Below are 57,671 nucleotides of genomic sequence, written 5' to 3'. Positions count from 1 at the left end.
CAGAGAATATAGCAAGTAAAGCTATGGCAGGTTTTAATTGTGTGTTAGGTCCTATGGGTATTCCCACAAATCCTAAGGCTCCATAAAGAGCAGCAGCAACACCGATTGTTACTATTGTTTTTGTATCTATTTTGATCATATTACTCTTTTTTCTCCATTCATTTCTTTATATTTATAATTTATTAATGAACTTTTATAGAAAAATACATGAAAAAATCTCTTTCTGATAAGAAAGAGATTATATGCCTAATCTTATCTTCCAGAATTCTTCTGTAGGAATTAGCACCTTTGTCCTAAGACCGGTTGCTGGGTTTCGTAGGGCCAGTCCCTCCACCTCTCTTGATAAGCACTATTAAATTTATATGAGTTCCACAAAATATTCTATAAAATCAGTCGAAATTTGTCAAGTTAAATAATTTACAAAATAATTACAGTTATAAAAAAATATGGAGAATAATGAAATTTTAAAGTATATTAATATTAGTTTGAGAAAGAGTGGAGGATATATATGAGTAAATTAAAAAAGTTTTTATCTACTATATTAATAGTAGGTGTAGTAATTACCTGTGGCTTTACCAAAAGTGTTGAGGGTGCCTCGGTATATGGTAACAGTAATTCAAATATTAGCAATGGAGGGTATGCTGTTGCAAATGGAAGCTACTCTTATATAAGAAGTAGTAAAACATATAAAGAAACTAAAGGTGCAAATTATTACTATATTTATAGAACTTATAAAAATGGAAGCACAAAAAAACAAATAGTAAATAATGCAGCAGAAGAACCATACATAAATGTAGTTGGAAATTATATGTATTATGTAGGAGTATATGACTCTGGTAAGAGTTATGGTATTTATAGAGTTAAAACTGACGGTACTGGAAAAACAAAATTAATAAGCAATTATGGATACAATTCAATTATAGTAAAGGATAATTATTTATACTATGTGAAAGAAAGTATAAATAGTAGTAATGATGAAGTAGCGTCTTTATGTCGTTACAACTTATCAACTAAAAAAACTGTTTCAACTTTATATACTACAACAACTAGATATATAGATGATATGTCATTATCTGGAGACTATATCTATATAGTAGCAACGGGATCTAATAATTCTATGGTATACAAAATAAACACAAAAACTAAAACAAGAACAACTGTTTATAAATATGAATCCGGCACAAAAGAAGAATCATACATAGATGATATGGTTTACTATAAAGGAAACATTTATTACACAGTATATAATGACAAAGATCCTTATAATGAAAATGACGATACATGTCAAGTGTATAAGGTGTCTTCAACTGGGAAAAATAACAAACTTTTATCAAAATATTTTACAACAAGTATAAATTTATACAATGATAAGATGTATTATATTAATACAAATGACAGCATATGTTCAATGAACTTAGATGGAAGTAGTAGAAAAACTATAAAAAAAGCAAGTGAAAATCAATGGCATCATGTAATTAATATTGCAAATAGCAGGATGTATTTTGGAACAATAGCATTTGATCAATATAATGGACTTAGTCACTCTATATATAGAACCACTTTATCAGGTAGTTCTATGACTAAAATGTAGAATATAAAAAATACTGTAGTATAAGAAATTAAATCTTTACTACAGTATTTTTGTTATAAGTTAATAATTAAGTTGTATATTACTATTATCTTTTAAATATTCGTTTTTATCCATATCAACATCTTTATTTATGAAGTCTTGTAGAACTTTTCTTGAGTTTAAATCGTATAACCAAACCCAACCAGCGTTTTTGTACTTACCACCTTTTACGTGAACCTCATCAATTACTGGGAACTGTCCTTGTTTTATAGTCAAAGGTTTAAAGTTATATGCTGTAAATGCTATATCTATTAAATCTTTTGGTGTAAGATTTGTAGATACATATGGAAGTAATGTATTTAATAAATTAGGATACTGGCTAAATTCTTTCTCTTTCATAGTATCTATAATTGATAACATAACTTGTCTTTGTCTCTCATCTCTATTTATAGCACTGTCAGTAATTCTTACTCTAGTATAAGCAATAGCTTGATAACCATTCAGTACTTGTTTTCCTGTATGAGTTATAAGTTTCATTTCACCCTTATTAGCATAAGTACATTGATCATATGAAGGAACTATATATTTGTTAGTTATATCAACTTCATGTTGTTTAACGTCTACTTCTACTCCACCTAATAAAAATACAATATTCATTAAATTATCAAAATCAACTTGAATAAATTTATCTAATTTTATTTGGAAATTTTCCTCTATAGTTTGGAATAGCAACTTTTCTTTGCCCCAAAAATAAGCTGCATTTAATTTTCCTTTCCCTTTACCTGGAATATCAACATAAGTATCACGAGCCAGAGATGTTAGTTTAATATTTTTGTTGTTAGCATCAATAGTGGCAATCATCATACAGTCAGAACGATAAGCAAGCTCTTTCTCCCTACCATCAGTACCTAATAATAATATGTTTGTTACACCATCTACAGTTTCATACTTTGACTTATAAGCATCTTCAACTTTAGTACTTGTAGTATTTAACTTACTATAGAAATGATAAAAAGTGAATAATGGAATAGTTATTAATAATGCTAATAATATAATTACCACTTTTGTAAATTTAAATTTTTTGTTTTTTCCCGTCAAAAAATCCCCTCCGTTTTTCATTTAATCAAAATTCATAATTATATTATAACAAATATTGTAAATTTACACACTATAACGTAAAAACTATACATATTTATATAGTAATTTAATATAGATTAGCTATTTTATTTGTACCATAAGATAAGAGCTTAAAATATAAGAAGTAAGTTGATTATTTTGTTTGAAAAACTTACTAATATAAGATACAATAAAATTATTATATGTAAAATAAGGGGAATATAATGGATAACTATGTACATACTTGCAAAGATGGCAAAGAAATAGTACCTATTATGGAAGAAATAATAAAAAATGGGGGACAGTGTAAACTAAGAGTGACAGGATATTCTATGATACCTATATTAAAACACCTTCGTGACAGTGTAATATTAACATCGTCAAGAAATAGACCTATTGAAAAAGGTGAAATTGTATTTATAAGAAGGAACACAGGACAATTTGTTCTTCATAGAGTATATAAAATAATAGATGACAACACATTTGTTATGAATGGAGATGCACAACAGTGGTTAGAAGTTGTAAAAAATGATCAAGTTATAGGAGTTTGCTCTAAAATTATAAGGGATAATAGAGAAATTTCCTGTGACAACTGGAAATATAAAAGTATAATAAAAATATGGCAGTTTTTTAGACCGATTAGGAATTATATTTTTAAAATTAATAATATAATGAAAAGGATTATTAGAACAGAAGGTAAATAAGGAGAGGGTATATTAAATGAAGAAGGTATTAATGATTATAATATCTGTTATCTTAATATGTCTAATAGGTTTAGGCATCATAGGTTACTATGTGGAAAAAGATAAGGCAGCTGAGAAAACAAATGTGAAAACTGAAGAAAAAACAGAGGAAACTACTAAAGGGGAAAAACTAATAGTTGATTTAGATAAAATTGATATTAATAAAATAGAAGGATATACCCCTGGTGAAGACTTAGTAAGCCAGGATAATACAAATAATAACTTTGAACAAGAAAATAGTGAAACTATAACTGTGGGAGGAATTAATCTTCCATATTCTATTCCTAATAAAAATATGGAAATCCTAAGTATAGGACAATATTCTGGTAAGTTTGTTGAAGATGGTAGTGATACTGATAAGGAAAATGTTTTAGCCATAATAGTAAAAAATACATCTAAAGAAGTTATAGATTATGGTGAAATCAATATGAAAATAATGGGTAAAACTAGTACTATAAAATTTAAAATTACAAACTTAAAACCAGGAGTATGTACACTTGCAATGGAATCAAGTGGTAAGATAGAATTTAATCCAGATGATAAATATATATACATGAGTTCGAAAAACAATATGATAGATGAGTTACCTACTATGGAGTCTCAAGTAGCTTTAACTACTGAAAATAAAAAAATCACAGTGGAAAACTTAAGTGGTGAAAACTTAAATACAGTTTATGTATATTACAAAACTATTTCTCCAGGTGGATGTTATTTGGGCGGAATTACTTATCGTGCTAAATTTGAAAATGTTGAAAGCGGAAAAAGTGTAAGTTCTAATACTATACACTTTTCCAATGAAAATTGTGAAATTTTAAAAGTTGAATCAGTAAAAGAATAATATTATAAATTAATTAAAAGTAGTCGCAAAATACGACTACTTTCTTTATATTGTTATAAAAATAACCAATAAATAGCAAATATAAATAAATAATTTGAAAAGTATTACTTTATTTTGTAAAGCAATTCATTAGAAAATCCATGTCCAATTGTTGACATTAAAGGAATACTAAAGTAAAATTTAAGTGATGGTAATTTTTCATCTTGGTTTATATTTAGTAGGTTAGCATATACTAAAATGATGAAAATTTTAAAACAAGGGGGAGGAATCATGGAAGTTAAAAAAGATTTCAATCTGCGTAAAATGGGTGGAGAATATATTCTTATGCCCAAAAACACATCACAAAGAGGTTACAATGGACTAATTAGTTTGAATGAAGTTGAAGCCTTGGTTTGGAAAAATTTAGAAGAATGCAAAAGTGAAGAGGATATACTTTCCTTAATTACTAACACATATATGGTTAAAAAATCAGACGCCAAAAAAGATTTGGGGGACTTTTTGGAACAATTGGAAGCAGCAGACATAATATAAATTAGTTAGATAATAAATAACATATATAACAAAAAAGATAGAGTGATAACTCTATCTTTTTTTATATTAAAAAACTAAATATATAGATACTTGTAAGACTTTACTATAATACAGAAAAATGAGAAAATTTTGTATTTTAAATTATAAACATATAAAAAAATATTATTAATACTATGATAAACAATTAATAAATATTATACTTTAAGTGTAGATAAAGAAAGATTTATGGGAGGAGGGGAAAACTTTTAGGTGAAAACATCTTATAAGTCAATAATACTAATAGGTATTATATTCATATTAATAGGAATTTATTTTTATAATAGATGTAATAATTTAAATGATAAAAAGGACTCAAAAATTATAAAAGTTGGAGTCTATGAGTATGAACCTTGTTATTATATTAATAAAAATCAAAAAGTAAATGGATATTATGATGATGTAATTAAAATAATAAATAAATATGATGAATATACATATGAATATGAAATTTCCTCATTTGCAAAAACAATGGAAAAGTTAGAATGTGGAAAAGTGGATATTGTTGTTGGTTTAAATAAAACTGAAGATAGAATGGATAAAATTGTGTACTCAGATAATTCTATAGGTGTTGAGCGATATGGAATATTTTCTAATGATAGTAACATCATGTATGCAGATTTGGAAAATATGGGGGATTTAAAATTAGGAATAGTTAAAAATGGAAATAATGGACAGTTCATTAAAAATTTATTTGAATATAGAAATATTAAGCTAAATACTATTGAATTTTATGAACAGGCAGATTTGATAAGTTCCTTTAAAAAAAGTGATGTTGATCTTTCTATACAACCAATAAATAAACAAAATTATGGCAAATTAGTATATGAGTTTTCTACAGGACCTGTATACATAGGAGCTAGTAAAGGAAATAAAGATATTATTGTTCATATTAATGAAGTTGTAGAAAATAATAAAGAAGATATTTTAAGGGGTTTTCAAAAATCTTATGATAAATATTTTAAATTAAAAAATAATAGGAAGATATCTATGCATATCAAATCAACTATACTTATTGTATCCATAATGCTTATCTTAACGAATATTAGAAAAATAAGATCAATAAATATACAAAGAAAAATAAAATATAGAATTAAAAATAATAGATATATACTTTATTATCAGTCAATATTTGACCCTAATATTGAAGAGATCGTAGGTTTTGAAGCGTTGATAAGGCAAAAAGATAAAAATGGTAACATATTATCGCCAAAAGAGTTTTTACAGGAAGTGGAATCAAATAATATGTTGTATGAATTATCATTATGGGTTTTAGAAAATGCAATGAAAGATTATAAAAAAATCCATGACAAATATAGTTTAGATAGTGGTAAGTATATCTCCGTAAATATTTCAGTTGATGAACTTATTAATGATGAATTTATTAAAAAATCTATTGGACTAATGGAAAAATATAATCTATCAAGAAATTCAATGTGTTTTGAAATTATAGAAAGAGTAAAATCAGAAAGTATTAGTAAACTGTCTGCAAGTATAAAAAAATTAAAAGATATAGGCTATTTAATAGCAATAGATGATTTTGGTATGGAACATTCTAATTTAGATTTACTTGGTAAGATTGAATTTGATATTATCAAATTAGATAGTTATTTTATATATACTATGTCTAAGAAATATCTGAAGGAAGAAGTTATAAAGTTTTTATCCGCAGTATCAAAACGATCTGACAGTGTATTGGTTGTGGAAGGTGTAGAAACTGAAGAACAGATTAATCTTATAAAAAGCTTTGATAATGACAAAATATATGTGCAGGGGTATTACTATAGTAAGCCATGTCCTATATAGAAATTAAGAATGATGTATGTGTTACACCATTCTTTTTTTTGTGAAATTTATCTTATACAATCGACAAGAATTGTCAGAATTAGAAAGATAATTCTGGATATTTACGCAAGTATAATAAAATAGAAAATATTATTGAAAAATGAAATTAATAGTGGTATTATAGGTTGTGACAATTTTGGGTAACAAAAAAGGTTGTTACTCCGTGAACTCAAAATTTACATAAAAAAGTTTAACTTGTAGTAAATGATGGGAATTATAAGGAGGAAAAATTATGTCAAAAGAAACAAAAAAACTTACATTAGTACCTCTTGTGCTTATGATATTTACATCGGTATTTGGATTTGCTAATATGCCTAAGGCATTTTTCTTAATGGGTTATTCAGCGATACCATGGTATGTAATAAGTGCAGTACTATTCTTCATTCCATATGCTTTTATGATGGCAGAGTATGGTTCAGCTTTCAAGAAAGAAAGTGGTGGAATGTACTCATGGATGGAAAAATCAGTTGGTGGTAAATATGCATTTATATGTACTTTTATGTGGTATGCTTCATATATGATTTGGATGGTAAACGTTTCATCAACTATATGGATACCATTATCAAACGCGATATTTGGTACAGATATGACTGGTAGCTGGAGCTTATTTGGTCTAGGATCAGTACAAACACTAGGAATATTAGCAGCAATTTGGATAGTTGTTGTTACTTTTATAGCTACAAAAGGTGTAGAAAAAATAAGTAAAATAACTTCTGTAGGAGGAACTGCTGTAACAATACTTAACATAGTATTATTAGGTGGAGGTATTGTAGTAGTTTTAATGAATGGTGGTTTAGCAGAGCCTATAAATAATGTGGCTCAAGCATTTACAACTTCACCAAATCCAGAGTATTCAAGTCCAATAGCAATATTATCATTCTTAACATTTGCAGTTTTTGCATTTGGTGGATTAGAAGTTCTTGGAGGATTAGTTGACCAAACAGAAAATGCTGAAAAAACTTTCCCAAAAGGTTTAGCTATATCAGCAGTAGTAATATCTTTAGGATATGCATTAGGAATATTCGCATGTGGTATGTTTGCTAACTGGTCAGAAGTAATGAGTGGAAGTAACGTAAACTTAGCTAATGTTACTTACATATTAATGAGTAACTTAGGATTTAAAATAGGTGTGGGAATGGGTCTTTCTCAAGCAGCTGCATTAACAGTAGGAGCATGGACAGCAAGATTTGTTGGTCTTTCAATGTTCTTAGCTTTAACAGGAGCTTTCTTCACATTAACTTATTCACCACTTAAAACTCTTATCCAAGGTTCTCCAAAGGAAGTATGGCCTGGGAAACTTGGAGAAATAAAAAATGGAATGCCAATAAACGCTATGATAGTACAAGCTATAATAGTAATAGTTATGATATTAATAGTTGCATTTGGTGGAGATGACGCAAAAGAATTCGTTGCTCTTCTTACATTAATGACTAACGTAGCAATGACTATACCATATATGTTCTTATCATCAGCATTCCCTAAATTTAAGAAAAAGCAATTAAATGGGGAATTAGAAAAGCCATTTGTTGTTTATAAATCTTATGGTTTAGCTATAGCTGCAGCAACAATTGTAACAGCTATAATAGGATTTGCAAATGTATTTACAATAATAGAGCCAGTAATAACTAGTCCAGATGGTTTAGTTAAAACACTTACAATGGTAGGTGGACCATTACTATTCTCTGTAGTAGGGTATTTATTATATGCTAGATATGAAAAGAAGCATATTAAAAATAAAAATAATACAAATAAAGTTGCATAATTATATGTAATATGTTTAAAAAGGGCTGGTAATTCATAAATTACCAGCCCTTTTATAAATTATAGGATCTTCAAATCCAAAGGTTTTTTTGTTATCTTCGTAAAATACTTCACTTACATACAATATATCATCTTCCACTCTTTCTTTTAAAATAAATTTTGTAACAGGAGAGAACATACTAACACTTTCACCAGTGAATACTCCGTTTTCTTCATCATATATCATAGGGGTGAATTTTTCTGATTTTTTTAATTTTTTATAATCCATTTTTAAATTTTGATTGTTATTTCTAAAATTTTCAGGGGAGATTGATTTTGGAATTTCGTAGGACTCTAAAACTACTTTATTGTTTTTGTCTAGAGTAAATAGAAATAAATGTGGCAGGAAATTTTTGCTACCCTTTTGCTCATAATAACTCTCTTCTATTACAAAATAACCATTAAAGTTCTTAGGCAAATCTTTAATTTTATGGTTACATATTCCGTTTATGTGGCAAGCCTGGGGGTGAATTATTCTTCCACTTTCTCCTTGTCTTTTGATTTGTTCATCGTTATTAAATTCACCGCACAAATTTTGCACAAAAGTTTCTAAAATGTACATAGTATATTTACCTCCTTCTTTAGCATATATATAATTTAAACAAAAATATTTTAAATATTCTAACTTTTTGAAAATGGAGGAGTGGCATTTTTGACCAATGTTAATTAAAGTGATTTTCTATGTTTATTTAACTTTTTATATGATTTTAAGAAAAGTAAATTAATAGCTTAAAATAATAAATTTTATGGTGTGGAAAATGTTTTTTTATTTTCATTGACATGAGTGCAAAATTAATATATTATTTAAAGAATATAAACATATTTTTAACAAAGTTGCTATTTTAATATGAATAGTAAACTTAAGGGGGAAGTAGTTATGAAAATAAAAAAAGAATTTTGTATGAGAAATATTTGTGGAGAAAATACCTTAGTTCCAATAGGGGAAACAGCTCTATCTTTTAAGGGAATAATAAAGGTTAATAATATAGGAAGTTTTATTTGGAATAATCTTGAAAGTTCAAAAAATGAGGATGAAATCGTTTCTAAAGTGATGGATAAATATAGCCTAGAGTTGAATGAAGCAAAAACAAATGTTGACGATTTCATTAAATATTTAAAGAATGTGAATATAATATAATATAATATAATATAAAATACAATATAAACATGATAAGAATAAGATAAAAAAAAGTTGTCTATAAAATAAATAGTACAACTTTTTTTATTTTGGAAAATTTAATTTAAAAAGGAAAACATTTTCGAGAAATGAAATGAATTATTTTGAAATATAACATAAATGTCACATTTGTTTTATTGATAAATGCAAAAAATTATGGTATTTTAAAGTGTAGACTATTAGAAATTTAGCGAAAAAAGTAAAATATGCAGAAAGAGGGGAACTTATGGACAAATACCTTAGTAATAAAATTAAAAATATGTCTTTAATTATGACTTTCTTTGTTGTTGTTCTTCATTCAAACAACTTAGAAGATGCATCTGTATTCAATGTAAATACATTAGTACAAAACTTTATAGGACAAGGAATTGTAAGAATAGCTGTACCTATGTTCTTTGTAATATCAGGATACCTGTTCTTTTATAAATTTAAACCATCAACAGAGGCTTTTTTATCAAAATACAAAAAAAGATTTAAAAGTTTATTTATACCTTATTTTATATGGTGTACAGGATGGCTAATAATATTATATTTAGTAGAACTTACTGCCTTTGGTAGATCCATGTTCTCAGATAGAATAATAGCTGATTATAATGCAGTAGAATTATTTAAAAATACTTATATTTATCCTTTGCCATATCAATTTTGGTATATTAGAGCCCTAATGATAAATGTAGTGATTTCACCAATAATTTACTATGTAATAGATAAACTAAAAGGTAAAGCATTGTTAGTTATTACAGTATTTTGGTTCTTTGATGTTATTTATTATCCTATATTAATGTTTGCAATAGGTGCATGTTTTGCAATTGGAGACTTTGATATATACTTTAATAAATATAAGGATAAGGGATATTTATTTGGATTAGGTTATATATTAGCTATAATACTAAAAACTATTCTAATATATATGCCTCAAATACCAAATTACGAATATGTACTATTACTTGTTGAAAACATAATAATATTATGTGGTGTACCTTTTGCATGGTTTGTTTATGACGTAATAGGAGAGAGATTTAAGAAGAAGTTTGACTTAGGAAAAGAAATGAAGTTAGCTAAATACGGAATATTTATTTACTTCTTCCATATTCCACTACAATCAATTATTAAAAAAGTGTGGTTTAAAGTAATGCCAGTAAGCTCAACGAGCAGCTTGATTATTTTCTTTGTAGCACCGATAATAACAATAACAATATGTGCTTGTGTGGCCATATTTATGAGAAAATATATGAAAAAGATATATATGTTACTAACTGGTGGCAGATAAATATATTATAAATTAGAAAGGCCTACATTAATTTTAAAATGTAGGCCTTTTTAGCGAAGGGAATTTTGAGCAACGGAGTTGCCTGAAGCGGTAGCGAAGGCATCTCGTTGGCGATATGAGCGAAGCGAATTTTTGTTTTCTTAAGGTTTAATTAAGGTTTTTGGGAAAAGTAAAGTTAATCAAAATGTTTTTTAAACTAAAGGAGGTAAAATATGAAAAGAACTAATAAATCAGTGGGTTTAGTTATAATTTCATTAGCCCTAATATTTGGAACATTGTGTGGAGGTGTTATAAAAGTTAATGCACTGGAAAATGAAATGACTTCATCTACATATGTTGATGACAGCTATTGCCCTAAATACCCTTGTCCAATAGTTGGAGGAGGTCTGCTAAAAGAAAGTGCAAATGACTTAAAAGAAAGTGGGAACCTAACAGAAGAAGATGTGAAAAATATTAATTCTTATATGACAAAAGATAGAGAGTCTAAAGAAGCAGAGATTAAAGAAAGAATTTATAAGACTCAATGTGAAAAAATAGACAAGATGGTAAGTGAAAAAGTTATTAGTAAGGAAAAGGGAGAAAAATTAAAAGAAACTGTAAAAGATAATACACATAATATGAGAAGAAATATGAAAAGATTAAATAGTAAATAACTAAGGTGGCCTGATATTAATACTAATACCAGGCCATTAAATATTATAGTGAAAATACTTAAAAGCATATGATACTAGTATTTTTATATATAAATATAAATGATGAACTAATGTGGATTTACTCTCATAAAATATTATAAAATATTTTTTATGGGGGTGGTAACATGGGCAGATATAAAAGACAACAAAGTTCAAATGACAACGTAAAATATACTCTTGCTAATTTAAATTTGAGAGACGGTAAGTCAACAAAGGCTAATATTATTACAGTAATACCAGCAGGATCTAAAGTTAATGTTATGGATGCAGAAGAAGATTGGTATGAAGTGATTTATAATAATTTAAGAGGATTTGTATATAATGAGTACTTGTCAAAAACACAATATACTTGGACTGATACAGAATTAAGATCTTACCCAGACTCAGCATCAAATCCAGTAACTATGGTTCCAGCAAAATCCAGGGTACAAGTTTTAGATGTGAATGGAGATTGGAGTAAGGTTATTTATGAAGATAAGGAAGGGTATATATTTAATGTGTTTTTGAGCAATGATGGTATGAAACCAGGTGAATATGACTTTACTTACTTTGATACAGATATGGTTAAATTTGTAAATGACAACAATATTAAAAGTCAGACTGTAAATTTAATTACTACAAATATAAAAAACAGATTAACCTATGTATTTGAAAAAGGTAAAAATAATAAGTGGGAGTTATTTTATAAATGGAGCTGCACTGTAGGTAAGCCTAGTACACCAACAATTACAGGTACATTTTATATAAATGGTAGAAAGCCCTATTTTGGATCAGATACTTATAGAGTAAAATATGCTACAAGAATAAAAGGAAGTTACTATTATCACTCTATTCTTTTCAATGCTGAGGGAACAGAAATAATAGATGCTACTTTAGGTGAAGCGCTAAGTCATGGTTGTATTAGGTTAGCTATAGAAAATGCACATTGGATATACGACAATGTTTTGGATACTACAACAGTAGTGATAAATTAATAAAAATAGAAAATTAAAGGCAAGTAATTATAATCTTGTCTTTTTTTGTGCATAAAAAAAGAGCAGCTAAACTGCATCTATTTTGTTGACAACTATAGATAATTGGAATATACTAAAAGTTAGATTTTAAAAGTTATAAAACACATACTAATTTAATTATATCATAAAAAATACAAAAAGTCAAGGGTGTTTTAAAAAAGGAGATGGGAAAATTGACAAAAAATATTATTTTAAGTTCTATACAAAATAAATCTATTATTGTAGCAAAAAACGAACTATTAAAAATCAATGATGAATCATCAGTCTATGGATTAATTTTAACTCCACAAGATGTGGAAGAAATTATTAAATCAAGAGGTTACAGCTTAAAAAATTATGGAAGAATAGATTTGAATATGGATGTAACTAAAAAACTAATAAATAAAATCTATACATCTCAATATACAGATAAAGATGATTATGTAGAAATAATTAATGATTTACAAGATATTTTTTACTATTTAAAAAATGAAACTTTAGATGAGATAAGTGATAATGAAATTATAGATATTATAGTTGAATTTTATGAAAAAACTAGTGGAAGAATTGAAAATATACAAAACTTATCTGAAAAATTTGCATTAGAATATAAATTAGGAAGGATAAGTGAGGATGAATAATTTAAAATTTATTAGTAAAGACTTTAACTCTAGTAATCTTTCAAAATATCAATATACTATTTCTCTTATAAATGAATGCGTAAGGTGTGACATACTGCCTAAGTTTTTTTTATATAATGTACAAAACAAAATAGGAGAAATATTGAAAGATATAATATTGAGATATACAAAAGGGGAAAGTAGCTCAGTTACAGTGGAAAAAGGGGAAAAACTTATAATTGGGATATGGTATACAATAGATGCATATATGAATACTTTGGAAAATACTAATTTAGCTATAAATATTTTAAAGAATGAAGAAGTTTCATATATTTATGAAAAAGGAAAAATAAAATTAAAAGAAGACTTTACACATACTAAAAACTTATATGAAGAAACATTGAAAAATCAAATTTACACTGATTTAAGAGCTTATAAAGATACTTTGTCTGGAATTTCTGATTTTTTTAAGTATTATAATTCAGAATTTGAACCAGATGAAAGTGTGGCAGACATAGATTATCCTTTAGCATTTGACGACTGGAATGTGGCAGGACTTTACTATATAAAAAATTATTTATGGAATCTATATTTGGAAAATGAAATCTGCAACAAATTCAATAATGATGATATTCATAAAATGCTAAAATCTTATGGAGATACTTATAAAATAGATTATAAAGATTTGCTTATTAATATTTTTGAAATGACAATTAATAATAAGGTTTTTTCTGTACTTTGCAATAATAACTCCTTGGAAATAAGTAAAAAGGATTATGAAAAATTAAACAATAGATTAAAAATTTCAAATGAAAATGAAGTAAAAGCCCTGGTTAGCTTATCTATAGACAAAATAATTAAAGATTATAATATTGGAGAATATGAGAAAGTTTATTTAAAAAAATATGAAGATAATCTAATAAATCTTACATTAGATGCATTAAGAAGAGATAATCTAATAAATCTTTTAGTTGTAACAGATGAAATTAAAAATAATGAAAGTCAGTTAGTTATTGATGAAGAAAGTAGATTAGATGATGAGGCGTTTAGAGTAATAATAGAAGAAATTTTGGAAAGTGATAATATTTATGAAAAGATAAATATAATAAATAAGAAAATAAATTCAATAAAAGATTATATAGATATGTTAAAAAGTAATTGTATATTTGATGATGAATATTTGTTATTATTCATGTCCTTAACCAATTTAGAGCTAAGTATCTTAGGAAAATTTATATTTTATGGAGAATATAGAATGGAAAAATTAGATATAATAAAAACTCTTTCTAAGAAGTTAGACATAAATTATGAATGGGAAGAGTTGTATGTAGAATATCTAAAATCCTTAAGTGAAAATAAATTAATAAAAATAGAAAATTTAATAAATGGAAAGTTGTAAGGAAAATAAGATAGATATATAATGTTTAATAAGGGACAAATTAACAATAATCTTTAGAATAGTTTATATTAAATAAGGTATAAAAGGAGAAAGTAAATGATTTATTTAGGGGAGAAAGAGGAAAAAGGGAAAGACACATCTAATGTGGTAATGGAAAAATTATTAAAATCTAGAACAATATTTATTTCAGGGGAGATAAACCAAGAATTAGCAGAAAAAGTAGCTACTCAATTATTAATATTACAAGAAATGGGTGATGAACCTATAAAAATATTCATAAACAGTCAAGGCGGACATGTGGAAGCTGGAGATACTATCCATGATATGATCAAATTTGTAAAACCAAAGGTTATAGTTATAGGTACAGGATGGGTAGCTAGTGCTGGAATAACAATATATCTTGCTGCTGACAAAGAAAACAGATATTCTCTACCAAATACAAGATATATGATACATCAACCCCTTGGTCAATGCAGAGGGCAAGCAACAGATCTTCATATAGAAGCTTTAGAGATTGCTAGAGTTCGTGAAAGAATAAATAAAATAATAAGTAATGCTACAAATCAACCATTAGAAAAAGTTAAAAATGATACAGATAGAAACTATTGGTTAAATTGTGAAGAAGCAGTGGAGTATGGAATAGTTAACAAAGTAATAAGTAGTTACCAAGAAATACCTACAGCATAAGAAAGAGGAGAGCCCTAGGAGGCTCTCTTTTAGTAAAAAAATAATTTGAATTATAACAAAAACAAGTTTAGGACTAAATAAAGAAAATTAATTGCCGTATTATATAAATTATAAAAACAAATTATAAATTGGAGTAAGATATGAGTGAAATTAATCAAATAGCTTTAAGTAGACTGCTACAGGCAATGAGTACTAGTGCAAGTCTAAATAGTAATAATAGTTCATCAAGTAATTCATCATATGACTTTCTTTCGGTCTTATCAAATAGTTTACTAAATTCTAATAATTTAGGAGGGTCTTGTACTTCTTGTAATGGTGCAGGAAATTTATTAGGTAATATTAGTAATTTAAATAATAATAATTTATATTCTAATGACTTAAATGCACTTACTACCCTTCTTGGAAGTATGAATTCTGATAGAATAAATGTAAACGTAAATTATGTAAAACCTGAAGATCTTAAGTCAAATAATGCTAATACAATAGCAAATATAGAAATATCAGTTGGTGATAGTAAAAAAACTGAAAATGTTAGTAATTCAACAAGCAAAACAAAAATGGACAAAGCCGTAGACTTACTAAAAGAACAAATAGGAAAAAAATATGTGTGGGGAGCAACAGGGCCAAACAATTTTGATTGTTCCGGGTTAACACAATATATTTACAAAAAAGCTTTGGGTAAAAATATACCAAGGGTTTCATATGAACAAAGTGAATATGGAAAATCTGTTAAGAAAAAAGATTTACAAGTAGGGGATTTAATATTCTTCGATACAATGGGAAAAGGAAGAGTAAGTCATGTAGGTATGTATATAGGCAACAATGAATTTATACATGCATCTAACCCAAGAGATGGAGTGAAAAAGTCAACTCTAACTGGATATTATGAAAAAAAATACATATGTGCAAGAAGACCATAATTTAAATTGAATAAAACATAAGGAATAAGAGAAAACTTTTATAGTATGATAAAAACATACTGTGAAAGTTTTCTTTTGTTTTTAACTATATTCAATAACAAAAAATTTGATTATCAAAACAAAATGTTGACATTAGATTAGTCAAATAATATAATTAAATTAACTATCGGTCGGATGGCCGACTTATTAAATGTGTAGTTTAAGGAGTAAATTATGAATAAAATAAAGATAATAACAGATAGCTCTTGTGATTTAAATAAGGAGATAATTGAAAAATATAATATAAAAGTTGTACCGTTAAATGTTTCTTTTGGAGAAGATGTATACATAGATGGAGAATTGGATAATAAAGAATTTTATGAAAGAATGAGAAGTTCAAAGGAACTTCCTAAAACTTCATGTCCATCACCAGAAAAATTTATGCAAAGTTACCAAGGTGATGAAGAGGTGATAGTACTTACAATAGCATCCGCATTGTCAGGCACTTACTCAGCAGCTCTTCTTGCCAAGAATATGGTGTTAGAGGAAAATCCTAATAAAAAAATAGCTGTAATAGATACAGAAGCAGGATCCATAGGACATGGCCAATTTGTAATAAAAGCTGCTAAGTTAATGAATGAAGGAAAGAATTTTGAGGAAATAGTAGATACAATTGAAAAATTAAAGAAAGATAAATTTTTCTATGGTTCATTGGAGACTTTAGAAAACGCTGTTAAAGGTGGAAGAGTAAGTCCAATAGCAGGAAAACTTATAAATGCCTTAAATATGAAAGTCATAATAAAAGTTAGTGGGGGTATTGTAAAACCAGTAGATTCAGCCAGAGGATGCAACAATTCTATTAAAAAAGTTGTAGGAAAAACCAGCGATATTATTAGTAGTGGAAAATGTACATCATTAGCTATAGCTCATGCCAACTGTTTAGAAAAAGCTGAAAAAGCTAAGGAAATGATATTAAAAAATCATACTTTTGAAGAAGTTATTATAACTGAAATTGGTTCAGTTATGGGAACTTATACATCAGAAGGTGCTATATTAGTAAGTGTATTATAAAAATAAATTTGATAGCTATCCATAATGATTATTATGAGATAGCTTTTTTATTTAAAAAATTAAAGATTTGAAATTGAATTTAAATGTATTTCCAAAAATTGACTTTGAATTTGGGATATAGTATGATTTTAATTGAATTTACAATATTTGGGGAGATATAAATAAATGTTAAAAATAAAATTTTTTGATGAAAAAGAAGATTTTTTACAATCAAAGAATGAGGAATATAAAAATTATACTTTGATATCTATCATAAGTTTGAGTATAGCATGTTTTCTTTTTTTTGGGTGGGACTATATAATAGATCCTCAAGGTAGTAAAGCAGTTTTTTTATTTAGAGTGCTTATGCTGTTAGCGCCTCTTATTTATTATATACCACATAAATATACGGATAATTACAAAATAATTTCAATCTCTGTATGTTTAAGTATGTTTTATATATTATTATTATATTTACTTGTAGTTAAAAAATTAGAAAATGGAGTCCACTATAGTATTAATGGATTTATAGTGTATAATCTAAGTTTGGTAACGGTTTCTCATAGTATGCCTTTTAAATATATTTTAGGTCACCAAGTATTAGGTTTTGTTGCTCCTGTTATTCTTGATCTATTATTATTTAAAAATACAATAAATTACAACATGTATATGCTAGTAATACCAATTATAATGGTATTATGTACTACAATATCTTATACATTGTACTTAAGTTACTATGAAAAGTATGAGTTGCAAAAAAAACTAAAGGGATTAGCTTTTATAGATAATTTAACACAATGTTATAATAGAGCAAAATTTTATGAAATAATCCATGAAGATAGTTATTTAAAAAATATAAATAATTTACCCATTTGTATAATGCTAATTGATATTGATGATTTTAAAAAAGTTAATGATAAATTTGGACATAAGGTTGGAGATATAGTTCTTCAACAAGTTTCAGAATGTATGAAAAAAAATTTAAGAGAAAAGGATAGTATATTTAGGTGGGGTGGTGAAGAATTTTTAATTCTTCTTCCAAATATTAATTATGAAGAGGGTTCTAAAATATCTAAAACTTTGGTAGAAGCTTGTAATGAAATGATAACGCCAGCGGGAAGAATAAGCATAAGCATAGGTTATGGAGAGTTTTTTCAAGAAGATATAGATTCTCTTATAATAGATGTTGATAAGGCATTATATAAAGCAAAAAGTAGAGGGAAGAATCAATCATGTCCATCAAATTATGACACATAATAAAACATAATATTTTATTGAATCTTATATATACCAATAATTATTTAAATTAGAAGTCTTGATTAAATGAGATATAGCATATATTTGGAGTATAATATAAGTGAATAGATAAAATTATTAAGGGGGTAAATTAATGTCTAAAAAGGTTTTGATAGTAGGTGGAGTAGCAGGTGGGGCATCTGCAGCAGCAAGGCTTAGAAGACTGAATGAAGATTTTGAAATTATTATGTTTGAAAAGGGAGAATACATATCATTTGCAAACTGTGGTCTTCCATACTACATAGGTGATAGTATAAAAAATAGGGGGTTTCTTCTTGTTCAAACAGTAGAAGGAATGAAAGAAAGATTTAAGTTAGACGTAAGAAACTTAAGTGAAGTAATAGAAATAGATAAAAACAATAAAAAAGTTAAGGTGAAAAACCATAAAAATGGACAAGTTTATGAAGAAACCTATGATAAATTAATACTTTCACCAGGGGCCATGCCTAAAATACCTGACATTAAAGGAATAAAATCTTGTGAAAATTTATTTACTCTTAGAAATATTGCAGATACAGATAAAATTAAAAATTATGTTGATATAAATAAACCACAAAAAGCTCTTGTAATAGGTGGAGGATTTATAGGCTTAGAAATGGTTGAAAACTTACATGAAAGAGGTGTAGAAGTAACATTGGTTCACTCAAGAGACCAGGTTATGAAACCTGTTGACTACGAAATGGCAAGTGTACTTCATACTCATTTAATAGAAAAAGGCGTAAAATTAATATTAAAAGATAAACCTGAAAAGATTGAAGATAAGGGTAAAAGGGTCGTTTTAAAAAGTGGAAAAGAAATAGAAACAGATATGATTATTCTTTCCATAGGAGTAACGCCTGAAAGTAAGATAGCAAAAGAAGCTGGAATTGAAGTAAATGAAAAGGGAGCTATTGTAGTAAATAGCAAAATGAAAACTTCAAATGAAGATATTTATGCTGTGGGAGATGCCATACAAGTTATAGATTTTGTAAATAAAAAACCTACTATGATTCCTTTAGCATGGCCAGCAAATAGACAAGGTAGGTTAGTTGCAGATATATTATCAGGAAAAGACGTAGAATATAAAGGAACTTTAGGCTCTCTAGTAGCTAAAGTATTTGATTTAACTGTTGCAGCTACAGGCAATAATGAAAAAACCCTTAGAGATTTGGACATACCTTATGAAGCAATTCATATTCATCCAGCATCTCATGCAGGGTATTATCCAGGTGCAACACAAATTTCATTTAAAATGTTGTTTGATCCAAATACAGGGAAAATATTAGGTGCCCAAGGTGTTGGAAAAGACGGTATAGACAAACGTATAGATTTAATAGCAAACTCAATAAAAGCAGGATTTACAGTATATGATTTGCAAGACACAGAAGTTTGTTATGCACCACCTTACAATTCTGCAAAGGATCCTGTAAACATGTTAGGATATTGTGGTGCCAATATTATGGAAAACATAGTTAAAAATACACAGTGGTACGAAATTGAAGATCTAGTAAAAAATGAAGAATACATACTGGATGTAAGAGAAGAGTATGAAGTGTCAAATGGATCTATAAAAAATGTTGTGAATATACCATTGGGACAATTAAGAGATAGATTAAATGAAATACCTAAAGATAGAAAAATATATGTATGTTGTCAAGTTGGCTTAAGAGGATATATTGCATGTACTATATTAAATCAATATGGATATAATACTTCAAATATAGATGGTGGCTATAAAACTTATAGTAGTATAAAAAATGCAGAAAAATTAATAAACGCTCAAGATGAAAATGTAGAAGTAATTTTATAATTATAAAGAATAGAGGATAATAAATATCTTCTATTTTTTTTGAAAAAAATAGTTATTGGCATTTGACAATAACTATAAATGGTGCTAGTATTTAATTAGCATATGCTAATAACAAAAGTAGGAGATGAAAGTATGACTAGTTGTAACAGCTGTCCAACTGCAGAGAAATGCACAAAGGACAAAGAAAGTTGTATGATAGAAAATAATCCTCTAAATAATGTAAAGCAAATAATAGGGGTAATGAGTGGAAAAGGTGGAGTAGGAAAATCTTCAATATGTTCATTAATAGCTAAAACATTGAAAAAACAAGGATACAAAGTGGGCGTATTAGATGCAGATATAACAGGACCAAGTATTCCTAGATTATTAGGTGTAAAAGATAAAAGAGCTACATATGTTGAACAGGGAATTTTACCTGTACAAAATAAAGAAGGTATAAAGATTATGTCCTTAAATTTAATTACAGATAATGAAGATGATCCAGTAATATGGAGAGGACCTATGTTATCTAATCTAGTTAAGCAGTTTTGGACAGATGTTATTTGGGAAGATTTAGATTATCTTCTAATAGATATGCCTCCAGGAACAGGAGATGTAGCACTTACAGTAATGCAATCCATTCCTATAAATGGTGTAGTTATGATATCTGTTCCTCAAGATCTTGTATCTATGATAGTGTCAAAAGCAGTAAAAATGACTAAAAAAATGAATGTAAGACTACTTGGAGTAGTTGAGAATATGAGTTATATAACATGTGACGATTGTGGCAAGAAAATTAAGTTGTTTGATGGAGAAAGTACGAATAAATTTTTACAAGAAAATAACTTAAAATTATTTGGTGAGCTACCTATGCTAAGTAGTATAAGCAAGTTGTCACAAGATAGTGGTGAAAAAGAAGATATAGATCAGGTATTTAATCCTATAGTTAAAAAAATAATAGATGAATTAAATTTAAATAATTAAAAAGGAGAATTTAAATGAAAATAGCAATTTCTACAAATGGAACAACAAAAGAAAGCTTACTAGATTCAAGGTTTGGAAGATGTAATTATTTTCAAATTTATGATACAGATACTAAAGAGTTTAGTGTGGTTGAAAATAAAGGATTTACAGCAGCTGGAGGTGCGGGAATTGCTGCATCAAATCAGATAGTAGACGAAAAAGTTCAAGTGGTTATTACAGGAAGTCTTGGGCCAAATGCATTTGATATAATTAACGGATCTAATATAAAAGCATACAAATGTGCTAATTTATCAATGGATGAAATTGTTGAAAAGTATAATAATAAAGAACTTGAAGAAATAAACTCTTGTGGAGCTTCACATCAAGGATAGTATCTTTAATTTTTGAGCAAAGTATTTGCCTGTGAAGCGGTAGCAAAATGATTCCTCAACATGTTGCTCAAAGGCATCTTGTTGGTGACAACAAGTGTTTCGCTGACACACCGCTCAAGGGAAGTGAATTTTTTATAGGAGATGAATTGACAATGAATATAGCTGTACTTAGTGGAAAAGGTGGCACAGGAAAAACAACTGTATCAACAAACTTATCTTTAGCCCTAAAAAGCAATTATATAGATTGTGATGTGGAAGAGCCTAATGGTTTTTTGTTTTTAAATCCCAAAATATATAATGAAGAAAAGGTTATGGTGGAATATCCAGCTATAGATAAAGATAAGTGCACAAATTGTGGGAAATGCGTAGAGACATGTGAATTTAATGCTCTTGCAAAATTAAATAACAAGATACTTTTATTTGATAAATTATGTCATGGTTGTGGAGCTTGTCAAATAAGTTGTAAATTTGATGCTATATCATATAAAAAAAGAGAGACTGGTAAAATACAAAAAGGTAGTAGCAATGATTTAAATTGTATTAGAGGTGTTTTAAATGTAGGTGAGCCTATGGCTGTACCTGTTATTAAAACACTTTTGAAAAACCTCCCACAGGGTATCAATTTAATTGATTGTCCTCCTGGAACATCTTGCAATGTGGTAAATGCCCTTAATTTTGCGGATGTAGCAATACTTGTAACAGAACCATCTCAATTTGGACTTCATGATTTAAAAATGGCAGTAGAGCTTGTAAAATTATATAAAATTCCCTTTTGTATAGTTTTAAATAAAGATGATGATGAAAACAACATAATTAAAGAATATTGTAAAAATGAAAAAATCATCTTATTAGGAAGTATACCTTATGATAAAGAAGCAGCAAAAATATATTCAAAAGGTGAAATGCTTTACAGTGATTCAAATTATAAACACATATTTGACAAGCTTTCCAATAGATTAAAGGAGGTGCTACCTTGGAACTAGTTGTATTAAGTGGAAAAGGTGGAACAGGAAAAACAACTATAGCAACAGCATTAAGTGAATTAATTAATGATGTAACAAGAGTTGACTGTGACGTAGATGCACCTAATTTTTATCTGTTTTACAAAGGAAAAAATATAGAAGAAAGTAGTTTTGTTGGTGGCAAAAAAGCCGAAATAAATGAAGACTTATGCAAACAATGTAATAAATGTGAATTAGTATGTAAGTTTTCAGCTATTAAAAATCACAAAATAGATCCATTTTTATGTGAAGGATGTGGAGCATGTAAATTAATATGCCCATGTGAAGCCATAGAATTAACAGATGAAAAAACAGCAGATGTATTTTTAAGTAAAGTGGATCAAGGAATAATATCTAGAGCAGAAATGGAAATTGGAAGTGATGGTTCAGGTAAATTGATAAACCAGCTTAGAAAAAATGCATTACTAGCTAATGACAGTGATAGTTTTACCATAATAGATGGTTCTCCAGGAATTGGTTGCCCTGTAATATCTTCCATAACAGGAAGTGATGCAGTACTAGTAGTAACAGAACCAACTAAATCAGGAATTAAAGATTTAACAAGGGTTGTAGAGCTTTGTAATTATTTTGATATTTTTACCATGGCATGTATAAACAAATATGACATTAATGAAGATGTGGCAATAGAAATAGAAGAATACTTAAAAAGTGAAAATATCAATCTTGTTGGAAAAATTCCTTACGATAACATGGTTGTAAAATCTATCAATGAACTAAAACCAATAACTAAATATGATGATAGCTTAGCTAAAAAAGCTATTGAAGATATGTTAAACAATATTAAAAAAATAATTAAAATATAATTTAAAATTAATGGAGGAATGTAAAATGAAAATAGCAGTTGCAAGTGAAAATAAGTGTGTAAGTGGTCATTTTGGCCATTGTGAAGGATTCGAAATATATGATATAGAGAATAATAGTATTGTAAAAAAAGAATTTGTTGCCAATCCAGGTCACAGACCAGGATTTTTACCAGTATTTTTAAAAGATTTAAATGTAAATATTATTATATCAGGTGGTATGGGTGAAACAGCACAACAATTATTTGTTGATAATAATATAAATGTAATAGTAGGAGCTTGTGGATCAACTGATGATATAGTAAATAAATATATTGATGGTACATTAGTATCAAGTGGTAGTGTTTGTAGAGAACACATGCATGAAGGCCACTGTAATGAATAAATAACATGAATGATATTGTTGTAAGAGTAGAAAAAATTTTAAAAGATAATGGGTATAAATGCACTATTCAAAAACTAGCCATATTAGAAGTATTAATAGAAAGTAAAACCCATTTAAACTCAAAAGAAATACACTATAAATTGAAAGATAAAAGAATTGGTCTTAGTACAATTCATCGAGCTTTAAACCTTTTTAAAACATTAGACATAGTCAAAGAAATAAATATCAATGGAGTAGGATATTTTGAATTAAAAATATTTAGCAAAGATCCTTTTCATATTCACTTTAAATGTTCTAAATGTAATAGTATAATTGATATTAAAAGTAAAAATGTTAATTTACAATGTTTAGAATTAAAAGATAGAGCAGAAATGGAAAATGATTTGGATATATATGACATAGATATTATTTTTACAGGACTATGTTCCAAATGTAAGGAGGAGTTTAGATGGCAAGACCAACAAAAGTTAGAATAGTAGATTTTTTCCCTGAGAGTACTTATTTTACTCCCATAGATAAGTCTAAATGTGAACTAGAGGAAGTAGTATTAAAATTAGAAGAACTAGAAGCCATGAGGCTTAAAGATATTGAAAAACTAAATCAAGAAGAGTGCGCAGAAAAAATGAAGGTATCTAGACAAACTTTTCAAAATATTATAGATTCAGCTAGAGAAAAAGTTGCAATCGCCTTAACTCAAGGTAAGGCAATAAGAATAGATGGCGGAAATTATAGAGCTAAATTTTGTAAATTTAAATGCCTTGATTGTGACAATATTTATGAGATAAATTATTTACAAGATAAAGAAATGTGTCCTTCATGTGGCTCTAAGAATGTACTTTGTAGTAAAAAAGCACATATATGTAAAATATGGTGTAATAAAAATAAATAGATATAATATAAGAGGATGAACTCATATGAGTTCATCCTTTTTGTATGCATGACAAGTTTTATATTTAAATAGTATTTTAACTAACTTTGCTAGAACAGCTGCTACAACTGCTACATGATGTATTGCTTTTGTTTGTGTATTTTGCTTTTGATATTAATTGTGTCATAGTTCCCATTGGACAATAAACGCACCAAGATTTTGGTTTGTACAATAGCATTGTTACTATTCCAAGGATTGTTGATGTTAACATCATACTATAAAATCCAAAGGCAAATTGAGCTACCCAAGGAGTTACCATACTAGTATTAGTCCATGCCCAAGGAACTTTGAAGGTCCAAATTAATTTTACAACTTCTTTTAAATTGTTTGTTCCATTAAATACTAAATAAGTATTGAATAACATTACAACGAACATTGTCATAAAGAAGGCTAAAAATCCATATCTAAACCACTTACTTCTTAAAAATTTAGGTATATCTCTATTTTTTGATAATTTTAATTTGTTACCCATTAAATCTAACATTTGACCTCTACCACAGTAAGTGTTGCAATAAGTTTTACCATGACCAGTTAAAGAGATTATTAAAGGTATTAAGAAACATAATACACCTAGCCAACCAAATAATATATTGAAAAACCCTAATGTTAAGTATGTGACACTTATTATCCACATATAATCTTTAAAAGTTTTTTTCTTTTTATTTTTATTCATAATTATTATTCCACCTCCACTTTTTCTATATTTATAACCGACGCAGGACATGATTTTGCGCATTTTCCGCATCCTACACATTTATCTAAGTCTATCTCTGCAAATACACCTTGCTCTATGTGTATTAAATTAAAAGGACATACTTTTACACAAGTACCACAAGCTACACAGTAATCTTTATCTATAATTGCTTTTCTTTTTATCTTTGCCATTTAAATTTCCTCCTCAATGATTTAAAAGTATTATAATATTTTTATATATGAAATACAGTGATAAAGTCACTTTGAAGAAATTCTGTAGACTGTATATTGGAAAGAAAATTCAGAAAATTTTTAAAAATAGGTTGACATTAAACAAGAACATTCATATAATTACTGATATAAATTGAAATTAATAAATTTAGAAGCTTTGACGGAGACAAAAATGCTTAGTCTAATTAATTACAGAGAGCCAATGTTGGTGAGAATTGGTGTTAATTTAAGTATATAATGATCACTCCCAGCTTTCATGTTGAAAAGTTTTCCTTAGTAAATATGAACGTGTGCTAGCGTTACTTAGCTATAGTTAAGATTAGCCCTGACTAGAATAAATGAGAGGTAACCTGTATATTTTTTTAGGTTATAATTAAGGTGGTACCGCGGAATATAACTTTCGTCCTTATGAGCAAATAAATATTGCTTATAATGGCGGAAGTTTTTTTATTTGCAAAAATATATAAAAATCTACTCAGTTTCTATGTGTAACATGAAAAGTTAAGAGGTAAGTGAATTTTGAGCAAGATCGTTGCCTGAAATTTCATAGCGGCCACACAGTGGCTTAAGCCAAGCGAATTTTAAATAAAATTGTAAAAATTTATAGGAGGTAATTTATATGAAAAGAAATGTATATGCAAGTTTAAATCAAGGAATGGATTCATTTTTAAGGGTTGCTATGACTCTTAGAAGAAAAGAACTGGAAGTGGAATCAATGAGTATGTGGGCAGAAAACTGTGGAATGCATTTAATAATAAACGACGAAACAACATCTTTAGAAGATGTAATAAACTATATGAGAAAACTACATGATGTATCTGATTTAAAAGTAATGTAATAACTAAAGAAATATGAAGCAATATCTATAAAGATAAATTCATAATTATAAATTTTAACTAAACTCAGGGGGTAAATGAAAATGAAAATGTTTTATGAACAAGATGTAAAAATGGATGCTTTAAATGGGAAAAAAGTAGCAGTACTTGGATATGGAAGTCAAGGTCATGCACATGCACAAAACCTTAGAGATAGCGGTGTTGAAGTAATTGTTGGATTACATGATACTAGTAAATCGAGAGAAAAAGCTAAAGATGATGGATTTGAAGTGCTTAGTGTATCAGATGCCACAAAAACAAGTGATATAGTAATGTGTTTAATGCCAGATACGGCTCAAAAGAAAATATATGATAAACATATAAAAGATAACTTAAAAGAAGGCCAAACGCTGGCTTTTGCCCATGGTTTCAATATACATTATAGCTTAATAAATCCACCAGAATTTGTAGATGTAGTTATGGTAGCACCAAAGGGTCCTGGTCACTTAGTAAGATCTGTTTACAAAGAAGGAAGCGGAGTGCCTTGTTTATTTGCAGTATATCAAGACGCTAGTGGAAGTGCTAGAGATACTGTACTTGCTTATGCAAAGGGGATAGGTGGAACTAGAGCTGGAGTTTTAGAGACTACTTTTAAAGAAGAAACTGAAACAGATTTATTTGGAGAACAAGCAGTGCTTTGTGGTGGTTGTGAAGAGCTAATAAAAGCTGGATTTGAAACTTTGGTAAATGCAGGATATCAGCCAGAAGTTGCTTATTTTGAATGCTTACACGAAATGAAATTAATAGTCGATTTAATGTATGAGGGGGGACTTGAAAGAATGAACTACTCAGTTAGTGATACAGCTGAATGGGGTGGATATGTATCAGGACCGAGAGTAATAAATGATGCATCCAAAGAGGCTATGAAAGATGTACTTAAAGATATACAAAATGGGAAATTTGCAAAAGAGTGGATACAGGAAAATGAAGATGGTTGTGAAGATTTCTTAAATAGAAGAACTCAACAATATCATGCAGAAATATCGCAAACAGGTAGAACTTTAAGAAGTATGATGACTTTTTTAAACAAATAAGATTGATATAAAAGGAGGTAAATTAGGTGGATGGGTCAAGAGTAATATTAGAATGTCTTATAAAGGAAGGGGTAGATACTATATTTGGTTACCCTGGAGGAGCGGTAATACCTCTTTATGATGCTTTATATGATTATACAGACAAACTAAATCATGTGAGAACTTCTCATGAGCAAGGAGCAGTTCACGCAGCTGATGGTTATGCAAGAAGCTCAGGTAAAGTTGGGGTATGTTTTTTAACTTCAGGTCCAGGAGCAACAAATGCAATTACAGGTATAGCTACAGCTTATATGGATTCTTCTCCATTAGTATGCTTTAGTGGTCAAGTACCTACAGCTTTACTAGGAAAAGATTCTTTCCAAGAAATAGATATAACTGGTGTTACTTTGTCAGTAACGAAGCACAACTTTTTAATAAGAAAAGTAGAAGACTTACCAAAAACTATAAAAAAAGCATTTGAAATTGCTAATAGCGGGAGAAAAGGCCCTGTGTTAATAGATATTCCAAAGGATTTAATGTTGGCAGAAGTTGACTTTAATATGGATGATTATATTTCATCTAATTTAGAAAATCCTTTAAAAAGTGAATATGAATTAAAAGAAGATTATGATAATAAAGAGAAAGTTGATTTAGCTTGTGATTTAATAAGAGAAAGCAAAAGACCTATAATATATGCTGGAGGTGGTGTAAAGTCTGCTAATGAGGAAAAATTACTAGTGGATTTTGCAAAGAAAATTGATACACCTGTATTAAATACAATAATGGGTCTTGGTAATATAGATAGAAGAGATGACTTATCCCTAGGTTTGTTAGGCATGCATGGAAGTAAAGAGGGGAATTTGGCCATATCTAACTCAGATTTAATAATAGCCATAGGAGCTAGATTTAGTGATAGAGTAATAGGCAAAAGCTGTGAATTTGCAAAAAATGCAAAGGTAATTCACATAGATATAGATCCTTCTGAAATAAATAAAAATATAAAATCAGAAGTTAATTTAGTAGGAGATTTATCTTCATTGCTTAAGGAACTATACAATAAAGTAGAAAAAAAAGATAATTATAATTGGAAAAAAGAAATAAAGGCTTATGAAGATAAAGAACATATTATAGGTAAAGATGAATTCCATCCACAAAATATATTATATTTAGTAAATAAAAAAGTGGGAGATAATACTGTGGTAGTAACAGATGTGGGTCAACATCAAATGTGGACTGCTAAGTATTGGGACTTTACTCTTGGGAAAAATTTTATAACATCAGCAGGTCTTGGAACTATGGGATTTGGTGTGGGAGCAGCAATAGGAGCAAAACTTGGTGTTCCAAACAAAAATATAGTTTTAGTAACAGGAGATGGAAGTTTTAGAATGAATTGTAATGAAATGGCCACCATTTCAACTTATAAAATACCTGTTCTAATATTGCTTCTTAACAATTCTACTTTAGGTATGGTTAGACAATGGCAAAAACTTTTTTCAAAGAAACGATATTCTCAGACTGATGTGGATCCAAGTGTAGACTATGTAATGTTGGCAAAGGCTTATGGAATAGATGGTTACAAAGCAACAAATTTAAAGGAGCTAAAGAATATTTTAAGTGAGGTAAATATGGATAAACCAGTATTTTTAGAGTGTGTAATAAATATGGATTACGATGTTTATCCAATAGTACCTCCTAATGAAACCTTATTAAATTTAATATGCAATTAAGATATGAAGGTGAGTTTATAGTAAGCTCACCTGTTTATTTTTGACAAATTAGTTACAATATTGAAAGAATTATGGAATTTATATTTATAAATGTGTTATGTTCAAATTAAAGCTTTTTAATAAGGGGGAAATTTGAATGAAGAAAAAAATATTATCTTTACTACTATCACTTATGATGATAGTAAGTATAACAGCATCGTCTTTTGCAGATGAAGTAAGAAATGTAATACCAAAAAATATAGCAATGGAAGATATTTTAGGTGATATCTTGCTTAAAGAGGATTCTGAGTTAGAAGCTAAACTTACGAATATAAAGCTGGATACTGAAAAAAAATATACTGTTGATGGAGACTTATCAATAATCATGTATAAATTAAATTTAACTAGTGATACGAGTATAGATCTTAGTTATAAGTCAACTTCAAAAATGTTTGGTATTTCAGTGGTAAATGCAGACTCAGCAATGGAAGAAGATTACCTAATGAATTATGATGATATTTCACCTATTTGGGTTGATACAATGTCAAACCAAACAGGTAAAACATCTAATAATACAAATTTAAAATTGAAAAAAGGAAAGTATGTAATTGCAGTTGCTTCAACTAAAGGTGAATATGCAGTTAGAGCAAACACAATAAAAAATTTAAAAACAATGTCACCATTTACTGTAAAAAAAGTACTTCCAGGTACTACTTCTTTATCAGGAACAGGTGTAGCTGGTGCAAAAGTAACTGTTATGACAGATAGTAATAAAACATATACAACAACTGTAAAATCAGATAATACATATAAATTAACTATTCCTAAGCAAGAAGAATATTCTGGAGTATTAGTTAAAATGGAAAAATCAGGTTATGGCTCTAAGTTAGCTTTGGTTTTGGTAGAAAATGCTAATTTTTCTACATTTACTGTTAATCAAGTAAAATCAACTTCAACAAAAGTAACTGGCAAAGGTAAAAGTGGTGCAACAGTAAGAGCCTATGTTAAGGGCAAAAAAATAGGACAAACTACAGTGAAATCTGATGGTACATACTCAATGAAGATAAAAAAACAATCTTCTGGAAAAAAAGTTTTAGTTAAAATGTATAAAACTGGTTATAATACTAAATCTAAAACTGTAACAGTTAAAAAGGTTTTTAGTAAAAAACTTACTGTAAACTCAGTAAAATCAACACAAAAGACTATAACTGGAAAAGGTTCAAAGGGTTCAACAGTAAAAGCTTATATTAATAATAAACAAATAGGAAAGGCTACTGTTAAATCAAATGGAACATACTCAATGAAAATAAAAAAACAATCAAAAGGGAAATCTATAATAGTTAAAATGTACAAAAGTGGATATTCAACATCTTCAAAAAGTATAAAAATCAAATAAAAGCTATAGAGTGCATTAAATATTTTTAAAAGTGTGTTGTTTTAACAACATGCTTTTATTTTTTGCTTATAATAGTTCATGTTTCGAACTATGCATTTTTATATACAAAAATGCTATAATTACTTAAGAGAGATGAGGTGGTTGCTATGATGGATTTTAATGAAGATAGAGTTACACAAATATGTTCAAATTCTATAATATTTAAAAATTTAGAAAAAGATGCTATTAAAAAGTTCTTATCTTCTTTAGCATATAAAGTTGTATTTATAAAAAAAGGCGAAATGATTATAAAAGAAGATGATCATATTGACTATTTAGGAGTAATTCTAGAAGGGGAAGTTAATGTATGTAAGTATTGCCCTGATGGTAGCGAAAGTTTATTAGCTAAATTGCAAACTCATGAGGTTTTTGCTTTGGATATATTAGGTACACCATCTCAAAAAAGTTTTTACAATGTTTATACAACAAAACCATCTTTTATTTTGAAAATTGATAAAAAAATATTGGAAAAAGCCATAATTTCATCTGAACGAGATTCTTGTAATATCTATGAAAATATTATTACTTGTTTAGCAAATACTTGTGCAAAAAAATGTCATAAAATAGAATTAGTGTCTCAGCGAAGTATAAGAGATAAGATTATGACTTACTTGTTAATTCAAAAAAAGAATAAAAATTCTAATAAGTTTAGAATTTCTTTTGATAGAGACCAATTAGCTAACTACTTATGTGTAAATAGAAGTGTTTTATCCCATGAACTATCATTGATGCAACAAGAGGGAATTATAAAATTTAGAAAAAACGAATTTGAAATTCTTAAATAGTGTTGTTTAAACAACATACATAAAGTTATGGGTAGAGTATACTATAGTTATAAATACTTAATTAGTATTTATCTTGGTATAAAGGATTAAAAAATATTACTTGGACTTGGCCTACAATATGTTTACTCGAAAAACATATTAATAGCCGTATTATTAAAAAATCAAAATAGACTTAGATAGCATACTTGGCAGCTGTCTAAGTCTATTTTGATTTTTTGCAGTTTATTACATACAAGATATTCCCATAACTCCTGGTCCAGAATGAGAACATATAACGCATCCTATATTAACAAAATAAATATTTTTAACTTCTCCTTCTTTTTCCAAAGCTTCTTTCATTACCCCTAAATCGTCTTCATTGTCTCCACAACCTAAAATGATTGTCTTATCTTTTAAATCTTTACCAAATCTATTTACTATGGTTTTTGCCAAAGTTGAGTAAATTTGCTTTTTACCCCTAACTTGAGACTTTTGAGACACTAAACCATCCTTAACTTCTAAAATAGGTTTAATTGATAACAAATTTCCAAGTGCAGCCTTAGTAGAAGAAATTCTACCGCCCATTTTTAAATATTCTAAAGTATCTACAGAGAAGGCTACTTCAACTTCATTTTTATGTTTTTCTAAATTTGAAAGAATGTCATTAACAGAGTAACCCATTTCAACCATTTCACATGCTTTTATTACAAATAAAGCACTCCCTATAGATAAATTTCCCGTGTCAAAAATAGAAACATTGTCATATCCGTCGTTTTTTGCTAACATGGCACTTTGATAAGTTCCAGATGCTATTGAAGATCCAGAGATATAAATTATTTGTGTATTTTCATCGTATTTTTCAAATACAGATTTAAATTGTACATAAGTAGCCTGAGAAGTTTTTGGCATACTATCACTTTCTCTAAGCATTTTATAAAAATCTTTTGTAGTTAAATTTTCTCCAGCTAAATATTCTTTATCGTTAAAAATCACTGTTAAAGGTACTATATCAACATTATATTTTTCAAGTATTTCTTGTGGCAAATCAGAAATACTATCACATACTATTTTTATCATTTCTTAATCCTCCAATTATTGCTTATTATAAAATATACTATCATCATGAAAAAATATTGTAAAGCCAAATTTTTGACATTCAAAATAAATTATGGTAACTTAATTTAAATGATTTAAATTAGTAATGAGATTTCTGTATAAGAAGGAATTGTGAAGTTAAAAATCGTACTATAATTAGTGTGTATAAAATGTATATTTCTAAACAGAAATGACCTGAAAAGAAGTAGGAGGAATAATATGAGAACAAAATTAAGTGACAGAAAGTTACCTAACTATTCTATAGCAGAGGAAAGATTTAATTACATATCTCATATAGTAGGTGGTGCTATTGGCGTAATAGCTTTAATATTGTGTGTAGTAATCTCAGCATGGCATCACGATATAATGGCAATAGCAACATCGGTAGTATATGGAATAACAATGATATTACTATACTCTATGTCGTCTATATACCACGGTTTAAAAGATGGAATGGCGAAGAGAGTATTTCAGGTTTTAGATCACTGTGCTATTTATATTTTGATAGCCGGCACATATACACCTATTGCACTTTGCGCTGTAAGAGAGGTAGATCCAATAGTAGGATGGAGTATATTTATTGTAGAATGGTCGCTTGCCATAATAGCAATCATATTTAATGCAATTGATTTAAAAAAATATGCTGTATTTTCTATGATATGTAATTTAATAATGGGATGGGGAATAGTTGTAGTAGTTCCTGTGGCTATTAAGGCTCTTACTTGGAATGGATTTATGTATATTTTAGTAGGAGGAATATTCTATACAGTTGGAGCTGTTTTATATGGCATAGGCAGGAATAAAAGTTATATGCATTGCATTTTCCATGTATTTGTGTTGCTTGGAAGTATAGCTCACTTATTTGGAATAATGTTTTATGTATTATAAATTAGGGGGAGATATTATTGAGTAAAATTGCACTAATATCCTGTGCTAATGGAAAAAAGGCTAAATTTAATTTAGTTAAGGATATAGATAATGAAAGTCAATTATTTAAGCTATCTATGGACTATGGGAAAAAATTTGCAGATGAAGTTTATATATTAACTTCAAGATATGGCCTTGTAAAAGAAAAGGATTATACCATGTCTTATAATGAGTCGCCTAACTTTGCAAGTGAAATGGAAAATAGACTATGGTCACTGGAAATCTTGAAAAAATTGAACAATTTTACGAATATACATGAAGATGAATATATTATTTTATCAGATAATAACTATTACAAAAACTATGTGGAATTTTTAAACAATGTGGACATTCCTTTGGCGCACTTATCAGTTGAAGAAAAGATAAATTTTTTAAGAGAAGAGCTAAATGAAGAAAATAGAGGTAAGACTTCTTATGTAGAAAAATTACATATACTTTTTAATTCTATGAAAAAATATAATCACAATAATTTTGATGAAATTCCTTTTACCAATGGTATATATGTAGTTTTAGATAAAAAAGAAAAATACAAAGGCATGAATAGGATTGTAAGAATAGGCACTCATGATAAGGATAATAAATTAATTGTTAGAATTAAAAATCACTATAAAAATGGATTTAAAGATAGTAGCTTTTTTAGAAAAAATATAGGAAAGTCTATTTTACATTATAATGAACATGACTATTTATATATTTGGAATATAAACTTTAAAGATAAAGTTAATGAAAATAGATATTCTAAACTTAGAAATATGGAAGTAGAATCGAGTTTAGAAGAAAAAATTAGTAATTATATGAAAGATAGGTTTGAATTTGTATGTTTTGAAGTGGAAGACTTAAAAGACAGGCACAGACTAGAAGAAGGTTTAATTTCAACAATATATAATAATGATGAATTTGATAGTTCTCAGAAGTGGCTAGGAAAATACAGTCCTGTAGAGGAAATAAGGGATAGTAAAATGTGGGTATCAAAAATATATGATAATGCCAAATTAAACGAAGTTGAATTTAGAAAAGTTATAACTTTGTGTGTGAAATCAAATGAGGAAAGAGTAGAACTTAGTAAAGTGTAAAACAATAATTATTTATTACAATAAAAGAACTTATTTCAATAAGAATATACATCTTATTAAAATAAGTTCTTTTTAAATTTAAGTTTATTTAAAATAGTAATTTATAAATTATTAATTATTTCTTTTAAGGCTTCAAATTCTTCATTACTTAATGTAATTCCTTTTCCCATTTTTTCATGATCTGGACCCCAGTCCCTTAAGTCATATTTTGGTTTAGCCCCATTCCAACTAATAAGATTTAGCTCTTTTGTCCATCCTTTAGTATTTTCAGATAATACTCCTAAATTTTCAACTATATCATATTTAAAATCTGCCATTTATAAAAACTCCTTTTTTTATAACATTTTATCATATATTTCTATTATTATAAAATATAGGATATTATAAACAATTTTATACTAAAATATATGTTCTTAAGTGTCAATTTTTATATAATTTTCATTATTAGGAACCTGAATATTTATTTTTCATAATATATATTATCCTTAAAAGGTAAATGTTAGATGTGGCTAAAATCACCGGAGGCAGGACATGAGAATAATAAAATGTATAGTGAATATTTTTTTGAAAAAAGTAATGTATAAATATAAAAATGTATCTTATATGGAACTTTCCATAGGTCTGGAAGAAGATGATTATAAATAGAAAAAGTTAGATTTGTCTAACTTTTTCTATTTAGTTTATGATAATTTTAATAAAAATGTTTATAATTAAATTGTAGGGTCAATAATAAAAAGGGATTTTATACTTTTTTATAGAAAATGTATGAGAAGCTAATAATATATTGTTGAAAGGGGGTTGTATATATGGACAGTATAGATAACAGAATTAAAATTGTAAAAGACGAAGTAATAGATATTAAAGTAGATGCTGTAGTAAATCCAACGGATGAGTGTTTTAGTGGTAGTGATGGACTGGATAAGCTAATTCAAAAGACTGCTGGACAAAAACTTAGGAAGAAGTTATCCAAAAGTGGAACTTGCCAAGTAGGTCATAGCATTATTACAAAAGGATATGATTTGAATGTAAAAAGTATAGTTCACACCTGCACACCTAAATGGGAAGGTGGAGATGAAGATGAATGTCATTTGTTATATTCCTGTTATAAACAATCTATAGATATGGCAGTGGAATGTGATAATAAAACAATAGCAATTCCTTCAATCAGTTCAGGAAATAATAAGTTTCCTTTAGACAAATCAGCTAATATAGCCTATTATGCAGCATGGAAAATGATAAAAAAATATGATTCTAAAGACCTAGAAACTATATATTTTTCATGTACAAATAAAAACACCTACGAATATTATAAGAAGCTTTCCCAGGATTATAAAGATATAGAATTTTCATTAGAAATGATTGAGCAATATAAAAAAATGGATAAATACAACCAATATAATTATACTATTGATGACTTTGTTAGAAATTTAGGAGTAGAAAATTCTTATAATATTTTTTTACTTAAAGAAGCATTTTTGGCAGGAAATATTGAATTGGAATTTATTGAAGAAACTGTAAAAGTGCTTAAACAAGTCTTTTTACAAATGAAAAATATGAGTAAAAACTTTGCTGAAAAGGTTTATATAGAAGAACTGGAATTAACGAAAAACATATTAAAAGAAATATTTAATACCATCGATTATGATACTATAGAGCATGCAAAAGAAAGAACAAAGGAATATTTTGTCCATGTAAATGATTATGTTTTTGAGAAAATAAACAATTCTTATAGATATTAATTATATAATTTAGTATTATTAATGATATTATAATATGTGTTTATAATGCATAAATGAAAGGAATTTTAATATGTCTAAAAAGAAGTACTATGCAGTTAAAGTTGGAAAAACACCAGGAATATATTTTACTTGGGCTGACTGCTCTGCACAGGTAACCGGTTATAAAGGAGCAAAATACAAAAGCTTTCCAACTATTGAAGAAGCTATGGATTTTATTGGTGATACTAATTCAGCAGTTATTAAAAAAGAAGAAACAGTTAAGGAAACGTCATCAATTAAGAAAAAGACTACTACAAATACAAAAGAACTAAAAGAAGGTTATAACGTTAAGCCAATTAGAAGTACTGCAAAAGTTAAAACCTATAAATCATATATAAATCCAGAAGAAATTATTAATGATTATGAATTTATTGCTTTTGTTGATGGAAGTTATGATAGAGGAAATCAAATATTTGGATCTGGAGTAATTGTACTTGACCCTAATAATAATTCTCATGATACTTACTACAATGCAGGATATGACAAATGGGACCAATGGAATATTGTGGGGGAATTAGAATCTGTAAAAGTTGCTATAAATAAGGCAAAAGAATTAGGAAAACAAAATATAGCTATTTATCACGATTTAAAAAATATAGCTTTGTGGGCTAGTGGTGAGTGGCAGGCAAAGAATGAGTACACTCAGGAATATGTAAGATATATGGAAAAAATGAGTGAAGAATTGAATATTTGTTTTGTAAAAGTAAAGGCACATAGTAATGAAAGTGTGTACAATGATTTAGCAGATGAAGCTGCAAAAGGCGCTATTATAAAATATTTAAATGAGAATAAGTAAAAAATTTATTTTGAGCAAGGTCGTTGCCTGAAGCGATAGCGAAGGCATCTCGTTGGCGACATGAGTGAAGAGAATTTTATATAGTTTTAATCAATAATAAAAGGACATATAATATGTCCTTTTATTATTATAAATTAATATAAAATTTCCTTTAAAGATTTAATAAGATATCTATTGTCTTCTGGTTTTAAGACACATACTCTAAAGAAGTATTCATCTAGGCCGTCAAAGGAGTCGCAGTCTCTTATTATAATTTTTTTAGGTATCAACTTTTCTCTAAGTTCACGGGCTGTTATAGTTTTATCTTTTAATTTGCATAATATAAAATTGCCCTTACTTTCATAAACGTTAAGATTATTAAATTCACATAAAGAATTATATAGATAATTTCTCTCGTCTAAAATTATATTTATGCAAGTTTGGATATAATTATTGTCCGTGAACATTATTTCACCCATAGATGAAGCAATAACATTTATATTCCATAAGTCAAGATTTTTGTTGATTTGATTTTTTATATCTTCATTTCCAATTAAGCCATATCCTAATCTAATACCAGGTGTAGAGAAAAACTTAGAAGTTCCTCTAATTACAAATAAGTTATTATATTGATCAACTAAGGATGTGGAAGAATAAATACTAGTATTTGTAAATTCAATATATGTTTCGTCTACCATAACAAAAGCATTGGTATTTTTTAGTATAATTTCTATTTCAAATTTAGAAAAAGAGAAGCCTGTTGGATTATTAGGATTGCATATGATAATTAAATCACATTCATGCTTGTTTATAAAGTCCAAAAACTCCACTGGATTTACTTTAAAATCATTGTGCTGCCTAGAAAAATATTTGATTACTTCACAATCAATTTTTTTTAGCTCTTTTTCATACTCTGAATATGCGGGAGAAAGAAGAACAGCCCTCTTAGGAGCAATAGTACCTATAAAGGAAGATATAAGTTCTGTAGCACCACTTCCTAAAACCATATTATCTTTATTACAATTGCAATAAGAGGATATTGATTTTTTTAATGTTGCATATTCTGGATCGGGATAAACTGATACCATATTTATATTATTAATTACATATTCCTTAGCTAAAGTTGATGTGCCAAATGGATTAATATTAGAGCTGAAGTCTAAAAATTCATCTTTTGAAAAACCATATTGTTTTGACAAATCATATAAATTAGCGCCATGATTTACACTCATAATTAGCCCTCCAATTTTTTTGATTCTTAATATAGTATAGTATAAATTAAATATACGTAGATATGTACAAAAATAAAAAGAATATTGTACTAATACAATATATGAAATATTTTACAAAAAAATATAATATAAAACACGAATGAAAATGCTTGAAAAAGGCAGAATATATGTTATAATAAACATGATTCATCATTACTGGGAGGAAATTATGTATAAATTAAATGGAGTTTTATACTCAGCAGAAGAACTAAAAAACAAAGTTAAAGAACTGGCAAGTCAAATAGAAAAAGATTATGCTGGAGAAGAGTTACTAGTAGTTGGAATATTAAAAGGTGCTAGTGTTTTTTGTGCTGACTTAATAAGAGAGATAAATTTAGATGTAAGAATGGACTTTATGGTTGTTTCAAGTTATGGAACATCAACTGCTTCATCAGGTACAGTTAAAATAATAAAAGATTTAGATGTGGATATAGAAAATAAAAACGTATTAATAGTAGAAGATATAATTGATTCAGGTTTAACTTTAAGCTCATTAGTTGCAGCTTTAAAAACTAGAAAACCAAAATCATTAAGACTTTGTACATTATTAGACAAGCCAGAAAGAAGAACATCAGATATTAAAGTTGATTATGTAGGATATGTAATTGAGGACAAATTTATAGTTGGATATGGGATAGATTACGCTGAGAAATATAGAAATCTTCCTTATATAGGTATTGTTGAAGATATATAAGAACATAATAAAAAAGGAGTATAAGAGTGAATCTTATACTCCTTTTAGCATATTTCAAAATGTAAATTATAAGAAAAATAACAAAATATTATATTTATTGTCAAAAGATATATATTTATTTTGAAAAATTATGTAAAATAGAGAGGAATAAGTATTTTATTGAAAGGTGGTAAATTATGGGATCTCAACTGGACATATTAATGTATTTACAAAGTATAAGAAATGAGTTACTTACAGGTATATTTACATTCTTTACTATATGCACAGAAGTACCGGTAATAACCGTATTAACAGGGGTAATATATTGGTGTATAAATAAAAAAGCAGGGCAAAGAACTATATTTGCTCTTTGTGGAAGTTTAAATATAAATGCAGGGGTTAAAAATTACGTTAAAATGCCAAGACCTATAGGTACAGATGGTTTACAATCTTTAAGAATAGAAACTGCAACAGGATATTCTTTTCCTAGTGGGCATACTCAAACGTCTACAACTTTTTGGACTTCTATGATGTACTTATTTAGAAAATCATGGATATATATTATAGGAATATTAATGATTATAGGTGCAGGAATATCAAGATTATACTTAGGTGTTCATTGGCCAATGGATGTAATTGTTGCATGGGGATTTGGCATAGTTTTAAGTATAATATTTATAAAATTATTTGACTACATAGATGATAGTAAAAATTACTATATATTAGTAGTTTTGATGTTGATATTTGGAGTTTGTACATATTTTATTGGTGGAGAAGATTTATACAAGATGTTTGGTCTTTATACAGGCTTTGCACTTGGTTACATGGTAGAAGATACTTTTATTAACTTTAGTACGGAAAATGAGACTAGAAGAAAAAATATATTTGCTAAAAATCCTTCAAAAAAAGAAGGCTTAGGCAAAAAAATACTTAGATTTGTAGTAGGGATAATATCATTATTAGCAGTTTATTTACTGCTTAATTATGTGCAAGATACTTTAATAGTTAATAAAACAGAGGAGATAATTAATATTATCAAATATTTTAAATATACAATTGTAGTATTTTGGGGTGTAGCAGGCGCCCCAGCATTATTTAAACTATTTAAACTAGCATAAATTTCCCTATTTATAAGGAAGGATGATTATTTGAAAACAGTAGTAGTAATAGGTGGAGGACCGGCAGGAATGATGGCAGCATCAACTGCAGCTGATAATGGAGCTAATGTTATACTTTTAGAAAAACAACATAGATTAGGAAGAAAACTTTTGATTACAGGAAAGGGAAGATGTAATATTACTAATGATTGTGATGTGGAAGAATTAATAGAAAATGTACCTACAAATGGTAAATTTTTATACAGTGCATTTTACACATTTACAAATTATGATGCAGTAACTATGTTTAATTCCCTTGGCCTTGCAACTAAAACAGAAAGAGGGAAAAGAGTATTCCCAGAAAGTGATAAAGCCTTAGATGTGGTAAAAGCTTTAGAAAAACAAATTAAAGATAAAAAAGTAAAGATTATATTAGACGCTAAGGTTAACAAAATTATAGCAAAAGAGAATAAAATAGAAAAAGTTATTTATAACAATAATGAAGTAATAACATGCGACAGTGTAATATTAGCCACGGGAGGCATGAGCTATCCTCTTACTGGATCTACAGGAGATGGATACAAGTTTGCTAAGTCTTTAGGACATACAATAATAAGTCCCAAACCTTCTTTGATTGGTATTGAAGTTCAAGAAAATTTTGTTAAAGATTTAGAAAAATTATCTCTTAGAAATGTGGCAATAACTGTTATTAATAGCAAAAACAAAAAAATATATGATGACTTTGGTGAGTTAGAATTCACAAAATATGGTCTAGATGGACCTATAATAAAATCTGCTAGTTGTAGAATGAAGGATACTAGCAAAGAAAATTACAAAATTAATCTTGATTTAAAACCAGCACTAGATGAGGAAAAGTTAGATAAAAGGATTATTAAAGATTTTACAAAGTACACAAACAAAAACTTTGAAAACTCATTAGATGATTTACTTCCAAAAAAACTTATACCAATAATAATTGAATTAAGTGAAATACCGAGACACTTAAAAGTAAATCAAATATCTAAAAAACAAAGGTTAAATTTAGTTCATTTATTAAAAAATCTTACTTTTACTGTAAAGAGATATAGACCAATAGAAGAAGCTATAGTAACTTCTGGAGGAATAAAAGTAAGTGAAATTAATTCCAGTACTATGGAATCTAAAATTATAAACAATCTTTTCTTTGCAGGAGAAATTATAGATGTGGATGCATATACTGGAGGATTTAATCTCCAAATAGCTTATTCAACAGCTTATTTAGCTGGTACCAATTGTTAAAAATTTTGTCAAAAATTGCATACATGTTAAATCTCAATTGTAACATAATAGTATTAGAAACAAATATTAAAAAAGAAAAGAGGTAATAACATGGCAACTAACAATAATAATACAAAGGTAGTTCCAGAAGCAAAAGCTGCATTAAATCAAATGAAATTAGAAATAGCAAATGAACTTGGTATGTCTAATTATCAACAAGTTGATAAAGGAAATCTTACAGCTAGAGAAAATGGTTATGTAGGTGGATACATGACTAAAAAACTTGTTGAAATGGCAGAACAACAAATGGCTGGAAAAGGTCAACAATAATTAAAAAATATAAATAATATATAGTTAAAAGTAGAGGTAAGTAAAAAGGAATTAGTTCCATTTTACTTACCTCTTTATTTTTATATTAATTATATTGTAAAAATCGTTCAAAATAGAAAATAAAGGTTATATTGACTAATAAAAGAAAATATATTAAAATAAATAATACTTTGATAAGGGAGTAGTTGGCACTGGAATTTCAGTGTAATAAAGTCAACATGCTGATAGTTATACTATCTGGCTTTATTTTGAATGATGAGACTTATCTATAGCAAAGCTATAGATGGGTCTTTTTTTATTTGAATTAGCAAAGATAAATGGTTGGATGTAGAAAATTTACAGTTCACACTGTGGCTTAATGAAGTTGATTTTGGGAAGAATATATCAAAGTAGAATTAAAATTTAATAACGGAAGGAAGGAAAAATATGAGTTTAATTGAGTTATTCATATTAGCAGTAGGACTTTCCATGGATGCTTTTGCCGTATCAATTTGTAAAGGATTATCACTTAGAAAGGTTACTTTTAAAGAGTGTGGAAAAGTTGGTCTATACTTTGGAGGTTTTCAAGGAGGAATGCCTCTTATTGGATTTATACTAGGAGTACAATTTAAGGACTATATAACTAACATAGATCATTGGATAGCATTTATTTTATTATCATTTATAGGAATAAACATGATAAGAGAGTCTATGGAAAAGGATGAAGATGGTGGAATTGTAGATTTAACAGAAGCAGCTGTAGGAGAAGAAGAAGTAAATCAACTTGGATTCAAAAACATGATTATGCTTGCTATTGCTACTAGTATAGATGCTCTAGCAGTAGGTGTAACATTTGCATTTTTACAAGTAGATATTATACCGGCTGTGTCATTTATAGCAATAGTTACGTTTATTTTATCTGCTATAGGCGTTAAAATAGGAAATGTATTTGGAACAAAGTATAAATCAAAAGCAGAATTTGCAGGAGGGGCTATTTTAATATTAATGGGTATTAAAATATTATTAGAACATTTAGGTTTTTTCCCATTTGCATAGAAAAATAAATAAAAATACATGTCTTGGTTAAAATAACTCTAGATGTAAAATATTAAATACATAAGGAGTGTTATTATGGCAGTATTAGATTTTAACAAAATTAAACAAGACTTTATTAATGCAGATGTAGATGGAAAAATAAGAATATATACTACTACAGAAGGATTAAGTGTAGAACAATTTAGAGAATTATTAAGATATTATCCTATACAACATTTATCTAAGTTAGAAAAAGCTATGGGATAAATAAAAATTGAAATTTTAAAAGCACTACTAAAAATTAGTTTAGTAGTGCTTTTTTTTAACTAAAATTAGTTTTTCTTATGTAATTGTAGATTCTCTCATTGCCCAATTCAATATCTCCTGTTTCAACATATTGGATAATATTGTCCATATCATTGCCATTTAGATATTGCATGGGGATAATTAAATCATAGCCTTCATCTGATAAAAGATTTTTGAGTTTTACTTTTTGAGAAATGTTGGGTGGGGATACTTTCTTCTTTTCTTTTTTTCTTTTGCGACAAGTTGCTAAGTTTTCATTTTGCATATCAATAAGAGTATTTATGTATTCTATGTAAGAAGATTTGAAATCCTCTTCCTTTAATAGATCTTCGCTTAATATATCATTAATATAATCATCGCATAAAATATTTTGTGCAAACTTATCGGCGGTTAATTTGCCAGTAACTATCCCCTTTTGGTACTTTCTCAAAATGCTTTTGGTGTGACTATAAAGCTTATTGCGTGTTTCTAAGTCTAATTCTCTTATTTCCATAAGGGATCACTCCTATTTTCATAATAAGTTCTTATATGTTATTGTTGCCATATTTAAAGTTTGCATACTTTCAAAACCTAAACTCAATTAATTAAGAAAAACATAATTATATTTTGAATTTTACACATAATAAAGTAGATAACTTTAGGAGGTGAATTTTATGGAAAATGGAAATTTAAAATGTAATGCTACTAATTGTGCCCACAATGAAAGTTGTGAATGTAGAGCAGGAGCAATAAATGTTGCAGGACGTGAAGCAGTTGCAACTAGCGAGACAGGATGTAGTTCTTTTGTTGATGAAGCAAATGGAGGATTTACAAACTGTGCAGATTGCGGATGTACAAAGCCACAAAATATAAAATGTGAAGCTTGCAATTGCAAATACAATGAAAATGAATGTTGTACAGCTGACGATGTTAGAATAAATGCAAATGATGCATCTTGCGAAACATTTGTACAAAAATAATAAAAATTTTCTATAAGTTAATATTTAAAACAAAAAAGCCCTTTTGGGCTTTTTTATTATATATAAATTATTTTTAAAAATGCAGAAAAATTCATAATTTAAGTCTTAAAGTATATAAATTCAATATTTTACCAATAATATAAATAAATATTAAGAGGAAGTGAAATTATGATAAATAGTATAATTAAGCTGTTTTACTCAGAAGTGGTAAAGACAAAAATGAGCAATATGCCAAACAAAGATTATGAACTTAGAAAAGGATGTAGGGAATTTAGAAATATTACATTAAAAATAGATAGCTATTTATTTAAAGGATTAAAAATAATTTTAGCACTGTTTATCCTTTATTTATCATTTAGTGTTAAAATACTTCTTGGTGTAGGAGTATTATTAGTAGAAGTAACTTATTTAGTTTATAAAGTTAGTTATGAAAAGCAAGTAAGAGAAGCAATTAAAAATGTAAAAAACAATATAGAAATATCAGCAAATAATTTTATTAATGAAAATGGAAAGAGAGGAATTAATTTATTAATAACTCTTATCATTATAAGTTTGCTTACAGGGTTTAATTATTTTATAGGCATAAGTTTTATAATAGTATTTATTTATACAGTTAGAAATATATACGAAGGATTTAAGCAATAAAAGTATCTATGACCTTTAATTATAAAGTTGAATAAACAAATAATTTGATTTTGGGTATATAAATGAATATACCCATTTTTTATGCAACTAGATTTAAAGACAATATATGAAGTATAATTAAATTATGGTGATTGAAATAACAATATATATTTATTCCTAAAGATGCAAAAAGGCAATTTATCTATATAAATAAATAATATTATGTTACAATAAGTTTTATAAAAAAGTAAATCTTATATGAGGGAAGGGTGTATACTTATGACCAATATTAATATGAAAATTAAAAATTTAGTAGATATATCTTCGTTAGTTACAGAATCTACTAATTTTTTTGATATAAAGGATAAAATAATTGAAAAAATGCTTGAAGTGGTTTTTCCCAGAAAAGCTTGTGTTAACTTATTTTATAATAGTGATTATAAGCATGCCTACTTAGTATGTTCAAATAGTTTAGATTACATAAGAGAAACTTTTAAACCTGATGAAGCTAAAGGCGTAAAGTTTGATTTTTATGAAGATTATCCAGAGTACATTCATGATGCAGTAGAATTTAAGAAAATAATTTATATAAAAAATGTATTCGAAGATGAAAGAGCTGTAAAGGAAAGAGATTTAGCAAAGCTTGAAAAATATACAGGAAGAGTTGTATTTCCTTTAATATATAATAAAAAAGTAGTAGGTTTTATGACATGTTTCTTAGATGAAGACGATATTTTGAAAGATGAGGATATAGACTTTGTATCTTCTATAGCTTCATTAATTGCCTTATCTATAGAAATAACAGAAAAAAATAGCCAAAAGAATTTTGTGATTGATAAACTTAGAAGTTCTCTAGAATTAATAAGTGAAGCTACAAGAAAACTTTATCAAAATAAAAATATAGATGAGTTCTTAGTCCATTTAAGTGATATAGCTAAAAAAACTACAAAGAGTCAAGATTCAGTTATACTAATAGACAAAAATAATTGTAAAAATAAAATATTTAGGTCTTACTGCAAATTGGATGAAAAAGATTTTAATATGGAAGATACGGTTAATTTGCTTTTATCAAAAAATGTTCAAGGACAGTATGTAAACGATAGAGAGCAATCAAAAGATATAAACTTAAATGTAGATACATATATTTTTTATAAATTGTCTAATGAATCGGAGTCTATTGGTGTGATTTTATGTACAGATGGAAAGAAATATGAAGATGATGATTTAAATATATTGAGTATATTATCTAAACAGGTTACAGTTGCTATGCAACTTTATGACTATAGTGAAAAAAATGTAAAGCATAAGTTAATTGCAAAAGAATTAAATATTCTTAATAAACAACAAAAACTTATAATGAACGATAGTAAGATGGAATGTAATAATGAAAAAGAATTGGAATTTTATCATAGACCTGCAACAGTTGTAGGTGGAGATTTTTATTATGCCCACAAAATTGATGATAAAAGAGTGGCTTATATTATTGCAGATGTTATGGGCCATGGTATAGTAGCAAACTATATGGTTGCCATGATTAAAGGTGCATTTAAAACCTTATGCTATCAATACAAAACACCTGGAGAAATAGCAACTTATCTAAATAAAATATTATATGATGAGTTTGATAAAATGGGTGTATTTGCTACAGCTTTAATAAATGTATTTGATACAGAAAGAAATATATTATCTGTTTCTAATGCAGGTCATTATAGTCCTATAATTATTGATGAAAATGGCCAAGTAGTGGAGAGTCTTAATTGTAAAAAGGGAATTCCTATAGGAGTATTACCTGAGGGAGAGTATCATAGCAATACTTTTAGTGTAGAAAATTATCCTATGATATTTATGTTTACAGATGGGATTTTAGAAATTAAGAATAATGCTAAGGAAGAGTTCGGTGTTGATAGGTTGAAGCGTTTTGTAGAAAATAACTACAAAAACAATAAAAATAGAATTGTAGAGAACTTAAAAAAAGAAGCGGAAAAATTTACTGGAAATGACAATTTTGATGATGATATTTTAATTTTAATGTTAAAAAATATTTAGGAGGGATTATGGATAAACATAATAAAGTTTTAATTGTTAATGGTAGTCCAAGAAGAAGTAAAAATTGTAGTAAAATAATTGATAATATAACTAAAAAATTAGAAGAAAATAAGATTAACTACGAAGTATTAAATATTTATAAAATGAATATTGACTACTGTACAGCTTGTGGATACTGTGAAAGAACAGGAAAATGTATTATAAAAGATGACATGACACCACTATATGAAGATTTTGATAAATCTATAGGAACTATTGTAGTAAGCCCTATGTTTTTCCAAAGTATTTCTACAAAGGTGAAAACATTAGTAGATAGAACACAGGTGTTTTACTCAAGCAAATACATATTAAAGAAACCATCTATAGATGTAAAAAAAGAACGTAGAGGAATGTTTATAGCTGTGGGAGGCCAACCTGCATATGAAAATCAGTTTTTAGGTGGACAACTTGTAATGGATTTGTTCTTTAAATGTATAAACACTAAATTAATTTCAAATGTTTATATGAGTAACAGTGATGAAGTACCATTTGACGAAAATAAGGTATTTCAAGAAGAATTAAGTGGGGTGGTGATAAATTATATAAATGAAATAAATGACCTTATATAAGAATCATAAAATTCATAATTAAGTCGCTTATTTTGGAGGGAGAGTTATTGAATTTAGAACTGTATGAAATATTAATGAGGGAAATATTATTAAATATTGATGAGGGGATACATTTCATAGATAAAAATGGAAAAACTATAATTTACAATGACTACATGGAAAAAATAGAAAAAATGAGTAAAAATTATGTGATGAATAAGTCGTTTATGGATATTGTTGATGAAATAAATATAAAAAATAGCACATTATTAGAAGTATTAAATAAAAAAAAGACCATAAAAAATAATATGCAAAGATATGTTGATAAAAATGGAAAAGAAATAACTACAATAAACACTACAATCCCAATTATAAATGGAAATGACTTTATAGGTGCTTTAGAAATATCCAAGGATGTTACAACAATGGAAACTATGTCTGAACAAATTATAAACCTAAAAAAAAACTCAACAAATAAAGAAAAAAAAACATACAGAAGATATAGGTTTGAAGATATTATAGGAAACAGTAAGTTGATGAAAGCCTCCATTAAAAAGTGTGAGAAAGCCAGCAAGTCAGATGCATCAGTTTTTATATATGGAGAAACTGGAACGGGCAAAGAATTAATTAGCCAATCTATACATTATGCTAGTAGTAGAAAGCAATATCCTTTTATAGCACAAAATTGTGCAGCATTACCAGAATCTTTATTTGAAGGAATTCTCTTTGGAACCATAAAAGGAGGATTCACAGGGGCGGTAGATAGACCTGGTTTATTTGAACAAGCGGATAAAGGAACTTTATTGTTAGATGAAATAAATTCAATGCCAATGATGTTACAGGCAAAGCTACTTAGAGTATTGCAAGAAGGTTACGTTAGAAGAGTTGGAGGAACAAAAGATATTCCTGTTGATGTTAGAGTTATAGCAACAACAAATGAAAGTCCAACTCAAATATTAAATGAAAACAAAATAAGAAAAGATTTATATTATAGGCTAAATGTAATAAATATAGAAATACCACCATTAAGAGAAAGAAAAGAAGATATCTCCTTGCTTTGTGATATGTTTATTAAAAAATATAATAAAAAATTGAATAAAAATGTAAAAGGTATATCTTATGATAGTATTAACTATTTAAAAAAACATAACTGGCAAGGAAATGTAAGGGAATTGGAAAATGTAATATATTCTACTATGAGTATGATGGATAATGAAAAAAATATAGTTCCTGAAATGATTCATTTAAATGAATACTATTATTTAAAAGAAAAAAAAATAAATGAGGAGTATTCTTTAGACGACTTAGAGTATAAAACATTAGATCATATTATAGGAGATGTTGAAGAGGGATATATAATAGAATCTTTAGAAAAGACTGGATATAATGTTAGTAAATCAGCAGCTATTCTAGGAATAAATAGGCAAAACTTGCAATATAAAATGAAAAAGTATAATATAAAAAATTTTAATAAATAAAAAGAGCAAAAAAATTTGCGTAAGAGCAAAATATTTTGCTCTTTTTTTATTTGAAAAAACTAATTAAGGAAAAACATAAAAGTAAAAATAATAAATATATGAGCTAGACAAAAGGTTTGAAAAGAAATTAAGATTGATAATTTAAAGTTGGCATAGTTTGTGCTTCATAAAGATGTAAGAAAATTAAAACAATTTATTTGGGAGGATATAGTTATGAGAAAAGTAAGAATAGGAATTTGGGGATTTGGAGCAATGGGAACAGGAATGGCTAATATGATATTAAAAAAAGAAGGTATGGAAATTACATCAGTTTGTAGTAGAAGTACTGCAGGTAAAAGCATATATGATGTTTTGCAAATAGAAAGAGGAAATAGAAGTGAAGTTATTATAAATGGTAATTATAAAGAAGCTTTCACAGAGAAATGTTGTGATGTTGTTTTATTAGCAACTGACTCTTTTACAAAAAAAGCTTTTGATAAAATAATTTATTTATTAGAGAATAAAATAAATGTTATATCTACGGCTGAACAAATGGCGTATCCACAAGCTGATGACCCAGATTTAGCTAAAAAAATGGATGAAGTTGCCAAAGAAAATGGTGTAAGTGTTTTAGGAACAGGAATAAATCCAGGTTTTGTATTAGATTTATTGGTTTTAGCATTATCAGGAACTTGTGAGGAAGTTGATAGCATAAGTGCTAAAAGAGTAAATGATTTATCTCCATTTGGAAAAGCAGTTATGGCAGAACAAGGAGTTGGTGTAACTAAAGAAGAGTTCTTAAAAGGTGTAGAAAACAATACAATAGCAGGTCATGTTGGCTTTGTAGAATCAATAAATATGATTGCAGATGGATTAGGATGGAAGTTAGATAAAATAGAGCAAACAAAAGAGCCAATAATGACTACAGTAGATAGAAAATCTAAATATGGAGAAGCTTTATCAGGAAATGTTGCTGGTTGCAGACAATGCGGATACGGATATGTAAATGGAGAAGTTCTAGTAGAAATGGAACATCCACAACAAATAATACCAGAAGCTGAAGGAACTAAGACAGGAGACTACATATCAATAAAAGGAATACCAAATATAGATTTACAAATAAATCCTGAAATACCTGGAGGAATAGGAACTTATGCAATGATAGTAAATTCTATACCTTTAATAATAAATGCAAGACCAGGTCTAAAAACTATGTTAGATATACCAGTACCTAGAGCAATAATGGGTGACGTAAGAGATCAAATAGAAGTTGAATTAGAAGAAGATGTAAAAGTAGAAATATAAAATAGAAGTTAAAAAATATATAGTGTTTAAAGGGGGAAAACAAAATGGATGCTAAATGCAATGATTGGGTTATCATACACAACCTAGTATTAACTCCTGATGAAAGAGCGCCACAAGTTCCAGATGATACTAAAAAAGTGCCGTTGGAAATGTGGGTTAAAGGATTTATACAAAAAGATGCTAATGTAGGGGATTTAGTTGAAGTGAAAACTATAACAGGAAGATTTGTAAAAGGTAATTTAGTTCAAGTAAACCCATATTATACTCATGACTATGGGAAGTGTATACCAGAGTTACTTCAAATAGGAATTCAAGCAAAGGAAATATTATTTGGAGGTGAGGATAATGAGTAGTAGTGTTTTAGAAAAAGATATGAGCTATGAAGCTGTTATGGGAAGAAAAAATGAAATAATGAAAAATGCCATAGGAATAGATTACTCATCTTTTGAGAAAGATGGCATTGGATTTGATTATGAAAAAATGATGAGTGAAACTGGATACACATTGGAAGAAATAGAATCTATTCAATCACAATATGCAGTAGGAAACACTCCTATAATAGAACTTAAAAATTTAACTGATTTAGCGAGAAAATGTGCTCCAAAAGGAAAAGGAGCTAGAATTTTTATAAAAGATGAGGCAATGAATGCTTCTGGTAGTTTTAAAGCAAGAAGAGCAGCTACTGCTGTATATCATGCTAAAAAAATGGGATACAAAGGTGTAATAGCAGCAACTAGTGGGAATTACGGTGCAGCTGTAGCATCTCAAGCAGCTATGCAAGGATTAAAATGTATAATAGTACAAGAATGCTATGATTCTAAGGGAATAGGTCAACCAGAAATTATAGAAAAAGCAAGAAAATGTGAAGCTTATGGTGCAGAAGTTGTTCAATTAACAGTTGGACCAGAGTTATTTTATACATTTTTAGTTTTACTTGAGGAAACGGGATACTTTAATGCCTCTTTATATTCTCCATTTGGTATAGCAGGTGTTGAAACTTTAGGAGATGAACTGTCTACTCAATTCAAACAAAAATATGGTAAGAACCCTGATGTGGTTGTTTGTACTAATGCAGGTGGCGGTAATCTTACAGGTACAGCAAGAGGTTTGATAAAAGCAAATGCATTAAATAGTCAAGTAGTAGGAGCTAGCGTTGACCTAAAAGGATTACATATGGCTAGTGACAGTCAGTTTAATAGAAAATCATTTACTACAGGACATACAGGTTTTGGAATACCATTTTGTACATGGCCAGATAGATCTGATGTTCCTAGATCAGCAGCTAGACCACTTAGATATATGGACAGATATGTACTAGTTAAACAAGGAGAGGTATTTTATATAACTGAGTTGTTGGCACAGTTGGAGGGTATTGAAAGAGGACCTGCAGGAAATACATCTTTAACAGCAGCATTTTCTCTAGCGCAAGAATTAGATGAGGAAAAAATGATAGTAGTTCAAGAAACTGAATACACTGGAGCAGGAAAACATATTAATCCTCAACTTACTTTTGCCAGAGAAAATGGAATAGAAATAAAATTTGGCAATCCAAAGGATGAAATAGCTGGTAAAAATTTAATTCTACCTCAAAGCCCAGAACTATTAAAATGTGTAGATGTTGATATTAATAAAATAAGAAAATCTTATATAAAAAATTGTGTTCTAAACAATAAAATAAATGATGTTAATAATTTAAGCAATGATGACATTGAATTCCTAATGAAAGAGACAAAGAGCTCTAAGGAGTTTGTAATAGAAGTTATAGATAATTTGAAATAAGAGTTATTAAATAAATATAAATAGGTGAAAACCATAGTTTAGTGGTAAATAAATGAGGGGGATATATATGGAAAAAAGACAAGATGATTTTGAAGTTAGAAGAAAGCATCTTCAAGAGCTAAGTGATCAACAACTAAAGGATAGATTCTGGCAATTAGCAAGCCAAATAGTTGATCCAATGGTAGAACTAGGCAGAAAAAATACAACACCATCAATAGAAAGATCTATTTTGCTTAGAATGGGATTTTCTTCTCTTGAAGTAAAACCAATACTAGAGGGAGTTATGGAAAGAGGATTAATAGGAAAAGGTGCTGGTCATGTAGTTTACAAATTAGCAACAAACAAGGGTATAACAGTTAGAGAAGCAGGGTTAATGTTAATAAATGGTGAAGGCTGGGATGAAGTAATAGAATTGTTTCATAACAATGAAAAACCAGGTAAGGAAGTAACTGTAGAGGGGGGGAATTAGAATGCTAAAAGAAAATAAAAAATTAGATATAGATTATATTCTTAAAGATCTAGATAAATATAGACCCAAAAGAAGAGGATGGACATGGAGAGAACATGTAGAAAATCTTGAAATGGGCCCATTTGAATACAAGCAAGCTACAAAACCTCTAACAGATGGTGTTGCATTACCATCAGCTAAATATTTTAATAATATAGATCCTCAGCCTGTACCTGTTATAACTACTGAAATTGCATCAGGAAGATTTGAAGATGATATAAGAAGAATGAGAATGGCAGCTCACCATGGTGCGGATCACTTAATGGTTATAAGAACTGCTGGGCAATCACACTTTGATGGTCTTATAGAAGGTACCCCTCAAGGAATAGGTGGTGTTCCAATAACAAGAAAGCAAGTTAGAGCTCAGAGAAAAGCTCTAGATTTTATAGAAGAAGAAGTAGGAAGACCTATTAATTACCATTCATATGTAAGTGGTATTGCAGGGCCAGAAGTAGCTGTAATGTTTGCTGAAGAAGGAATAAATGGGGCTCACCAAGATCCACAATATAACGTTTTGTATAGAAATATAAACATGATAAGATCCTTTGTTGATGCCTGTGAAGCTAAACAGATTATGTCATTTGCCAATATGGCTCAAATAGATGGAGCTCATAATGCCAATGCAACTGCTAGAGAAGCTTGGAAGGTAATGCCAGAACTTATGGTACAACATGCCTTAAACTCTATTTTCTCTGAAAAAATAGGAATAGACAAATCTAATATATGTTTATCAACAGTTCCTCCAACAGCTCCTCCTGCACCTTGTTTGAGAATTGACTTACCTTATGCTGTTGCACTTAGAGAATTTTTCAGTGACTACAAAATGAGAGCTCAAATGAATACTAAATATATGGACTCATCTACTAGAGAAGCAACAGTTACTCATGTGTTAAACCTATTAACATCTGTATTAACTAGAGCAGATGTGCAATCAACTATAACTCCTGACGAAGGGAGAAATGTCCCATGGCATATTTATAATATAGAAGCATGTGATACAGCAAAACAAGCCTTAATTGGTATGGATGGGCTTATGGATATGATAGAACTAAAGGATACTGGTGAATTAAGAGATAAGGCGAGAGAAATTAAAGAAAGAGCTGTACTTTACATGGAAGAAATCATTGAAGCTGGTGGATATTTTGAAGCTGTTGAGCAAGGATTCTTTGTTGATTCAGGAAATTATCCAGAAAGAAATGGAGATGGAATATCAAGAAAAATAAAAGGAGGAGTTGGAGAAGGCACTGTTTATGAAAGAGACGAAGACTATTTTGCACCTGTAACTGCTCACTTTGGATATAATAATGTAGCTCAATATGACGAAAATGCTATAGATAACCCAGCTTCATTAATTGGAGGTTCTACCTTTGAAAATCCTGAAAAAATAGTATATATAGATGAACTTGATGATTTTGACAATGTTGAAACGAGATTGAAAGAATCAGAAGAATATAGACTTGGAACTAAAATAAAGCCGGAGATGGAATGGTGTGCAGACGGTATAGTTATGATAACAATGATGCTTCCAACAGACAAAAGAACAGCTGAATTTGCAGCCCTTGAATTTGGTAAAAAGATGAATCTGGAAGATATTGAAGTTATAAGTAGAGAAGTTATGCACGAATCTGAAGGTACTAGAATTGAAATGAAAGGTAAGGTTCCTTTTGATATAGATATAAATAATTTAGTTATACCAGAAGAACCAAAAGTATTAAATGATGAAGAAATAAGAGAAGATATAGATGCTAAACCTATGAAAATTGTTGCAGCAACAGTGGGAGAAGATGAGCATTCAGTTGGACTAAGAGAAATAATAGATATAAAACACGGTGGTATAGAAAAATATGGTATAGAGTGTCATTATCTAGGAACGTCAGTGCCAGTAGAAAAATTAGTGGATGCAGCAATAGAGCTAAATGCTGATGCTATATTAGCATCTACAATAATAAGTCATGATGATATACATTATAAAAACATGAAAAAGTTACATGAGTATTGTATAGAAAAAGGTATAAGAGATAAAGTAATGATCGTTTGTGGAGGAACACAAGTAACACCTGAAATGGCCGTTGAACAAGGAGTAGATGCAGGTTTTGGAAGAAACAGCAAAGGAATCAATGTAGCTACTTTCTTAGTAGAAAAGAGAAGAGAAAAGGATCAAAATGCCTAATAGCATATTGGAAATAGATGTTCTAGTTGCAGAAATAGGAAGTACAACAACAGTTGTAAACGCCTTCAATAATATTAATGGTGAAGACCCTGAATTTGTAGGTCAGGGTCAAGCACCTACCACAGTTTTCGAAGGTGGAGATGTAAGAAACGGTTTATCAGGTGCCATTAAAGATTTAGCTAGTAATTTAAATGCAGGTGAAATTAAATATAAAGATATGTTTGCAACATCAAGTGCTGCCGGTGGACTTAAAATGACTGTTCATGGATTGGTTTATGATATGACGGCAAAAGCAGCAAAAGAAGCAGCTCTAGGGGCAGGAGCAGTTATTAAGCAAGTTACAGCAGGAAAAATAAAAAGAACTGATTTGAAAAAAATAAAAGAAATAAAGCCAAATATAATTTTGATAGCTGGTGGAGTGGATTATGGAGAAAGAGATACTGCCATATATAATGCAGAAATGGTAGCATCTTTAAATCTAGGAGTACCAGTAATATATGCTGGTAATGTGGAAAATTATGAAGAAATTAAGTTAATATTTGAAGAAAGTAATTACAAGCTTTATATAACAGAAAACGTATACCCGAAAATTGATTTACTAAATATAGAACCAACAAGAAAAATTATTCAAGATGTATTTGAAGAACATATAACTAAGGCTCCAGGTATGAAATACATAAAGGATATGGTGAACGAGAATATAACACCAACTCCTGGTGCAGTAATGGAAGCATCTAAACTTCTTTATAGAAATATTGGTGATTTGTTGACTTTAGATGTAGGTGGAGCAACTACAGATGTTCACTCTGCTACTGAAGGAAGTGAATTCATTAACAAAATTCTAGTAAATCCAGAACCAGTTTCAAAAAGAAGCGTAGAAGGTGACCTGGGTGTATATGTAAATATGAGAAATATAGTAGAAGTTATAGGCAAAGAAAGTTTACAAGAAGAACTAAAGATAGATATAGGTTCAATAATGGAGAATTACCCTCCAATACCAAAATCAAAAGAAGAAATATTATTTGTTGAAAGATTGACAAAAGAAGCAGTTATGAAAGCTGTTATAAGACATGTAGGGAGAATAAGAAACATTTATGGCACTAATGGAAAAAGCAAAATAGCAGAAGGCAAGGATTTAACAGGTGTTAAGTATATAATTGGAACAGGTGGAGCACTTACTAGACTGCCAAATAGAGTTGAAATTTTAGAATATGTAACTAGGTACAATAAAAATAAAGAATTCCTTCTGCCAAAAGAAAATACAAAAATATTAATAGATAATGATTACATTATGGCATCTATTGGTGTTTTATCAAAAAAATATGAAGAAGCATCTTTAAAACTTATGCTAAAAAGTTTAAATTTTGAGGAGAAAAAATTATGTACCCTAAATTAGAGATAGATATAAATAAATTAAAACAAAATGTCAAAGTTATTTCTCATATGTGCCATGAAAAGAATATAAGCTTAGCCTTTGTAACTAAATCCTTTTGTGCAAGAGAGCAAGTAGTAGAGAAGTTAGTTGAAGAGGGCATAGATTATATTGCAGATTCTAGAGTAAGTAACTTAAGAAAATTAAAGGATATAGATTTACCTAAAATACTTATTAGAATACCAATGATAAGTGAGTTAGAAGAAGTTGTAAAATACAGTGATATAAGTTTTAACTCAGAATTAAAAACTATAAAGGCATTAAACAAAATATGTGAAAGAAAAAATGTAATTCATAAAATAGTTTTAATGTTTGACCTGGGAGATCTAAGAGAAGGATATTTTTATGAGGATGATTTATTTAATGATATAAAAAATATTCAGAAATTTAAAAATATTAAAATAGTTGGTATAGCAACAAATCTTACCTGTTATGGTGCAATTATACCATCTACAACAAATACAGGAAGATTAGTTCAAATAGCAAGAAAAATTGAAAAAGAGTTTAACTTAAAGTTAGAAATAGTGTCAGGAGGAAACTCAAGTTCCTTAGATTTAATGATGAATGATAATATGCCAAAGGGTGTAACCAATCTTAGAATAGGAGAATCCATAGTTCTTGGAAGAGAAACAGCATATGGGAAAATCATAAAAGGAACATATCAAGATGCGTTCAAACTCGTATGTCAAATAGTTGAGTGTAAAGAAAAGCCATCAGTACCCATAGGAGAAGTGGGTATTGATGCTTTTGGAAATAAGCCGGTTTACGAAGATAAAGGAATTTTAAAAAGAGCAATTGTAGCAATTGGTAAGCAAGATATAGATACAGATTCTTTAATGCCAATAGACACTTCTATAGAAATACTAGGAGCAAGTTCAGATCACATGATATTAGATATAAGTAAATCAGAAAATGACTATAAAGTAGGGGATGAAGTGGAGTTTTTACTAACATACGGTGGTCTAATGTCAACTAGTACAAGTGAATATGTAGAGAAAATAATTTATTAGGAGTGATTATATGTTTAACCTATTGGAAAGTATAACAAATTGGTTATGGACGTATCCAGTTTTGATAGTTTTAGTAGGTGGGGGAATTGTAATGACGATTACATTAAGATTTTTTCAGTTTACCAAGTTCCCTTTTATATTAAAACAAACATTTGGAAAAATACTGAGTAAATCTAGTGGTGATGGAACAATAAGTCCATTCCAAGCAGCTACATCAGCTCTAGCTTCAACTATAGGAGCCTCTAATATTGTTGGCGTGCCTATAGCCATAGCTACAGGTGGACCTGGAGCAGTATTTTGGATGTGGTTAATTGCATTGTTTGGCTGTTCTCTTAAATATTCAGAAATAATACTAGGAATAAAATATAGAATTAAAAATGAAGATGGAGAATATGTAGGTGGGCCTATGTACTATATAAGAGATGGAGCTAAATTGCCATGGTTAGGTACTTTATTTGCATTTTTCTTAATGATAGAAATAGCTCCTTCTATAGCCACGCAAACGGCATCATTTGTTCAAAGTGCATCAACTATAAATATAACACCTATTATGTCAGGAGCCTTTTTAATAGTATTTGTAGGATTTATTGTATACGGTGGAATAAAAAGAATAGCAAAAATATCTGAAAAGCTAGTTCCTATAATGGCAAGTGTATATATGA

The 57,671-nt window shown here is 28.3% G+C and carries 61 protein-coding genes, 1 riboswitch and 1 other annotated feature (2 of these 63 only partly in view); of the genes, 52 read left to right on the top strand and 9 right to left on the bottom strand.

The window, feature by feature from the left end; translation table 11 throughout:
* Window positions 1-139, bottom strand: the beginning of a protein-coding gene (locus JW646_RS04215) for an ECF-type riboflavin transporter substrate-binding protein (protein WP_228416701.1). 410 nt of this gene lie to the left of the window's left edge; the window shows 139 of its 549 coding nt (coding positions 1-139); its start codon is at window positions 137-139; the stop codon falls past the left edge of the window.
* A 110-nt stretch (window positions 140-249) separates the two neighbouring features.
* Window positions 250-349: riboswitch (SAM riboswitch) on the bottom strand.
* 159 nt (window positions 350-508) lie between these two features.
* On the opposite strand from JW646_RS04215, the gene JW646_RS04210 reads away from it, so the two are divergent.
* The gene (locus JW646_RS04210) at window positions 509-1,591 is read left to right on the top strand and encodes a DUF5050 domain-containing protein (RefSeq protein WP_228416700.1); all 1,083 of its coding nucleotides are present in this window, start codon (window positions 509-511) and stop codon (window positions 1,589-1,591) included.
* A 60-nt stretch (window positions 1,592-1,651) separates the two neighbouring features.
* On the opposite strand, the gene JW646_RS04205 is transcribed toward JW646_RS04210, so the two are convergent.
* A complete protein-coding gene (locus JW646_RS04205; protein ID WP_228416699.1) occupies window positions 1,652-2,689 on the bottom strand; it encodes an LCP family protein in 1,038 nt (345 codons plus the stop codon).
* A gap of 221 nt (window positions 2,690-2,910) precedes the next feature.
* Here JW646_RS04205 and JW646_RS04200 point away from each other — a divergent pair, with 221 nt between their 5' ends.
* From JW646_RS04200 to yjeM, 5 genes are all read left to right on the top strand, one after another.
* On the top strand, window positions 2,911-3,390 hold the full coding sequence (locus tag JW646_RS04200; protein ID WP_148558041.1) for a S24/S26 family peptidase: 480 nt from the start codon (window positions 2,911-2,913) through the stop codon (window positions 3,388-3,390).
* A gap of 16 nt (window positions 3,391-3,406) precedes the next feature.
* Window positions 3,407-4,267 carry a hypothetical protein gene (locus JW646_RS04195; protein ID WP_228416698.1) on the top strand — a complete coding sequence of 287 codons (861 nt, stop codon included), beginning with the start codon at window positions 3,407-3,409 and terminating at the stop codon, window positions 4,265-4,267.
* 270 nt (window positions 4,268-4,537) lie between these two features.
* A complete protein-coding gene (locus JW646_RS04190; RefSeq protein WP_074918788.1) occupies window positions 4,538-4,798 on the top strand; it encodes a PqqD family protein in 261 nt (86 codons plus the stop codon).
* 249 nt (window positions 4,799-5,047) lie between these two features.
* The gene (locus JW646_RS04185) at window positions 5,048-6,640 is read left to right on the top strand and encodes an EAL domain-containing protein (RefSeq protein ID WP_228416697.1); all 1,593 of its coding nucleotides are present in this window, start codon (window positions 5,048-5,050) and stop codon (window positions 6,638-6,640) included.
* Between the two features lie 271 nt (window positions 6,641-6,911).
* Complete coding sequence (gene yjeM / locus JW646_RS04180) at window positions 6,912-8,441, top strand: glutamate/gamma-aminobutyrate family transporter YjeM (RefSeq protein ID WP_228416696.1); 1,530 nt, start codon at window positions 6,912-6,914, stop codon at window positions 8,439-8,441.
* 33 nt (window positions 8,442-8,474) lie between these two features.
* On the opposite strand, the gene JW646_RS04175 is transcribed toward yjeM, so the two are convergent.
* A complete protein-coding gene (locus JW646_RS04175) occupies window positions 8,475-9,041 on the bottom strand; it encodes a hypothetical protein (protein WP_228416695.1) in 567 nt (188 codons plus the stop codon).
* Between the two features lie 315 nt (window positions 9,042-9,356).
* On the opposite strand from JW646_RS04175, the gene JW646_RS04170 reads away from it, so the two are divergent.
* The 18 genes from JW646_RS04170 to JW646_RS04085 all read left to right on the top strand — a co-directional run bounded on the left by JW646_RS04170 (window position 9,357) and on the right by JW646_RS04085 (window position 24,780).
* Window positions 9,357-9,617, top strand: a complete 261-nt coding sequence (locus JW646_RS04170) for a PqqD family protein (RefSeq protein ID WP_148558035.1) — start codon at window positions 9,357-9,359, stop codon at window positions 9,615-9,617.
* Between the two features lie 265 nt (window positions 9,618-9,882).
* Window positions 9,883-10,926, top strand: coding sequence for an acyltransferase family protein (locus tag JW646_RS04165; RefSeq protein ID WP_228416694.1), 1,044 nt, complete (start codon window positions 9,883-9,885; stop codon window positions 10,924-10,926).
* A 212-nt stretch (window positions 10,927-11,138) separates the two neighbouring features.
* A complete protein-coding gene (locus JW646_RS04160) occupies window positions 11,139-11,579 on the top strand; it encodes a hypothetical protein (RefSeq protein WP_228416693.1) in 441 nt (146 codons plus the stop codon).
* Between the two features lie 164 nt (window positions 11,580-11,743).
* Window positions 11,744-12,592 carry a L,D-transpeptidase family protein gene (locus tag JW646_RS04155; protein WP_228416692.1) on the top strand — a complete coding sequence of 283 codons (849 nt, stop codon included), beginning with the start codon at window positions 11,744-11,746 and terminating at the stop codon, window positions 12,590-12,592.
* A gap of 203 nt (window positions 12,593-12,795) precedes the next feature.
* Window positions 12,796-13,251, top strand: coding sequence for a DUF6323 family protein (locus JW646_RS04150; protein WP_228416691.1), 456 nt, complete (start codon window positions 12,796-12,798; stop codon window positions 13,249-13,251).
* Window positions 13,244-14,629, top strand: coding sequence for a DUF6179 domain-containing protein (locus JW646_RS04145; RefSeq protein WP_228416690.1), 1,386 nt, complete (start codon window positions 13,244-13,246; stop codon window positions 14,627-14,629). Before JW646_RS04150 ends, JW646_RS04145 begins: the two co-directional genes overlap by 8 nt.
* A 96-nt stretch (window positions 14,630-14,725) precedes the next feature.
* Complete coding sequence (locus JW646_RS04140; protein WP_228416689.1) at window positions 14,726-15,316, top strand: ATP-dependent Clp protease proteolytic subunit; 591 nt, start codon at window positions 14,726-14,728, stop codon at window positions 15,314-15,316.
* A 140-nt stretch (window positions 15,317-15,456) separates the two neighbouring features.
* Complete coding sequence (locus JW646_RS04135) at window positions 15,457-16,236, top strand: C40 family peptidase (RefSeq protein ID WP_083399356.1); 780 nt, start codon at window positions 15,457-15,459, stop codon at window positions 16,234-16,236.
* 213 nt (window positions 16,237-16,449) lie between these two features.
* The gene (locus JW646_RS04130) at window positions 16,450-17,286 is read left to right on the top strand and encodes a DegV family protein (protein WP_074918767.1); all 837 of its coding nucleotides are present in this window, start codon (window positions 16,450-16,452) and stop codon (window positions 17,284-17,286) included.
* A gap of 165 nt (window positions 17,287-17,451) precedes the next feature.
* A complete protein-coding gene (locus JW646_RS04125; protein ID WP_228416688.1) occupies window positions 17,452-18,522 on the top strand; it encodes a GGDEF domain-containing protein in 1,071 nt (356 codons plus the stop codon).
* A 133-nt stretch (window positions 18,523-18,655) separates the two neighbouring features.
* Window positions 18,656-20,350 (top strand): CoA-disulfide reductase, encoded by a 1,695-nt coding sequence (locus JW646_RS04120; RefSeq protein ID WP_228416687.1) that lies wholly within the window; start codon window positions 18,656-18,658, stop codon window positions 20,348-20,350.
* Window positions 20,351-20,482: 132 nt separating this feature from the next.
* Window positions 20,483-21,313, top strand: coding sequence for an Mrp/NBP35 family ATP-binding protein (locus JW646_RS04115; RefSeq protein ID WP_228416686.1), 831 nt, complete (start codon window positions 20,483-20,485; stop codon window positions 21,311-21,313).
* Between the two features lie 14 nt (window positions 21,314-21,327).
* Window positions 21,328-21,684, top strand: a complete 357-nt coding sequence (locus tag JW646_RS04110; protein ID WP_228416685.1) for a NifB/NifX family molybdenum-iron cluster-binding protein — start codon at window positions 21,328-21,330, stop codon at window positions 21,682-21,684.
* A 47-nt stretch (window positions 21,685-21,731) separates the two neighbouring features.
* Window positions 21,732-22,667: an ATP-binding protein gene (locus JW646_RS04105; protein ID WP_331478058.1), complete on the top strand. Its 936-nt coding sequence runs from the start codon at window positions 21,732-21,734 to the stop codon at window positions 22,665-22,667.
* Window positions 22,658-23,509 carry an ATP-binding protein gene (locus JW646_RS04100; RefSeq protein WP_228416684.1) on the top strand — a complete coding sequence of 284 codons (852 nt, stop codon included), beginning with the start codon at window positions 22,658-22,660 and terminating at the stop codon, window positions 23,507-23,509. The genes JW646_RS04105 and JW646_RS04100 overlap by 10 nt, the downstream gene beginning before the upstream one ends.
* A 25-nt stretch (window positions 23,510-23,534) precedes the next feature.
* The gene (locus JW646_RS04095; protein ID WP_148558024.1) at window positions 23,535-23,891 is read left to right on the top strand and encodes a NifB/NifX family molybdenum-iron cluster-binding protein; all 357 of its coding nucleotides are present in this window, start codon (window positions 23,535-23,537) and stop codon (window positions 23,889-23,891) included.
* 5 nt (window positions 23,892-23,896) lie between these two features.
* Window positions 23,897-24,367 (top strand): Fur family transcriptional regulator, encoded by a 471-nt coding sequence (locus tag JW646_RS04090; protein ID WP_074918749.1) that lies wholly within the window; start codon window positions 23,897-23,899, stop codon window positions 24,365-24,367.
* Window positions 24,340-24,780 carry a DUF134 domain-containing protein gene (locus tag JW646_RS04085; RefSeq protein ID WP_148558023.1) on the top strand — a complete coding sequence of 147 codons (441 nt, stop codon included), beginning with the start codon at window positions 24,340-24,342 and terminating at the stop codon, window positions 24,778-24,780. Before JW646_RS04090 ends, JW646_RS04085 begins: the two co-directional genes overlap by 28 nt.
* A 76-nt stretch (window positions 24,781-24,856) precedes the next feature.
* On the opposite strand, the gene JW646_RS04080 is transcribed toward JW646_RS04085, so the two are convergent.
* Together JW646_RS04080 and JW646_RS04075 are read right to left on the bottom strand one after the other, a co-directional pair.
* Window positions 24,857-25,492: a 4Fe-4S binding protein gene (locus tag JW646_RS04080; protein ID WP_228416683.1), complete on the bottom strand. Its 636-nt coding sequence runs from the start codon at window positions 25,490-25,492 to the stop codon at window positions 24,857-24,859.
* A 5-nt stretch (window positions 25,493-25,497) separates the two neighbouring features.
* A complete protein-coding gene (locus tag JW646_RS04075) occupies window positions 25,498-25,704 on the bottom strand; it encodes a DUF362 domain-containing protein (protein WP_148558021.1) in 207 nt (68 codons plus the stop codon).
* Window positions 25,705-25,891: 187 nt separating this feature from the next.
* Window positions 25,892-26,154: a binding site (T-box leader), on the top strand.
* Window positions 26,155-26,362: 208 nt separating this feature from the next.
* Between JW646_RS04075 and JW646_RS04070 the strand changes: the two genes are divergently transcribed.
* From JW646_RS04070 to JW646_RS04050, 5 genes are all read left to right on the top strand, one after another.
* Complete coding sequence (locus JW646_RS04070; RefSeq protein WP_074918741.1) at window positions 26,363-26,581, top strand: hypothetical protein; 219 nt, start codon at window positions 26,363-26,365, stop codon at window positions 26,579-26,581.
* A gap of 75 nt (window positions 26,582-26,656) precedes the next feature.
* Window positions 26,657-27,652 carry a ketol-acid reductoisomerase gene (gene ilvC, locus JW646_RS04065; RefSeq protein WP_272491857.1) on the top strand — a complete coding sequence of 332 codons (996 nt, stop codon included), beginning with the start codon at window positions 26,657-26,659 and terminating at the stop codon, window positions 27,650-27,652.
* A 26-nt stretch (window positions 27,653-27,678) separates the two neighbouring features.
* A complete protein-coding gene (ilvB, locus tag JW646_RS04060; RefSeq protein WP_228416681.1) occupies window positions 27,679-29,358 on the top strand; it encodes a biosynthetic-type acetolactate synthase large subunit in 1,680 nt (559 codons plus the stop codon).
* Window positions 29,359-29,494: 136 nt separating this feature from the next.
* Window positions 29,495-30,733: an Ig-like domain-containing protein gene (locus tag JW646_RS04055; protein WP_228416680.1), complete on the top strand. Its 1,239-nt coding sequence runs from the start codon at window positions 29,495-29,497 to the stop codon at window positions 30,731-30,733.
* A 146-nt stretch (window positions 30,734-30,879) separates the two neighbouring features.
* On the top strand, window positions 30,880-31,557 hold the full coding sequence (locus tag JW646_RS04050; RefSeq protein WP_074918733.1) for a Crp/Fnr family transcriptional regulator: 678 nt from the start codon (window positions 30,880-30,882) through the stop codon (window positions 31,555-31,557).
* Between the two features lie 225 nt (window positions 31,558-31,782).
* Here JW646_RS04050 and JW646_RS04045 read toward each other — a convergent pair whose 3' ends face one another.
* Window positions 31,783-32,613, bottom strand: coding sequence for a DegV family protein (locus JW646_RS04045; RefSeq protein ID WP_228416679.1), 831 nt, complete (start codon window positions 32,611-32,613; stop codon window positions 31,783-31,785).
* Between the two features lie 237 nt (window positions 32,614-32,850).
* Here JW646_RS04045 and trhA point away from each other — a divergent pair, with 237 nt between their 5' ends.
* Entirely contained in the window at window positions 32,851-33,519 is a 669-nt protein-coding gene (trhA, locus tag JW646_RS04040; protein ID WP_228416678.1) for a PAQR family membrane homeostasis protein TrhA, read from the top strand.
* A 17-nt stretch (window positions 33,520-33,536) separates the two neighbouring features.
* The gene (locus JW646_RS04035; protein WP_228416677.1) at window positions 33,537-34,631 is read left to right on the top strand and encodes a DUF6884 domain-containing protein; all 1,095 of its coding nucleotides are present in this window, start codon (window positions 33,537-33,539) and stop codon (window positions 34,629-34,631) included.
* A gap of 101 nt (window positions 34,632-34,732) precedes the next feature.
* Here the strand turns inward: JW646_RS04035 and JW646_RS04030 are convergent, their stop codons facing one another.
* The gene (locus JW646_RS04030; RefSeq protein WP_074918725.1) at window positions 34,733-34,948 is read right to left on the bottom strand and encodes a YdbC family protein; all 216 of its coding nucleotides are present in this window, start codon (window positions 34,946-34,948) and stop codon (window positions 34,733-34,735) included.
* 489 nt (window positions 34,949-35,437) lie between these two features.
* Between JW646_RS04030 and JW646_RS04025 the strand changes: the two genes are divergently transcribed.
* Entirely contained in the window at window positions 35,438-36,370 is a 933-nt protein-coding gene (locus tag JW646_RS04025) for a macro domain-containing protein (protein ID WP_228416676.1), read from the top strand.
* Window positions 36,371-36,440: 70 nt separating this feature from the next.
* The gene (locus tag JW646_RS04020; protein ID WP_074918721.1) at window positions 36,441-37,205 is read left to right on the top strand and encodes a ribonuclease H1 domain-containing protein; all 765 of its coding nucleotides are present in this window, start codon (window positions 36,441-36,443) and stop codon (window positions 37,203-37,205) included.
* Between the two features lie 134 nt (window positions 37,206-37,339).
* On the opposite strand, the gene JW646_RS04015 is transcribed toward JW646_RS04020, so the two are convergent.
* Complete coding sequence (locus tag JW646_RS04015; RefSeq protein WP_074918719.1) at window positions 37,340-38,416, bottom strand: pyridoxal phosphate-dependent aminotransferase; 1,077 nt, start codon at window positions 38,414-38,416, stop codon at window positions 37,340-37,342.
* Between the two features lie 208 nt (window positions 38,417-38,624).
* Here JW646_RS04015 and hpt point away from each other — a divergent pair, with 208 nt between their 5' ends.
* The 6 genes from hpt (at window position 38,625) to JW646_RS03985 (ending at window position 43,093) form a co-directional block, all read left to right on the top strand.
* Window positions 38,625-39,149, top strand: coding sequence for a hypoxanthine phosphoribosyltransferase (hpt, locus tag JW646_RS04010; protein WP_074918717.1), 525 nt, complete (start codon window positions 38,625-38,627; stop codon window positions 39,147-39,149).
* 176 nt (window positions 39,150-39,325) lie between these two features.
* Complete coding sequence (locus JW646_RS04005; RefSeq protein WP_228416675.1) at window positions 39,326-40,246, top strand: phosphatase PAP2 family protein; 921 nt, start codon at window positions 39,326-39,328, stop codon at window positions 40,244-40,246.
* 30 nt (window positions 40,247-40,276) lie between these two features.
* Entirely contained in the window at window positions 40,277-41,503 is a 1,227-nt protein-coding gene (locus JW646_RS04000; protein WP_228416674.1) for a BaiN/RdsA family NAD(P)/FAD-dependent oxidoreductase, read from the top strand.
* 90 nt (window positions 41,504-41,593) lie between these two features.
* On the top strand, window positions 41,594-41,812 hold the full coding sequence (locus JW646_RS03995) for an alpha/beta-type small acid-soluble spore protein (RefSeq protein ID WP_228416673.1): 219 nt from the start codon (window positions 41,594-41,596) through the stop codon (window positions 41,810-41,812).
* 426 nt (window positions 41,813-42,238) lie between these two features.
* Complete coding sequence (locus tag JW646_RS03990) at window positions 42,239-42,847, top strand: manganese efflux pump MntP (RefSeq protein WP_074918709.1); 609 nt, start codon at window positions 42,239-42,241, stop codon at window positions 42,845-42,847.
* Between the two features lie 75 nt (window positions 42,848-42,922).
* A complete protein-coding gene (locus JW646_RS03985) occupies window positions 42,923-43,093 on the top strand; it encodes a hypothetical protein (RefSeq protein WP_175487682.1) in 171 nt (56 codons plus the stop codon).
* A 55-nt stretch (window positions 43,094-43,148) separates the two neighbouring features.
* Here JW646_RS03985 and JW646_RS03980 read toward each other — a convergent pair whose 3' ends face one another.
* Window positions 43,149-43,625 carry a hypothetical protein gene (locus tag JW646_RS03980; RefSeq protein ID WP_074918707.1) on the bottom strand — a complete coding sequence of 159 codons (477 nt, stop codon included), beginning with the start codon at window positions 43,623-43,625 and terminating at the stop codon, window positions 43,149-43,151.
* Between the two features lie 160 nt (window positions 43,626-43,785).
* Between JW646_RS03980 and JW646_RS03975 the strand changes: the two genes are divergently transcribed.
* The 13 genes from JW646_RS03975 to JW646_RS03915 all read left to right on the top strand — a co-directional run.
* A complete protein-coding gene (locus tag JW646_RS03975) occupies window positions 43,786-44,091 on the top strand; it encodes a DUF1540 domain-containing protein (RefSeq protein ID WP_228416672.1) in 306 nt (101 codons plus the stop codon).
* Window positions 44,092-44,259: 168 nt separating this feature from the next.
* Entirely contained in the window at window positions 44,260-44,736 is a 477-nt protein-coding gene (locus JW646_RS03970) for a hypothetical protein (protein WP_228416671.1), read from the top strand.
* 273 nt (window positions 44,737-45,009) lie between these two features.
* Window positions 45,010-46,761, top strand: a complete 1,752-nt coding sequence (locus JW646_RS03965) for a GAF domain-containing SpoIIE family protein phosphatase (protein WP_228416670.1) — start codon at window positions 45,010-45,012, stop codon at window positions 46,759-46,761.
* Between the two features lie 8 nt (window positions 46,762-46,769).
* Window positions 46,770-47,369 (top strand): flavodoxin family protein, encoded by a 600-nt coding sequence (locus tag JW646_RS03960; protein ID WP_228416669.1) that lies wholly within the window; start codon window positions 46,770-46,772, stop codon window positions 47,367-47,369.
* A gap of 47 nt (window positions 47,370-47,416) precedes the next feature.
* Complete coding sequence (locus tag JW646_RS03955; RefSeq protein ID WP_272491856.1) at window positions 47,417-48,826, top strand: sigma-54 interaction domain-containing protein; 1,410 nt, start codon at window positions 47,417-47,419, stop codon at window positions 48,824-48,826.
* A 213-nt stretch (window positions 48,827-49,039) separates the two neighbouring features.
* Window positions 49,040-50,110, top strand: coding sequence for a 2,4-diaminopentanoate dehydrogenase (gene ord / locus JW646_RS03950; protein WP_228416668.1), 1,071 nt, complete (start codon window positions 49,040-49,042; stop codon window positions 50,108-50,110).
* A 44-nt stretch (window positions 50,111-50,154) separates the two neighbouring features.
* Window positions 50,155-50,463 (top strand): 2-amino-4-oxopentanoate thiolase subunit OrtA, encoded by a 309-nt coding sequence (ortA, locus tag JW646_RS03945; protein WP_074918694.1) that lies wholly within the window; start codon window positions 50,155-50,157, stop codon window positions 50,461-50,463.
* Window positions 50,456-51,889, top strand: coding sequence for a 2-amino-4-oxopentanoate thiolase subunit OrtB (gene ortB / locus JW646_RS03940; RefSeq protein ID WP_228416667.1), 1,434 nt, complete (start codon window positions 50,456-50,458; stop codon window positions 51,887-51,889). The genes ortA and ortB overlap by 8 nt, the downstream gene beginning before the upstream one ends.
* 67 nt (window positions 51,890-51,956) lie before the next feature.
* Window positions 51,957-52,358, top strand: coding sequence for an ornithine aminomutase subunit alpha (locus tag JW646_RS03935; protein ID WP_074918690.1), 402 nt, complete (start codon window positions 51,957-51,959; stop codon window positions 52,356-52,358).
* Window position 52,359: 1 nt separating this feature from the next.
* Window positions 52,360-54,567 carry a D-ornithine 4,5-aminomutase subunit OraE gene (gene oraE / locus JW646_RS03930; RefSeq protein ID WP_228416666.1) on the top strand — a complete coding sequence of 736 codons (2,208 nt, stop codon included), beginning with the start codon at window positions 52,360-52,362 and terminating at the stop codon, window positions 54,565-54,567.
* Window positions 54,560-55,963, top strand: a complete 1,404-nt coding sequence (locus tag JW646_RS03925) for a GlmL-related ornithine degradation protein (RefSeq protein WP_228416665.1) — start codon at window positions 54,560-54,562, stop codon at window positions 55,961-55,963. The genes oraE and JW646_RS03925 overlap by 8 nt, the downstream gene beginning before the upstream one ends.
* Window positions 55,948-57,009: an ornithine racemase Orr gene (gene orr, locus JW646_RS03920; protein WP_228416664.1), complete on the top strand. Its 1,062-nt coding sequence runs from the start codon at window positions 55,948-55,950 to the stop codon at window positions 57,007-57,009. The genes JW646_RS03925 and orr overlap by 16 nt, the downstream gene beginning before the upstream one ends.
* Before the next feature lie 10 nt (window positions 57,010-57,019).
* A protein-coding gene (locus JW646_RS03915; RefSeq protein ID WP_228416663.1) for an alanine/glycine:cation symporter family protein crosses the window boundary here: on the top strand, window positions 57,020-57,671 show its beginning. It continues 698 nt past the right edge of the window; 652 of the gene's 1,350 nt are visible here — the first part of the coding sequence; the start codon lies at window positions 57,020-57,022; the stop codon falls past the right edge of the window.

The organism is Terrisporobacter hibernicus (assembly GCF_020809405.1).
GTDB classification, from domain to species: domain Bacteria; phylum Bacillota; class Clostridia; order Peptostreptococcales; family Peptostreptococcaceae; genus Terrisporobacter; species Terrisporobacter petrolearius.
This window is presented reverse-complemented; position numbering and strand designations above follow the sequence as displayed.

What these genes read in the sequence shown, in the direction of transcription:
- JW646_RS03990 (WP_074918709.1), top strand. Translation starts at nt 42,239, where the DNA reads ATGAGTTTAATTGAGTTATTCATATTAGCAGTAGGACTTTCCATGGAT.
- JW646_RS03995 (WP_228416673.1), top strand. Translation starts at nt 41,594, where the DNA reads ATGGCAACTAACAATAATAATACAAAGGTAGTTCCAGAAGCAAAAGCT.
- JW646_RS03980 (WP_074918707.1), bottom strand. Translation starts at nt 43,625, where the DNA reads ATGGAAATAAGAGAATTAGACTTAGAAACACGCAATAAGCTTTATAGT.
- JW646_RS04155 (WP_228416692.1), top strand. Translation starts at nt 11,744, where the DNA reads ATGGGCAGATATAAAAGACAACAAAGTTCAAATGACAACGTAAAATAT.
- JW646_RS04135 (WP_083399356.1), top strand. Translation starts at nt 15,457, where the DNA reads ATGAGTGAAATTAATCAAATAGCTTTAAGTAGACTGCTACAGGCAATG.
- JW646_RS04020 (WP_074918721.1), top strand. Translation starts at nt 36,441, where the DNA reads ATGTCTAAAAAGAAGTACTATGCAGTTAAAGTTGGAAAAACACCAGGA.
- JW646_RS04190 (WP_074918788.1), top strand. Translation starts at nt 4,538, where the DNA reads ATGGAAGTTAAAAAAGATTTCAATCTGCGTAAAATGGGTGGAGAATAT.
- ortB (WP_228416667.1), top strand. Translation starts at nt 50,456, where the DNA reads ATGAGTAGTAGTGTTTTAGAAAAAGATATGAGCTATGAAGCTGTTATG.
- JW646_RS03970 (WP_228416671.1), top strand. Translation starts at nt 44,260, where the DNA reads ATGATAAATAGTATAATTAAGCTGTTTTACTCAGAAGTGGTAAAGACA.
- JW646_RS04140 (WP_228416689.1), top strand. Translation starts at nt 14,726, where the DNA reads ATGATTTATTTAGGGGAGAAAGAGGAAAAAGGGAAAGACACATCTAAT.
- ortA (WP_074918694.1), top strand. Translation starts at nt 50,155, where the DNA reads ATGGATGCTAAATGCAATGATTGGGTTATCATACACAACCTAGTATTA.
- yjeM (WP_228416696.1), top strand. Translation starts at nt 6,912, where the DNA reads ATGTCAAAAGAAACAAAAAAACTTACATTAGTACCTCTTGTGCTTATG.
- JW646_RS03935 (WP_074918690.1), top strand. Translation starts at nt 51,957, where the DNA reads ATGGAAAAAAGACAAGATGATTTTGAAGTTAGAAGAAAGCATCTTCAA.
- JW646_RS04105 (WP_331478058.1), top strand. Translation starts at nt 21,732, where the DNA reads ATGATTCCTCAACATGTTGCTCAAAGGCATCTTGTTGGTGACAACAAG.
- JW646_RS04015 (WP_074918719.1), bottom strand. Translation starts at nt 38,416, where the DNA reads ATGAGTGTAAATCATGGCGCTAATTTATATGATTTGTCAAAACAATAT.
- JW646_RS04195 (WP_228416698.1), top strand. Translation starts at nt 3,407, where the DNA reads ATGAAGAAGGTATTAATGATTATAATATCTGTTATCTTAATATGTCTA.
- JW646_RS04055 (WP_228416680.1), top strand. Translation starts at nt 29,495, where the DNA reads ATGAAGAAAAAAATATTATCTTTACTACTATCACTTATGATGATAGTA.
- JW646_RS04050 (WP_074918733.1), top strand. Translation starts at nt 30,880, where the DNA reads ATGATGGATTTTAATGAAGATAGAGTTACACAAATATGTTCAAATTCT.
- JW646_RS03965 (WP_228416670.1), top strand. Translation starts at nt 45,010, where the DNA reads ATGAAAATTAAAAATTTAGTAGATATATCTTCGTTAGTTACAGAATCT.
- JW646_RS04125 (WP_228416688.1), top strand. Translation starts at nt 17,452, where the DNA reads ATGTTAAAAATAAAATTTTTTGATGAAAAAGAAGATTTTTTACAATCA.
- JW646_RS04145 (WP_228416690.1), top strand. Translation starts at nt 13,244, where the DNA reads ATGAATAATTTAAAATTTATTAGTAAAGACTTTAACTCTAGTAATCTT.
- JW646_RS04130 (WP_074918767.1), top strand. Translation starts at nt 16,450, where the DNA reads ATGAATAAAATAAAGATAATAACAGATAGCTCTTGTGATTTAAATAAG.
- hpt (WP_074918717.1), top strand. Translation starts at nt 38,625, where the DNA reads ATGTATAAATTAAATGGAGTTTTATACTCAGCAGAAGAACTAAAAAAC.
- JW646_RS04005 (WP_228416675.1), top strand. Translation starts at nt 39,326, where the DNA reads ATGGGATCTCAACTGGACATATTAATGTATTTACAAAGTATAAGAAAT.
- ord (WP_228416668.1), top strand. Translation starts at nt 49,040, where the DNA reads ATGAGAAAAGTAAGAATAGGAATTTGGGGATTTGGAGCAATGGGAACA.
- JW646_RS04095 (WP_148558024.1), top strand. Translation starts at nt 23,535, where the DNA reads ATGAAAATAGCAGTTGCAAGTGAAAATAAGTGTGTAAGTGGTCATTTT.
- oraE (WP_228416666.1), top strand. Translation starts at nt 52,360, where the DNA reads ATGCTAAAAGAAAATAAAAAATTAGATATAGATTATATTCTTAAAGAT.
- JW646_RS04115 (WP_228416686.1), top strand. Translation starts at nt 20,483, where the DNA reads ATGACTAGTTGTAACAGCTGTCCAACTGCAGAGAAATGCACAAAGGAC.
- orr (WP_228416664.1), top strand. Translation starts at nt 55,948, where the DNA reads ATGTACCCTAAATTAGAGATAGATATAAATAAATTAAAACAAAATGTC.
- JW646_RS04165 (WP_228416694.1), top strand. Translation starts at nt 9,883, where the DNA reads ATGGACAAATACCTTAGTAATAAAATTAAAAATATGTCTTTAATTATG.
- JW646_RS03985 (WP_175487682.1), top strand. Translation starts at nt 42,923, where the DNA reads ATGGCAGTATTAGATTTTAACAAAATTAAACAAGACTTTATTAATGCA.
- JW646_RS04120 (WP_228416687.1), top strand. Translation starts at nt 18,656, where the DNA reads ATGTCTAAAAAGGTTTTGATAGTAGGTGGAGTAGCAGGTGGGGCATCT.
- JW646_RS04160 (WP_228416693.1), top strand. Translation starts at nt 11,139, where the DNA reads ATGAAAAGAACTAATAAATCAGTGGGTTTAGTTATAATTTCATTAGCC.
- trhA (WP_228416678.1), top strand. Translation starts at nt 32,851, where the DNA reads ATGAGAACAAAATTAAGTGACAGAAAGTTACCTAACTATTCTATAGCA.
- JW646_RS04080 (WP_228416683.1), bottom strand. Translation starts at nt 25,492, where the DNA reads ATGAATAAAAATAAAAAGAAAAAAACTTTTAAAGATTATATGTGGATA.
- JW646_RS04200 (WP_148558041.1), top strand. Translation starts at nt 2,911, where the DNA reads ATGGATAACTATGTACATACTTGCAAAGATGGCAAAGAAATAGTACCT.
- JW646_RS04030 (WP_074918725.1), bottom strand. Translation starts at nt 34,948, where the DNA reads ATGGCAGATTTTAAATATGATATAGTTGAAAATTTAGGAGTATTATCT.
- JW646_RS04085 (WP_148558023.1), top strand. Translation starts at nt 24,340, where the DNA reads ATGGCAAGACCAACAAAAGTTAGAATAGTAGATTTTTTCCCTGAGAGT.
- JW646_RS04170 (WP_148558035.1), top strand. Translation starts at nt 9,357, where the DNA reads ATGAAAATAAAAAAAGAATTTTGTATGAGAAATATTTGTGGAGAAAAT.
- JW646_RS04205 (WP_228416699.1), bottom strand. Translation starts at nt 2,689, where the DNA reads ATGAAAAACGGAGGGGATTTTTTGACGGGAAAAAACAAAAAATTTAAA.
- JW646_RS04210 (WP_228416700.1), top strand. Translation starts at nt 509, where the DNA reads ATGAGTAAATTAAAAAAGTTTTTATCTACTATATTAATAGTAGGTGTA.
- JW646_RS04150 (WP_228416691.1), top strand. Translation starts at nt 12,796, where the DNA reads ATGGGAAAATTGACAAAAAATATTATTTTAAGTTCTATACAAAATAAA.
- JW646_RS03960 (WP_228416669.1), top strand. Translation starts at nt 46,770, where the DNA reads ATGGATAAACATAATAAAGTTTTAATTGTTAATGGTAGTCCAAGAAGA.
- JW646_RS03925 (WP_228416665.1), top strand. Translation starts at nt 54,560, where the DNA reads ATGCCTAATAGCATATTGGAAATAGATGTTCTAGTTGCAGAAATAGGA.
- JW646_RS04075 (WP_148558021.1), bottom strand. Translation starts at nt 25,704, where the DNA reads ATGGCAAAGATAAAAAGAAAAGCAATTATAGATAAAGATTACTGTGTA.
- JW646_RS04175 (WP_228416695.1), bottom strand. Translation starts at nt 9,041, where the DNA reads ATGTACATTTTAGAAACTTTTGTGCAAAATTTGTGCGGTGAATTTAAT.
- JW646_RS04045 (WP_228416679.1), bottom strand. Translation starts at nt 32,613, where the DNA reads ATGATAAAAATAGTATGTGATAGTATTTCTGATTTGCCACAAGAAATA.
- JW646_RS04025 (WP_228416676.1), top strand. Translation starts at nt 35,438, where the DNA reads ATGGACAGTATAGATAACAGAATTAAAATTGTAAAAGACGAAGTAATA.
- JW646_RS03975 (WP_228416672.1), top strand. Translation starts at nt 43,786, where the DNA reads ATGGAAAATGGAAATTTAAAATGTAATGCTACTAATTGTGCCCACAAT.
- JW646_RS04090 (WP_074918749.1), top strand. Translation starts at nt 23,897, where the DNA reads ATGAATGATATTGTTGTAAGAGTAGAAAAAATTTTAAAAGATAATGGG.
- JW646_RS04110 (WP_228416685.1), top strand. Translation starts at nt 21,328, where the DNA reads ATGAAAATAGCAATTTCTACAAATGGAACAACAAAAGAAAGCTTACTA.
- ilvC (WP_272491857.1), top strand. Translation starts at nt 26,657, where the DNA reads ATGAAAATGAAAATGTTTTATGAACAAGATGTAAAAATGGATGCTTTA.
- JW646_RS04070 (WP_074918741.1), top strand. Translation starts at nt 26,363, where the DNA reads ATGAAAAGAAATGTATATGCAAGTTTAAATCAAGGAATGGATTCATTT.